Origin of the sequence: Quadrisphaera sp. GCM10027208 (assembly GCF_042658805.1) — a bacterium.
GTDB lineage: Bacteria > Actinomycetota > Actinomycetes > Actinomycetales > SCSIO-59966 > SCSIO-59966.
The window spans coordinates 1-57,671 of the sequence record NZ_JBHSRC010000003.1 but is presented as its reverse complement, the minus strand read 5'-3'; the positions used below and the strand labels follow the sequence as shown (position 1 = coordinate 57,671).

Sequence of the window (57,671 nt, the reverse complement as noted above, 5' to 3'; positions counted from 1 at the left end):
TCGGCGAACCAGCGCAGGGCGTTGTCGACGACCCACCGGCGGACGTGCTCGCTGCCCTCGTCGTCGAGGTTGACCGCCTGCCCCCACGGCGTGTGGTGGCGGTCGGTGAAGTACGGGCCGAACCGGGACAGGTAGTTCCCGCTCGGGCCGAGGTGGTTGTAGACGACGTCGAGGCACACCGCCAGACCGCGCCGGTGGCAGGCCTCGACGAAGCGCTGCAGCGCCGCCGGTCCGCCGTACGGCTCGTGCACGGCGTACAGGGCCACCCCGTCGTAGCCCCAGCCCCAACGGCCCGGGAACGCGGCGACCGGCATCAGCTCGACCACCTCGACACCGAGGTCGACGAGGTGGTCGAGCCGCTGCGCCGCGGCGTCCAGGGTCCCCTCGGGGGTGAAGGTGCCCACGTGCAGCTCGTAGAACAGCCGCCCCCGGACGTCGAGGCCGGCCCATCCGTCGTCCCCCCACTCGTGGCGGCCGGTGTCGAACACCCGGCTCGGGGCGTGCACGCCGTCCGGCTGCCACGGGCTGCGTGGGTCCGGGGTCGGCTCCCCGCCGTCCAGCCGGAAGGCGTAGTCGGTGCCGTGGCCGGCGTCGGGCACCTCGACGGCCCACCACCCGTCGTCCTGACGGGTCATCGGGTGCAGGCTGCCGGACAGGTCGACGTCGACGCGGGTGGCGTCAGGGGCCCAGACGGTGAACCGGTGCATGGCGCAACCCTGTCCGGTCACGCCGCCCCCCGCCACCCCACAACTCGTCCGTGATCATGCAATCCCGCCACCCCCCGCCGCCGACCCCCACGCCCCCCTGTTCGTGATCATGCAATCCCGCCACCCTCCACGACCCCCCGTGGCGTTCTCCGAGCGGGTGGCGGGGCGGTGGCGGAATTGCATGGAGCTTCATGGCCGCTGGCGGCCACCTCGAAAGACGAAGACGGGCCTCGACCGCCATGGCAGCCCACGTCGGGTCAGGCGCCTCGACCACAGAATGCTGTGTCCGGCGCGGTTTGGCCGGCGTGTCGTGCCACCAACCCAGCACTCTGTGAGCCCGACCGGTGGCCGGAGGGTGGCGGGATTGCATGATCACGAACAGGGCGTCGGCGGGGGTGGCGGGATTGCATGATCACGGGGTGGGTGGTGCGGGTGGGGTGGCGCGGGCTCAGCGGCGGACGAGCAGCGCCACCGGCAGGTCGGCCAACAGCTCAGCCAGGTGGACCCCGCCGCCGCCGGTGACGAGCTCGTGACCGGTCAGGACGTCGGTCCACGTTCCCTCGGGCAGGACGACGGTGTGGTCCCCCCAGCCGCCGAGACGGGTCAGTGCCACCGGCAACCGGGTCGCCACGGTCACCACGTGGACGCCGTCCTCGGTGCCGCGGCCGAAGGCCACCGCGATCCCGGTCGAGGCCGGCACGGCCGCGTACGTCGTGGCCGGCCCGACGAACCAGTCCGGGTGCTCGCGCCGCAGCCGCAGCGCCCGGGAGGTGACGAGCAGCTTCTCGTCGTCCAGACCGGACGGGCGGGCGCCGGCGTCCAGGGCCGCCAGCCGGGCCCGGCGCCGACCGAAGTCGACCGGACGGCGGTTGTCCGGGTCGACGAGGGACAGGTCCACGACCTCGGTGCCCTGGTAGACGTCCGGGACACCCGGCATCGTGAGCTGGACGAGCTTCTGACCCAGGACGCCGACCCGGGCGGCAGGGTCGACGACGGTCCGGCAGAACCCGCCGACGGCGGTGCAGATCTCCTCGTCGCCCAGGACGCCGCGAGCGAAGCCGCGGACCGCGTCCTCGTAGTCGGCGTCCGGGGACGTCCACGTCGTGTGCGTCTTCGCCTCGCGGACGGCCTTCTCCAGGTACGGCACCAGCCGGTCGGCGGCGATCGGGCCGTCGTCCCAGGTGCCGACGAGCGTCTGCCAGACGAGGTACTCGGTAGCCGCGTCGAGCAGCGGACCGCGGTGCCGAGTCGCGACGTCCCGCCACGCCCGCACGGCCTCGGCCCACTCGTGCGGCACCTCGGAGAGCACCGCGAGCCGGGCCCGGACGTCCTCCGAGCGCTTGGTGTCGTGGGTCGACAGCGTCGTCATCGTCGTCGGCCAGTCCCGCACGGTCCGGGCGCAGAACGCGTGGAACTCGTCAGCGGTGACCCCGAAGTGCAGCGGGTCGCCGCCCACCTCGTTGAGGCCGGTGAGGCGGAACCAGCGGTAGAAGGCCGTGTCCTCGACGGCCTTGGCCATCACCGGACCGCACGTCTGCTGGAAGCGGACGACGGCCTCGGCCCGGGCGGCCTCCACGGTGCGACCGGCGCTGCCGGCCTCCCGGCCCAGGAGCAGGTCACGCACGAGCTCGAGGGTGTCCCAGCGCTCCTCGGGCAGGTGGGCACGGGCACGTTCGACGGCGGCGTCCATCACCGCGACCGAGGCCGGCGGCGCCGGCTCACCGGGGACGACGTAGGCGCGGTACCGGTCGAAGGCGACGAGGAGCTCGACGACGCACTCGCGGATGCCGCGGGAGGTGTGGTCCCGCAGGCGCACGTCGCTGTGGCACACCTGGGTGAGCAGGTCCGCGAGCCGGACCACCTCGGCGTACAGCCCGTGCTCGACCACCTCCCGCTTGGCCTGCTCGACGACGTCCTCGAAGTCCTCGGTGACCCCGGTCACCTCGTGCAGCAGCGAGGTCAGCGGGTAGGCGCCCTGCGGGTCGACGAACAGGCCGCCGACGCGCAGGAGCGCGTCGTAGCCGGTGGTCCCGGCGCACGGCCAGTCCGCGGGTAGCTCCTCGGCGCCCTCGAGGATCTTCTCCACGACCACCCAGGAGCCGTCGGTGCGCTCATGCAGGCGACGCAGGTAGCCGCGCGGGTCGTACAGGCCGTCCGGGTGGTCGATGCGCAGCCCGTCCAGCCGACCGGCGGCCACGAGCTCGAGGAGCACCTCGTGGGTGGCGTCGAACACCTCGGGGTCCTCGACCCGGACGGCGGCGAGGGTGTCGACGTCGAAGAACCGCCGGTAGTTGAGCTCCTCGTCGGCCACCCGCCAGTACGCCAGCCGGTACCACTGGCGGCCGACGAGCTCGGCCATCGGCAGCGACTCGGTGCCCGGTCGGACCGGGAACACGTGGTCGTAGTAGCGCAGCAGCGGCTCGTCCCCGGACGTGTCCAGGCTCAGCTCGCCGTCCCCGAGCACCTGGCCGATCCGGCGTCCGAGCACCGGCATCAGCAGGGCGCTGTCGGGCACGGACCAGTCGACGTCGAACCAGGCGGCGAACGGCGACTCCGGGCCGTCGCGCAGCACCGACCACAGCGCCGCGTTGAGCCGTGCCGGGGTCGGGACGGCCATGTGGTTGGGGACGACGTCGGCGACCGCCCCGAGGGACCGCTCGTGCAGGGCGTCGACCAGTCGGTCGAACGCCGCCCGCCCACCGGCCTCCTCGTTGAGCCGGGAGTGGTCGACGACGTCGTAGCCGTGGGTGGAGCCGGGGGCGGGCTGCAGGATCGGCGACAGGTAGGCGTGCGAGACACCCAGCGCGTCGAGGTGGTCGACGACGGCGGCGGCGTCGTCGAACCCGAACTCCGGGCGGATCTGCAGCCGGTAGGTCGCGGTCGGCACCGGCCGTCCGGGCGCCGGGCGGTGCCTGGGGTCGCCGGTCACGCCCCGATCCCCTGCGGGTCAGCAGGCTGCGGGCGGGTGAGGACGACGACGCTGCGCGACTCGATGTCGGCCGTCGTCCCGGCCGGGAGCTTCTCGCCCTCGGCCAGGGAGTCGTCGGTGTCCAGGACCACGGTCCACTCGGCGCCGAACTCCTCGGGCGGGACCCGGAACTCGATGGCCTCCGGGGCTGCGTTGAACAGGATGAGGAAGGAGTCGTCGACGATCCGCTGGCCACGGGGGTCCGGCTCGGTGATGGCCTCGCCGTTGAGGAACACCGTCACTGCGCGGGCGTACCACGTCGTCCAGTCCTCGTCCGCCATCGGCTCACCGGTGGGGGTGAGCCACGCGATCTCCCCGAGCTCGCTCTCCCCCCCGTGCGCTGCCTCGCCGGCGAAGAACCGGCGCCGCCGGAAGACCGGGTGCTCGCGGCGCAGCCGCACCAGCCGGCGAGTGAACTCCAGCAGCTCGAGCTGGGTGTCGTCGAGGTCCCAGTTCACCCAGGCCAGCTCGTTGTCCTGGCAGTAGGCGTTGTTGTTGCCGCGCTGGGTGCGCCCGAGCTCGTCGCCGTGGGAGATCATCGGCACGCCCTGGGAGAGCAGCAGCGTCGTGAGGAAGTTGCGCTGCTGGCGGGCCCGCAGGGCCAGGACCTTCTTGTCGTCCGTCTCGCCCTCCACCCCGCAGTTCCAGGACCGGTTGTGCGACTCGCCGTCGGCGTTGCCCTCGCCGTTGGCCTCGTTGTGCTTCTCGTTGTACGAGACGAGGTCCCGCAGGGTGAACCCGTCGTGGGCGGTGACGAAGTTGATGCTCGCGATCGGCCGCCGGCCGTCCTGCTCGTACAGGTCGCTGGAGCCGGTGAGCCGAGAGGCGAACTCGGCGAGGGTGTGCGGCTCGCCGCGCCAGAAGTCCCGCACGGTGTCGCGGTAGCGGCCGTTCCACTCCGTCCACAGCGGCGGGAAGTTCCCGACCTGGTACCCGCCGTCGCCGACGTCCCACGGCTCGGCGATGAGCTTGACCTGGGAGACCACCGGGTCCTGCTGGACGAGGTCGAAGAACGCGCTCAGCCGGTCCACCTCGTGGAACTGGCGGGCCAGGGAGGACGCCAGGTCGAAGCGGAACCCGTCGACGTGCATCTCGCTGACCCAGTAGCGCAGTGAGTCCATGATCAGCTGCAGCACGTGCGGGTGGCGCATGAGCAGGGAGTTGCCGGTGCCCGTGGTGTCGAAGTAGTGGGCCTCGTCGCCGTCGACGAGCCGGTAGTACGCGGCGTTGTCGATCCCGCGGAAGCACAGCGTCGGCCCGAGGTGGTTGCCCTCGGCGGTGTGGTTGTAGACGACGTCGAGGATGACCTCGATCCCGGCGTCGTGCAGCGCCTTGACCATCGCCTTGAACTCCTGCACCTGCTGGCCGCGGTTGCCGGTGGAGGAGTAGGCGTTGTGCGGGGCGAAGAAGCCGATCGTGTTGTAGCCCCAGTAGTTGCTCAGGCCCTTGGACCGCAGGTGGGTGTCCTGCACGAACTGGTGCACCGGCATGAGCTCGATCGCGGTGATCCCGAGCGCGGTGAGATGGTCGATCATCGCCGGGTGCCCGATGCCCGCGTACGTGCCTCGGATGTCCTCCGGGACGCCGGGGTGGGTCATCGTCAGGCCCTTGACGTGCGCCTCGTAGATGACGCTCTCGTGGTACTCGTAGCGCGGGGGCCGGTCGGTGCCCCAGTCGAAGAACGGGTTGACCACGACGGAGAGCATCGTGTGCCCGAGGCTGTCGTCGTCGTTGAGCTCGTCGGGGTCGTCGAAGCGGTAGGAGAACAGCGACTCGTCGCCGTCTACCTGGCCCTCGATGGCCTTCGCGTACGGGTCCAGGAGCAGCTTCGCCGGGTTGCACCGGTGGCCCTTGTCGGGGGCGTACGGGCCGTGCACCCGGTAGCCGTACCGCTGGCCCGGGTGCACGCCGGGCAGGTAGCAGTGCCAGACGAAGCCGTCGACCTCGGTGAGCTCGACGCGCTCCTCGGTGAGGTCGTCGTCGATCAGGCAGAGCTCCACCCGCTCGGCAACCTCCGAGAAGAGAGCGAAGTTGGTGCCGGTGCCGTCGAACGTGGCGCCGAGGGGATAGGGGTGGCCGGGCCAGATCTGCATCAGGGTCTCTCGTCGTCCAGGAATGGGTGTGCCCACGGCGGCGCCCGGGGGCGCCGTCGGGGAGCCCCGCCATTGTGGGGCCTGCCGGACGGCGTCGCGCGCAGGACGGGGGGTGGCGGTTCAGACTCGCCGGAGTGCTACGGCGTCAGCCCGCAGTCGGGGAGGGTGCGCCCGGGTACGTCCGGGCACGCACGTGCTGGTGGGCGATACTGGGTTCGAACCAGTGACCTCTTCCGTGTCAAGGAAGCGCGCTACCGCTGCGCCAATCGCCCGAGTCGGTGGTGCCTGCTGCCGAGGTGGAGACGGGATTCGAACCCGTGTAGACGGCTTTGCAGGCCGTTGCCTCGCCTCTCGGCCACTCCACCGCGAGGCGGTCCCTCCTCGGAGGTGCCTCCGAGCGGACGACGGGACTCGAACCCGCGACCCTCACCTTGGCAAGGTGATGCGCTACCAACTGCGCTACGTCCGCACCGCCCCGGCCGGCGATCCAGCCGCCCGGTGTGCGACGGGAACTCTAACCGAGAGCCCGTCGGGGAGTCCAACCGGTGCCGGCTCGTGGCGCAGGGCAGGATGTCCGCGCTCGCCGACGGCTGCGGGCACGACCGGAGGAGGCCGGATGCAGGCTACGGACGGCGTCACCGTGTGGGTGGACGGGCTGCTCACCGACCCGGCGCACGCCCGGGTCCCCGCGCTCGACCACGGGTTCACCGTGGGCGACGGCGTGTTCGAGTCGTGCAAGGTCACCGGTGGTCAGGCGTTCGCCCTGACCCGGCACCTGCGCCGGCTCGCCCGCTCTGCCGCAGGCCTGGGTCTACCGGCCCCGGACGACGAGCTGGTGCGCTCCGCCGTCCGGGAGGTGCTCTCCGCCCGCCACGTCGAGCACGGGCGGCTGCGGATCACCTGGACCGGCGGGCCCGGCCCGCTGGGCTCAGACCGCGGCCCAGGTGGCCGCGACGGCACCCTCGTCGTGGCGAGTGTGCCGACCCCGCCGTGGCCCGCGCACGTCGCCGTCACCTCCGTGCCGTGGGTCCGCAACGAGCGCTCCGCGACCGCGGGCCTGAAGACCACCTCGTACGCCGAGAACGTCGTGGCTCTGCAGTACGCCGCCGCCCGGGGGGCCGCTGAGGCCCTGTTCAGGAACACTCGCGGCGAGTTGTGCGAGGGCACCGGCAGCAACGTCGTCGTGGCCGTCGACGGCGTCCTGGCCACCCCGCCGTTGGACTCCGGCTGCCTCGCCGGGATCACCCGTGAGCTGCTGCTCGAGTGGGCCGCCGACGAGGGGTTGCCGATCGAGGAGCGGGCCCTGCCCTTCACGGTCCTGGCGACCGCGCAGGAGGTGCTGCTGCTGTCCACCACCCGCGACGTCCAGGTCGTCGACGTGGTCGACGACCGTCCGCTGCGGCGCGGACCGCTCGGCGCGGCGGCCGTCGACCTGTTCGCGCGACGCAGCCTGGATTCGACGGACCCGTAGCCGTCAGCCGGCGAACAGCTCGGCGAGCTCGGCGTCCAGGTCGAGGTAGGCGGACTCGGTGCCGCTGGGCACAAGCTTCAGGGTGGTGGTGAGGAAGGCACGCAGGTCCGCCGCGTCCGCCTCGAGCACGGCGTGGCCGTCGGGGGAGGTCAGGGACAGCAGGACGAGGTCCTGGCCGGAGCCCCAGGACGGCCACACGTGGACGTCGCCCTCGCCGGTCGGGCGCGTCAGCCCGGTGATCAGCAGGTCGCGAGCGAAGACCCACTCCACCGTGACGCCGCCCCCGCCGAACGCCGCGGTCACGGCGAACGGGTCGTCGGTGCCGTAGCGGAGGGTCGCCCGCAGCGGGACCGTGCCGGCGTCCGGAACGACAAGTCTGAGCTCGAGCTCGGTGTCGACCTGGGTGGGCCGCAGATGGGACACGGGACTGCCTCCTGTGCGCGGGTGGAGCGGGTAGTCGGCTGGTTCCCGCGGCCGTCGGTGCCCAAACGCCATCGGCCCGGTCTTGACGGAGTCTTGACCGGGGGAGTCACCTGAACGGGGCAACCCGGACGTTGCGGTCGCTCGGTCAGTGCGAGTGACCTGCCGGTCACGGCGCGGCCTCCCGACGTTTCCCGACCGGCCGTAGGCTGGCCTGGTGGAGCAGCGCACCGACCTGCGACCTCGGGACCCGGGAGTCGAGGACGACGTGCGCCCGGCGGACGCCGACCGCGAGACCCGCCGCCAGCAGTGGTTGCGCCGCTGGGAGGAGCGCCACCGGCACGACCGGTGGGGTTGGCGGCGCCGGTTGCGCACGGACCCTCGTGCCTACCGGATCTACCGGATCGTCGTCGGTGTCGTCGGGACCCTGCTCGTCCTGCTCGGGGCCTCCACCGGCTGGCTGCCAGGCCCCGGCGGTATCCCGCTGACCCTGCTCGGGCTTGCCGTGCTCGCCAGTGAGTTCTTCTGGGCGCACCGGCTGCTCGGGTGGGCACGTGAGCGAGCCCACGAGTTCGCCGGGTGGACCCGCACACTGCCCCGGTGGGCCCGCGTCCTGGGCGCCGCGGCCACCTTCGTTGGGGTCGCCTCGGTGATCGTCCTCGGCCTGCTCGTCGGCTTCGGCGTCCCGGCCTGGGTCCCGGACGACGTCACGGCCTGGCTGGTCAGGCTGCCGGGTGTCGACTGACCCGGCTCGTCAGCGCGGCGCTCACCATCGGGTATGGTTCTGGCCGTCCCCAGGGCGATTGGCTCAGTGGTAGAGCGCCTCGTTCACACCGAGGAGGTCACTGGTTCGAACCCAGTATCGCCCACCTAGCGGAACGGCCCCAGCGTATCGCCCCGGCGTTCTACTTGGCCTCGGCAGAGGCCACCCCCATGGCGCTCGGTGGCCGTGACCGTGCGCTCGTGGTTGACACCCCGGCCAGGAGTGGCACTCTCGGTCCATGGAGTGGTTGTTCCTGGCAGCGGTGGCCCTGTTCCTGGGTGGCTGGTTCGTCGAGCGGCGCTGGCGACGGAGGCGAACCGAGAACCTGGGAGCGGGCTACGACGCGCACCGGGCGGCTCAACGTGACCACGCACCGCAGAGCAATCCCTCCGATCACCGCTACCAGGGTGGCATCTCGCAGCTGTAGCGAGACTTGCCTCGCGACCTGTGCGCACAGCTCGACCCTTTGCACACAGCTCACAGAATGCTGGGTCGAGCGCAGTTCTGCCGGCGTGTCGCGCCACCAACTCAGCAATCTGTGCGCCGGGCGGCGCGCGCTGGGGTGGCGGGATTGCATGATCACCAAGAGGGGGTCGAGTGGTCACCGGCGGGGGTGGTGACCGGTCTGGGACGGGGGGTCCGCGGAGCGGCGCGGGGCCCTTGTCGTGCCGGCACTAGCATCGCTGCGTCCACCACCGTCCACCGTCCCCACGACCGCCGTCCCCTCCACCGCTGTCCGTCGTCCCCCCGAGGAGAACCACCGTGCCTGCCCAGCTGACCGTGACCGTCGACGGCGACGAACGCGCGGTGGACCCGGGCACCACGGCGGCGGACCTGTACACCGGGCGCCCCGAGGTGGTCGTCGTCCGGGTCGGTGGCGAGCTGCGCGACCTGGCCCACGAGCTGGCCGACGGCGACGTCGTCGAGGCCGTCACCGTCGACTCCCCGGACGGGCTGGCGGTGCTGCGGCACTCCACCGCCCACGTCCTCGCCCAGGCGGTGCAGGAGGTGTTCCCGCAGGCGCGGCTCGGCATCGGCCCGCCGGTCCGCGACGGGTTCTACTACGACTTCGACGTCGCCGAGCCCTTCACCCCGGAGGACCTCAAGCGCCTCGAGAAGGTCATGCAGCGGATCGTCAAGGAGGGCCAGACGTTCCGCCGCCGGGTCGTCACCGACGAGCAGGCCCGCGCCGAGCTGCGCGAGGAGCCGTACAAGCTCGAGCTCATCGGGCTCAAGGGCTCCGGCGCCGCCGCGGAGGACGCCGCCGAGGGCGCCTCGGTCGAGGTCGGCGGCGGCGAGCTCACCATGTACGACAACGTGCGCCGGACCGGCGAGGTCGCCTGGAAGGACCTGTGCCGGGGTCCGCACCTGCCGTCCACCCGGCACATCGGCAACGGCTGGTCGCTCATGCGCACGGCGGCCGCCTACTGGCGCGGCAGCGAGAAGAACCCGCAGCTGCAGCGCGTGTACGGCACGGCCTGGCCGACGAAGGAGGAGCTCCTCGCCTACAAGGAGCGGCTCGCCGAGGCCGAGCGACGCGACCACCGACGGCTCGGCGCCGAGCTCGACCTGTTCTCCTTCCCCGACGAGATCGGCTCGGGGCTGCCGGTGTTCCACCCCAAGGGCGGCATCGTCCGGATGGAGATGGAGGACTACTCCCGCCGCCGGCACGTCGAGGTGGGCTACGACTTCGTCAACACCCCGCACATCACCAAGGCGCACCTGTTTGAGACCTCCCGGCACCTGGAGTGGTACGCCGACGGCATGTACCCGCCGATGCGGGTGGACGAGGAGCGCGACGGCGACGGCAACGTCACCCGGCAGGGGCAGGACTACTACCTCAAGCCGATGAACTGCCCGATGCACAACCTGGTCTACCGTTCCCGCGGCCGCTCCTACCGTGAGCTGCCGCTGCGGCTGTTCGAGTTCGGCGAGGTGTACCGGTACGAGAAGTCCGGTGTCGTGCACGGGCTGACCCGGGCCCGCGGCTTCACCCAGGACGACGCGCACATCTACTGCACCCGCGAGCAGATGAAGGACGAGCTGGGCTCCCTGCTCACCTTCGTCCTCGACCTGCTCAAGGACTACGGGCTCGAGGACTTCTACCTCGAGCTGTCCACCCGCGACCCCGAGAAGTCGGTCGGGGACGACGCCACCTGGGCGGAGGCCACCCGGACCCTCGAGGAGGTGGCGCTCGCCTCCGGGCTGGACCTCGTGCCCGACCCGGGGGGCGCCGCGTTCTACGGCCCGAAGATCTCGGTGCAGGCCAAGGACGCCATCGGCCGGACGTGGCAGCTGTCGACCATCCAGCTCGACTTCTTCGAACCCGAGCTGTTCGAGCTGGAGTACACCGCCTCCGACGGCTCGCGGCAGCGGCCAGTGATGATCCACCGGGCGCTGTTCGGGTCGATCGAGCGGTTCTTCGGCGTCCTGCTGGAGCACTACGCCGGCGCCTTCCCGCCGTGGCTCGCCCCGGTGCAGGTCGTCGGGATCCCGGTGGCCGCCGACTTCGTGCCCTACCTCCAGGACGTCGCCGCCCGGCTGCGGGCCCACGGCGTCCGGGTCGTGGTCGACGACTCCGACGACCGGATGCAGAAGAAGATCCGCACCCACACGAAGGACAAGGTGCCGTTCCTGCTCATCGCCGGCGCGGAGGACGCCGAGAAGGAGGCGGTGAGCTTCCGGTTCCGGGACGGCAGCCAGGACAACGGGGTGCCGGTCGAGCAGGCCGTCGAGCGGATCGTCGAGGCGATCCGGACCCGCGCCCAGGTGTGAGTCGATGACGGCCGGCGACGAGGACCAGGCTCCGGTGGTCGAGCCCGCGAGCGACCACGCGGGGGAGCCGGACGGCTTCCAGCGGCTGTGGACGCCGCACCGGATGGTCTACATCCAGGGCGAGGGCAAGCCGACCGGCCAGGGCGCCGGTGACGGCTGCCCGTTCTGCCGGATCCCCAGCCAGGACGACGAGCAGGGGCTGGTCGTGGCCCGCGGGACGGCGTGCTTCGTCGTCCTGAACCTCTACCCGTACAACCCGGGGCACCTCATGGTCGTGCCCTACCGGCACGTGGCCGACTACCGGGACCTCACCGAGGAGGAGACCGTCGAGGTCGCCCGGCTGAGCCAGACCGCGATGCAGGTGCTCACCGAGGTGTCCGCCCCGCACGGGTTCAACCTCGGCCTCAACCAGGGCGCGGTCGCCGGCGCCGGCATCGCCGCCCACCTGCACCAGCACGTCGTCCCCCGGTGGGGCGGCGACGCGAACTTCCTGCCCGTCGTGGCCCGCACCAAGGCGCTCCCGGAGATCCTCGGCGACACCCGGGCCCGCCTCGCCGCCGCCTGGCCCACCTGACCCCTCGATCTCTGGAGGCTTGTCGGGGTCTCCGGGCCCGGCGAGACCCCGGAAAGCCTCCAGAGATCGCGTGCGTGGGGGGCGCGTGGGCGGGGGGTCAGGCGGAGGCGGGTTGGGCGTCGAGGTCGGTGAGGCGGGCGACGACGTGCTGCGGGGCGGGGGCGTGCCGGCGGTACTCGCGGGTGAAGCTGCCGGTGCCGTGGGAGATGGACCGCAGGTCGATCGCGTAGCGGGTCAGCTCCAGGGCCGGCACCTCGGCGGTCACCCGGCTGCGCCCGTTGCCGATCGCGTCGGTGCCGGTCACCCGGCCACGACGGGTCGCCAGGTCGGACAGCACCGCCCCGACGTACTCGTCGTCGACGACGACGTCGACCTCGTCGACCGGCTCCAGCATGGTGATCCCAGCTTTGGCCGCGGCGTCCTTGAGCGCCAGCGCGCCGGCGGTCTGGAACGCGGCGTCGGAGGAGTCGACGCTGTGCGCCTTGCCGCCGACCAGGGTCACCCGCAGGTCGACGACCGGGTAGCCGGCCGCCAGGCCCTTGTCCATCTGGGCCCGCACACCCTTCTCCACGCTCGGGATGTAGTTGCGCGGTACCACGCCGCCGACGACCTTGTCGACGAACTCGAACCCGCTGCCCTCCGGCAGTGGCTCGACCTCGATGTCCACGACGGCGAACTGCCCGTGCCCGCCGGACTGCTTGACGTGCCGGCCGTGCCCCTCCGCGGGTCCGGCGAACGTCTCGCGCATCGCCACCCGGACGGGCTGGGTGCTGACCTCGACCCCGCTGCGGCGCAGCCGGTCGAGCAGGACGTCGAGGTGCCCCTCGCCCATCGTCCACAGCAGCATCTGGTGGGTCTCGGGGTTCATCTCCACCCGTACCGTCGGGTCCTCGGCCTGCAACCGGGCCAGCCCCTGGCTGAGCCGGTCCTCGTCGGAGCTGGTCAGCGCGGTGACGGCGACCGGCAGCAGCGGCTCCGGCATCACCCACGGCTCCATCAGCGCCGGCGCCTCCGGCGAGGACAGGGTGTCGCCCGTCTCCGCGCGGCTGAGCCGGGCGACTGCGACGATGTCGCCGGCGACCGCCTTCTCGATCGGCAGGAGCTTCCCGCCGAGCGGGCGGGAGACGGCCCCGGCGCGCTCGTCGGCGTCGTGGTCGGGGTGCCAGTCGCCGTCGGCGTCCCGGTGGCTGAACCGGCTGAAGTGACCGGAGACGTGGACCGGGACGTCGGGCAGCAGGGTGCCGGAGAACACCCGGACGAGCGAGACCCGGCCGACGTAGGGGTCGGTGGTGGTCCGCACCACCTCGGCCACGAGCGGCGCGTCGGGGTCGCAGGTGATCGCCTCGCGCGGTTCGCCGTCCGGGGTGGTGACCGCCGGCAGCGGGTGCTCCAGGGGCGAGGGGAACCCGCGCAGGATGAGCTCGAGCACCTGCTGGACGCCGAGGCCGGTGGTCGGCACCGCCGGCAGCACGGGGTGGAACGAGCCCCGGGCGACCGCCTTCTCCAGGTCGGTGACGAGGGTGTCGTAGGAGACCTGCTCCCCGGCCAGCCACCGCTCGAGCAGCGTGTCGTCCTCGGACTCCTGGATGATGCCCTCGATGAGGGCCGCCCGCGCGTCCTCGATCGCCTCCAGGTGCTCGGGGTCGGCGTCGCGGACGACGACGGTCCCGGTGGAGGACTCGTGCACCTTCTGGGACAGCTCGTGCACCTTTTGGGACAGCTCGTGCACCTTTTGGGACAGCAAGGAGATGAGGCCGGCCGGGGCGTCGTCGTCACCGAGGAGGGGCAGGTACAACGGCTGGACGCCGTCACCGAACACCCGTTGCGCGACGGCGACCATCGACTCGAAGTCACCGCGGGGCTGGTCGAGGTGGGTGACGACGACCGCCCGCGGCATGCCGACCGTCGCGCACTCCTCCCACAGCATCTGGGTCGGTCCGTCGACGCCGTCCACCGCCGAGACGACGAAGAGCGCGGCGTCCGCGGCCCTCAGGCCCGCCCGTAGCTCTCCGACGAAGTCGGGCCGTCCGGGGGTGTCGATCGCGTTGATCCGCACCCCCGCGTGCACGAAGGACGCCACCGACATCACGACGGAGTGCCCGAGGCGGCGTTCCACCTCTTCGTGGTCGGTCACGGTCGTGCCCTCGGTCACCGAGCCGGCCCGGGAGATGGTCCCGGACGCGGCCAGGAGCGCCTCGACGAGGGAGGTCTTGCCGCTGCCCGCGTGCCCGACGAGGACCACGTTGCGGGTCGTCGCCGGGCTGGACACGCCCCCGTCGAGGTCCGTGCGCGCTGCTGCCATACCGCCACCTCCAGCGTTCGGCGGCCCGGGACCGCCGGGCCGGTGCCGTCCATCCGAGCGCGGGACGTGCCGGAGCGCAAGGGGCCGCCGGTAGGCTTCGCGCCCGATGCTCAACCGCTACGCGCGCGCGTTCGTCACCCGGCTGGTCACCCCAGTCGCGGCTGGACTGCTGCGGGCGGGGATCAGCCCCGACGCCGTCACCGTCGTCGGCACCCTCGGGGTCACCGTGGGCGCGCTCATCTTCTACCCGCGCGGTGAGCTGTTCACCGGGACCTTGGTCATCACCGCCTTCGTGCTCGGCGACTTCCTCGACGGGACGATGGCGCGCCTGCAGAACCGGTCCTCGGCGTGGGGCGCGTTCCTCGACTCGACCCTCGACCGGGTCGCCGACGCGGCCGTGTTCGGCGGTCTCGTGCTGTGGTTCAGCGGGGCCGGGGACTCTGCCGTCACGGCGAACCTCGCGCTGCTGTGCCTCGTGCTCGGCTCCCTCGTGCCGTACGCCCGGGCCCGGGCCGAGGGCCTCGGGATGACCGCCAGCGGCGGCCTCGCCGAGCGGGCCGACCGGCTCGTTGCCGTGCTCGTGGCCACCGGCCTGGTCGGTCTCGGCCTGCCGACCGGGCTGCTCACCGTCGTCCTGGCCCTGCTCGCCGTCGCCAGCGCGTGGACGGTCGTGCAGCGGGTGCTCGCCGTGCGCCGCCAGGCCCTGGGCGCGAGCCGGCCGTGAGCGGACCGGTCGCGGTCCTGCGCCGGCGCGTCGCCGTGCTCGTCTACCGCGGCGGGTGGGCCGTCGTCCGGGTGCTGCCGGAGGGCCTGGCGCTGCGGCTGTTCGACGTCGTCGCCGACGTCGCCTGGTGGCGACGTGGGGCCGGGGTGCGCCGGCTCGAGGCGAACCTGCGCCGGGTCCGGCCCGACCTGGACGACGCGGGCCTGCGGGCGCTGAGCCGCGCCGGGATGCGCTCCTACCTGCGGTACTGGTGCGAGGCGTTCCGGCTGCCGACGTGGTCGCGCGAGCGGCTGCTCGCCACGGTCCGGACCGAGGACGACGCCCCGGTGCGTGCGGCGCTGGCCCGTGGCGGAGTCGTCATCGGCCTGGGGCACCAGGGCAACTGGGACCACGCCGGCGCCTGGTCGACCCTCGCGCTCGCCCCCGTCACCACCGTCGCCGAGCGGCTCGAGCCGGAGGAGGTCTTCACCGCGTTCCTGCGGTTCCGCGAGTCGCTGGGGATGACGATCCTGCCGCTCACCGGCGGCCCGCCGGTGTTCCCCGAGCTGCTGCGCCGGGTACGGCACGGGGCGTTCGTCCCGCTGCTCATGGACCGGGACCTGACGAGCAGCGGGGTCGAGGTCGAGATGTTCGGCGAACCGGCCCGGGTGGCGCCCGGACCGGCCGCGCTCGCGCTCGCCGCCGGCGTCCCGCTGTTCCCGGCGACCCTGCACTACGAGCCGGCCCCGCCGGGCAGCCCGGCCGCGGCGGCCGGCGCCCGGTGGCGGCAGGTCGTCCGGTTCCACCCCCAGGTGGCGGTGCCCGCCGACGGCGACCGGGCGCAGCGCGTCCGGGCGATGACCCAGGACTGCGTCGACGCCCTGGCCGCGGGCGTGCGGGCCCACCCCGAGGACTGGCACATGATGCAGCGGGTGTTCACCGCCGACCTCGACCCGGCCCGGCTCGCCGCCGGCCGCCCCGGCACGCACGCCGCGGGGGGAGCCCCGTGAGGGTCGGCATCGTCTGCCCCTACTCCCTGGACCAGCCGGGCGGGGTGCAGTTCCACGTCCGGGACCTCGCCGAGGCGCTCATCGCCCGGGGCCACGAGGTGTCCGTCCTCGCCCCCGCGGACGACGACACCCCCGTCCCGGCGTACGTCACCAGCGCGGGGGGCGCCGTCCCGGTGCCCTACAACGGCTCCGTGGCCCGGGTCGCGTTCGGTCCGGTCGCCGCCGCCAGGGTGCGCCGCTGGCTCGGCGAGGGCCGCTTCGACGTCCTGCACCTGCACGAGCCGATCGGTCCGAGCCTGTCCCTGCTTGCCCTGTGGGCGGCGACCGGACCGATCGTCGCCACCTGGCACATGGCCATCGTCCGCTCTCGCGCCTACCAGGCCGCCTACCCGCTCGTCCGGCCCAGCCTGGAGAAGGTGTCCGCCCGCATCGCCGTCAGCGAGGACGCCCGGCGCACGCTCGTCCAGCACGTCGGCGGGGACGCCGTCGTCATCCCCAACGGCGTGTTCGTCGACCGGTTCGCCACCGCCGCTCCCCGCCCGGAGTGGCAGGGCACGCCGCAGGCGCCGACGCTGGCCTTCCTCGGCCGGCTCGACGAGCCGCGCAAGGGGTTCGAGGTGCTGGCCGCTGCCCTGCCGCGGCTGCGCGAGCGGGTGCCCGGGGTCCGGGTGCTCGTCGCCGGGCGCGGCGACGTCGACGCGGCCCGCCGCCGCTGCGGCCCGCACGCCGAGGCCGTCACCTTCCTCGGCGCGGTGAGCGAGTCCGACAAGGCGTCGCTGCTGCGCTCGGTCGACGCCTACGTCGCCCCGCACACCGGCGGGGAGAGCTTCGGCATCGTCCTGGTCGAGGCGATGAGCGCCGGCACCTGCGTCGTGGCCAGCGACCTCGGCGCCTTCCGCCGGGTCCTCGACGACGGCCGGTTCGGCGTCCACTTCCCGGTCGGGGACGCCGACGCGCTCGCCGACGCGGTCACCGACGTCCTCGGCGACCCCGACCGGCGGCGGGCGCTCACGGCCGCCGCCCAGGTCGCCGTCCGGCGCTACGACTGGTCCCGGGTCACCGCCGAGATCCTCACCGTCTACGAGATGGCGATGGCCGGCGACGTGGGGGTTCGTGAGGACCCGGGGATCCGGGCCCTGCTGGCTCGGTGGCGGTCGACGTGACCCCGGACTGGGTCGCCGTCGTGCTGGCGGTCGTCGTCGTCCTCGTCGCGCTCGCCTGGTACCTCACCTGGTCCGCCGGCCGGCTGGACCGGTTGCACCACCGGGTGCAGGGCGCCCGCGGCGCCCTGGGCAACCAGCTGCTGCGCCGGGCCGCGGCCGCCGCCGACCTCGCGTCGTCCGGGGTCCTCGACCCGGCCAGCTCGGTGCTGCTCGCCGCGGCCGCCGGCGAGGCGCTCGAGGCGGCCGAGGAGGAGGGCCTGGACCCGCAGGCGCCGCTGGACCGGGACCTGGCCCGGCGTGAGGCCGCCGAGTCCGACCTGTCCCGGGTGCTGCGGGCCACCCTCGGCGACCCGGACGTCGTCCGGACGCTGCGCGCGGACCCGGTCGGCACCGACCTCCTCGATGCCCTGGACGCCGCCTGCCTGCGGGTCGTGCTGGCCCGGCGGTTCCACAACGACGCGGTGTGGCAGGCCCAGCGGGTGCGCGGCAAGCGGGTGGTCCGCTGGACCCGGCTCGCGGGGCGGGCACCGATGCCGCAGACCGTGGAGATCGACGACGAGCCGCCGGACCTCAGCGGCGTCTGACGAGGAACGGCACTGCCGGGCCTACCATGGACGACGAACCCGTTCCCGCGCGTCCGAAGAGGTCGAGAGTGTCCACCGAGCAGCAGCAGCCCGCCACCACCGAGTCCGGCGCCGTCGTCGGTACCGCGCGCGTCAAGCGCGGGATGGCGGAGATGCTCAAGGGCGGCGTCATCATGGACGTCGTCACCCCGGAGCAGGCGAAGATCGCCGAGGACGCCGGTGCGGTCGCCGTGATGGCGCTCGAGCGGGTGCCGGCGGACATCCGGGCGCAGGGCGGTGTCGCCCGGATGAGCGACCCGGACCTCATCGACGGGATCATCGAGGCGGTGTCGATCCCGGTGATGGCCAAGGTCCGGATCGGTCACTTCGTCGAGGCGCAGGTGCTGCAGAGCCTCGGCGTCGACTACGTGGACGAGTCCGAGGTCCTCACCCCGGCCGACTACGAGCACCACATCGACAAGTGGCAGTTCACCGTCCCGTTCGTCTGCGGTGCGACGAACCTGGGTGAGGCGCTGCGCCGGATCACCGAGGGTGCGGCGATGATCCGCTCCAAGGGCGAGGCCGGCACCGGTGACGTCTCGAACGCCACCGGGCACATGCGCAAGATCCGTGCCGAGATCAACCGGCTGCGGTCGATGAGCCGCGACGAGCTGTTCGTGGCGGCCAAGGAGCTGCAGGCGCCCTACGAGCTGGTCAAGGAGGTCGCCGAGGCCGGCCGGCTGCCCGTCGTCCTGTTCACCGCCGGCGGCATCGCCACCCCCGCCGACGCGGCGATGATGATGCAGCTCGGCGCCGAGGGCGTCTTCGTCGGCTCGGGCATCTTCAAGTCCGGCAACCCCGCCGAGCGGGCCGCCGCGATCGTCAAGGCCACCACGTTCTACGACGACCCGGACGTCCTGGCCAAGGTGTCCCGCGGCCTCGGCGAGGCGATGGTCGGCATCAACGTCGACGCCGTCCCGGAGCCGCACCGCCTCGCCCAGCGTGGCTGGTGACCCCGCCCGACAATCCCCTCCCCGTGATCATGCAATCCCGCCACCCTGCACGCCCCTAGCGCCCGCTTCGCCACAGCATTCGGGGCTCTCCAGAATGCTGGGTTGTCGGCACGACACGCGGCGTGTTGCGCCAACAACCCAGCATTCTGCGAGGGGCGAGGGGCGAGGGGCGTCAGGTGACGGTGGCGCGGTGGGCGAACCGCGGGTCGGTGTGCTCACGGGCCGCCAGCACGTCCCGCAGGGCAGTGGCCGCGGCCAGGCAGTCGCCGTGCGTGACGTACAGCGGCGCGAACCCCAGCCGGACGACGTCCGGCTCGCGGAAGTCCCCGACGACCCCGCGGGCGATCAGCGCCTGGACCACCGCGTAGGCGTCCGGGTGGCGCAGGGACACTTGTGACCCGCGGCGCCCGGCGTCCCGGGGGGTCAGCACCTCGACGTCCGGGACGAGCGCGTCCAGGCACCCGATGAAGAACGACGTCAGCGACACCGACTGCTGCCGCACGTCCGCCGTCGCCAGCCCGTCGAAGGCGGTGAGCGCCGCCTCCAGTGCCAGCAGCGACAGCAGCGGGGGAGTGCCCACCCGTCCGCGCGCCACACCCTCGGCCGGTTCGTAGTCGCTCACCATCGCGAACGGCCGGGCGTGTCCGTTCCAGCCGGACAGCGGCTGGTCGAAGGCGTCCTGGTGGCGGGCGGCGACGTAGAGGAATGCCGGGGCACCCGGACCGCCGTTGAGGTACTTGTACCCGCAGCCGACGGCGAGGTCGACGCCGTCGGCGTCCAGGCGCACCTCCAGCGCGCCGGCGGAGTGGCACAGGTCCCACATCGCCAGCGCCCCGACGTCGTGCGCGGCCCGGGTCAGCGCCGGCACGTCCCACAGCTCACCGGTGCGGTAGTCCACGTGGGAGAGCGCGACGAGTGCTACCTGCTCACCGCGTTTGGCGAGCACCGCCGGCACGTCCGGCGGGGACGCGAGCACGACGTCCAGGTCGGCGAGCCGGGCTGCGCCCTGCAGCACGTACAGGTCGGTGGGGAAGGAGCCCGGGTCGGTGACGACGACCCGCCGGCCGGGGCGCATCCGCGCTGCGGCGACGTAGCACTTGAACAGGTTGACCGAGGTGGAGTCGGTGACGACGACCTGACCGGGGGCGGCCCCGACGAGGCGCCCGACGGCGTCCCCGACCCGGGTCGGAGCCCCCCACCAGTCCGCGGTGTTCCACGAGGCGATGAGGTCGTGGCCCCACTGTCGGCGGACGACGTCCTCGACGGCCGCCTGGACGCCGCGGGGCAGGGCGCCCAGGGAGTTGCCGTCGAGGTAGACGACACCGTCGGGCAGCTCGAAGCGGTCCCGGACGCCGGCGAGCGAACCGGCGGCGTCCAGCTCGGCGGCCCGGCCGGCCAGGTGCTGGGGTGTGCTCACCGGCCGCACCCTAGACGCCGCCTAGGCTGTCCCGACGTGACCTCCTCCGGCCGAACCCGCCCGACCGTCGGCGTCCTGGCCCTGCAGGGCGACGTCCGTGAGCACGTGCGGGCGCTGACCGAGCTGGGCGCGGACGCCGTCCCGGTCCGCCGGCCCGGCGAGCTCGAGGCCGTCGACGCGCTCGTGCTGCCCGGCGGGGAGTCCACGACGATCGACAAGCTGGCCCGCGCCTTCGACCTCGCCGAGCCGCTGCGTCGCCGGATTGCCGACGGCATGCCGGCCTACGGCTCGTGCGCCGGGATGATCCTGCTCGCCGACCGGCTTGTCGACGCCATCGACGGCCAGCAGACCTTCGGCGGGCTCGACGTGCTCGTGCGGCGCAACGCCTTCGGCCGCCAGGTCGAGTCCTTCGAGGAGGACCTCGACGTCGCGGGCGTGGACGGCGGCCCGGTCCGGGCCGTGTTCATCCGGGCCCCCTGGGTCGAGGAGGCCGGTCCGGACGTCGAGGTGCTGGCGAGCGTCCGCACCGGACCGGCCGCCGGGCGGGTGGTCGCCGTCCGGCAGGGCGGGCTGCTCGCCACCTCCTTCCACCCCGAGGTGACCGGGGACCTGCGGGTGCACGCGCTGTTCGTCGACATGGTCCGCGAGCGACTCGGGTGAGCACCGGCCGCGACTGCCGGCGATAGCATCGACCCCCGCTGCACGAGACCGAGGGAGATTCATGTCCGGCCACTCCAAGTGGGCCACCACGAAGCACAAGAAGGCGGTTGTCGACGCCAAGCGCGGCAAGATGTTCGCCAAGCTGATCAAGAACATCGAGGTGGCTGCTCGCACCGGCGGCGGTGACCCGGCGGGCAACCCCACGCTCTACGACGCCATCCAGAAGGCGAAGAAGTCCTCGGTCCCCAACGACAACATCGACCGGGCCGTCAAGCGCGGGTCCGGCGCGGAGACCGGCGGAGCGGACTACCAGACGATCATGTACGAGGGGTACGGCCCCAACGGTGTCGCCGTGCTCGTCGAGTGCCTCACCGACAACCGCAACCGTGCGGCGTCCGACGTCCGGGTCGCCTTCACTCGCAACGGCGGCACGATGGCCGACCCGGGCAGCGTGTCGTACCTGTTCACCCGCAAGGGCGTCGTCCTCGTGCCCAAGGACGGCCTGGGCGAGGACGACGTGCTGGCTGCCGTCCTGGACGCCGGGGCCGAGGAGGTCAACGACCTTGGTGACGCCTACGAGGTGGTCAGTGAGGCGACCGACGTCGTCGCCGTGCGCACGGCGCTGCAGGACGCCGGGATCGACTACGACTCCGCGGAGGTGCAGTTCGTCCCGGCCACCCAGGTCGAGCTGGACGCCGAGGGCGCACGGAAGATCTTCCGGCTCATCGACGCCCTCGAGGACAGCGACGACGTCCAGAACGTCTACGCCAACTTCGACGTCCCGGACGACGTGATGGCCGAGGTCGACGCGGACTGACCTGCCCGGGTGGCGGGATTGCATGATCACGGCGGGGTTGGGGGGGCTGGCGGGTCGTGCGGGGTGGCGGGATTGCATGATCACGAAGAGGGTTGGGGGCGGGTGTGTCCGCGCGCCTGCGGGTCGTCGTCGGGGGCGGGTGCGAGAGTGGGCCGGTGCGCGTCCTGGGAGTCGACCCCGGCCTGACCCGGTGCGGTCTGGGCGTCGTCGACGGCCGGGCCGGACGGCGGGCCCGGCTGGTCGCCGTCGACGTGGTGCGCACCCCCGCGGACGCTGGACTCGAGATGCGGCTGCTCGCCGTCGCCGAGGTGATCGAGGCCTGGCTGGACCGGCACGCCCCCGACGTCCTGGCCGTCGAGCGGGTGTTCAGCCAGCAGAACGTCCGCACGGTGATGGGCACCGCGCAGGTCTCCGGGGTCGCCCTGCTCGCGGCCGCCCGCCGCGGGGTGCCGGTGGCGCTGCACACCCCCAGCGAGGTCAAGGCCGCCGTCACCGGGGACGGCCGGGCCGGCAAGGAGCAGGTCGCCGCGATGGTGACCCGGATCCTCGACCTGCCGGCGACGCCCCGCCCGGCGGACGCCTCCGACGCCCTCGCGCTCGCCGTCTGCCACCTGTGGCGCGGCTCGGCGCCGACCGCCGTCGCCGGCCACAGCGGCGCGCCGACCGCGGCGCAGTCGGCGTGGGCCCAGGCCGTGGCCGCCACCCGCCGGCGGTGAGAGGTCCCCGGCGCGTCGGGCGTGACGCCGGCCGCGGCCGCTGGCTACGGTGGACGACGTCGTACAGGTGTTCGGCAGGGGAGGATCGATGATCGCGTCGGTGCGGGGCCGGGTGCTGCAGGTCCGGCTCGACTCGGCGGTGCTCGAGGTCGGCGGCGTCGGCCTGCTCGTCCAGGCCACGCCGGCGACGCTGGCCGAGCTGCGCACCGGGACGGAGGCGGTGCTGCACACCTCGCTCGTCGTCCGGGAGGAGTCGCTGACCCTGTTCGGGTTCACCGCCGCCGACGACCGGGACGTGTTCGAGAGCGTGCAGACCGTGTCCGGCATCGGTCCGCGCCTGGCACTGGCGATGCTCGCCGTGCACACCCCCGAGGGGCTGCGCCGGGCGGTGGCCGAGGAGGACCTCGCGGCCCTGCAGCGGGTCCCCGGCATCGGCCGCAAGGGCGCCCAGCGGATCGTGCTCGAGCTCGGTGACCGGCTCGGTCCGCCGTCCCAGGGCGCCTCGCCGGCACCGGCCGATGACGCCGGAGCGAGCCCGGACGCCGGGCACGGCCAGGTCGTCGATGCGCTCGTCGGGCTCGGCTGGAACCTCAAGCAGGCCCAGGACGCCGTCGCCGCGGTGAGCGGGCCGGACGGCGCGGCGGGTCCGGACACGCCGGCCCTGCTGCGGGCCGCGCTGCGGCACCTGGGGCGGAGCTGATGGGCGGCGCAGGGTTCTCCGACGGCGCCAGGTTCTCCGACGGCGCCAGGTTCTCCGACGGCGCCAGGTTCTCCGACGGCGCCAGGTTCTCCGACGGCTCGGTCGAGGTGGACCTGCCCGAGGGCGCCGGCGCCGGCACCGCTGACGGCACCGCTGACGGCACCGTGGACGACGGCGACCACGACCTGGGCACCCGGCGGCCGGCGTCCGACCGGGTCGTCACCCCGGGCGCGGACGACGCCGAGCGGGCGGCGGAGGCGGCCCTGCGGCCCAAGCGCCTGACGGACTTCGTCGGGCAGCGGGTGGTCCGTGAGCAGCTCTCCCTGGTCCTGGAGGCGGCTACCCGGCGCCGCCGCGCACCGGACCACGTCCTGCTGTCCGGTCCGCCCGGACTCGGCAAGACCACCCTCGCGATGATCATCGCGAGCGAGCTCGGTGCGTCGCTGCGGATGACGAGCGGTCCGGCGATCCAGCACGCCGGCGACCTGGCCGCGGTGCTGTCCTCGCTGGAGGAGAACGAGGTGCTGTTCCTCGACGAGATCCACCGGATGGCCCGCCCGGCCGAGGAGATGCTCTACGTCGCGATGGAGGACTTCCGGGTCGACGTCATCGTCGGCAAGGGGCCGGGGGCCACCGCGATCCCGCTCAACCTGCCGCCGTTCACCCTCGTCGGGGCCACCACCCGCTCCGGTCTGCTGCCTGCGCCGCTGCGGGACCGGTTCGGCTTCACCGGCCACCTCGACTTCTACGAGCCGGACGAGCTGCGTCAGGTGCTCAAGCGCTCGGCCGAGCTGCTCGACGTCCCGCTGACCGAGGCCGGTGCCGTCGAGATCGCCCGCCGTTCGCGGGGCACACCACGGGTCGCCAACCGGCTGCTGCGCCGGGTGCGGGACTGGGCGCAGGTGCGCGGTGACGGCCGGGTCGACGTCGGCGCGGCCCGTGCGGCGCTGGCGGTCTACGAGGTGGACGAGCTCGGGCTCGACCGGCTCGACCGCGGGGTGCTGCAGGCGCTGTGCACCCGGTTCGGTGGCGGACCGGTCGGGCTGTCGACGCTCGCGGTGACCGTGGGGGAGGAGCCGGAGACGGTGGAGACGGTCGCCGAGCCGTACCTCGTCCGTGAGGGGCTCATCGGCCGGACGCCGCGAGGGCGGATCGCCACCCCGGCGGCGTGGCGGCACCTGGGCCTGCGACCGCCGCGGGGGTCTGCCGCGGCCCAGCTCGACCTCGACCTGGACATCGACGAGCTGGGCATAGGCGACGGCATCGACGACCTGGACGACGGCATCGACGACCTGGACGTCGGCATCGCCGGGCAGGAGGGCGACTGAGCCGGCGCCGGGCCGGCCCGACGCGCCGAGGAGGGGCGTCGTTGTCCGCGCTCGCCGGCCTCGCCTAGACTCCCCGGGGCCGCCGACCGTCGCGGACCCGCGTCGCCGGGTGCCGCGGGACCGTCCGATGACTGGGACGGCGACCCGACGACGCACACGAACGGGGCGCGCCCGCGCCCCGAAGGGACGTGACTGACCTCCATGGGTATCGAGCTGCTCATCCCGCTGCTCCTGCTGCTGCCGCTGCTGCTGATCACGATGCGCACGCGTCGTCAGCAGCGCGAGATGGCCCAGATGCAGCAGCGGCTGACCCCCGGCCAGGAGGTCATGACGACCTCCGGCGTGTTCGGCACCGTGCGCGGGGTCGACGGTGACCGGGTCAGCGTCGAGGTCGCCCCCGGCGTCACCACGCAGTGGGCCCGCCAGGCCATCGCTCGCATCCTCACGCCGCCCTCGCCCGGAGACTCCCCGGACGCCGGCAGCTCCCCGGACGCCGGCAGCTCGCCGGACGCCGGCACGAGCCCGGGGCGCTGAGGTGGCCAACCGCGCTCCTGGCTCCCGCCCCGGGCGGACCCTCGGCGCGCTGGGGCTGCTCGTCCTGGTGATGGCGGGCACCTTGTTCGCGGGCATCCGCTGGTCGGACGCGAGCCTGGCGCCCAAGCTCGCGCTCGACCTCGCCGGCGGCACCCAGATCGTCCTCACCCCGGTCGTCGAGCCCGGGCAGGGCGAGATCACCGACCAGACCATCGACGACGCCATCGCGATCATCCGGCAGCGGGTCAACGCCTCCGGTGTGTCCGAGGCGGAGGTCTCCAGCCAGGGTGGCCGCAACATCGTCGTCGAGCTGCCGGGCTCCCCGGAGGAGCAGGCGCAGGCCCGGGAGCTGGTCCGGCAGTCCGCGCAGATGCGGTTCCGCCCCGTGCTCGTCGAGGCGGCCGCGCTGCCCCCCCAGCCGGAGCCCACCGCGGAGCCCACCGCGGAGCCCACCGGGGAGCCGACTGCAGAGCCCAGCGGCGACCCGACGACGACGCCGACCGGCGAGCCCACCGGGACGCCGACGCAGGGTGCGACGTCCGAGCCGGACGCCACGATCGCGCCGGCGCCGACCGCGACGACCGACCAGCGGGCCGTGCCCCGGCACCTGGGCGCCGCCGGCACCCCGACCACGCCCGCGACCCCGGCACCGACCGGTGAGCCGGCGGACCAGACCGCCACCGAGGGAGCTCCCGGCGAGGAGGCTCCCGCGCCTGAGCCCACCAGCCCGAGCGACCTGGCCTGGATCACCCCGGAGATCCAGCAGCAGTTCGCCGAGCTCGACTGCACCGACGAGAGCAACCTGACCGGCGGCGCCGCCGACGACCCCACCCAGCCGCTCGTCACCTGCTCCCAGGACGGGCTCGCCAAGTACATCCTCGGCCCGGTCGAGGTCGAGGGCACGAACATCGCCTCGGCCGAGGCCGGTCTGGCCGTCACCGCCCAAGGCGTGCAGACGAACACGTGGGTCGTCCAGCTGGAGTTCGACGACGAGGGCGCCGAGGCGTTCCGGGAGACCACCGAGCGGCTCGTCACCCTGCCCCCGCCGCAGAACCAGTTCGCCATCGTCCTGGACGGGCTCGTCGTGTCCGCCCCCAGGGTCAACGAGCCGATCCCCACCGGCCAGGCTGAGATCAGCGGGTCGTTCGACCAGGAGAGCGCGCAGACCCTCGCCAACCAGCTGAAGTTCGGCGCGCTGCCGATCTCGTTCCAGGTCGAGACCGAGGACCAGATCTCCGCGCTGCTCGGCTCCGAGCAGCTCCAGCGAGGCCTGCTCGCCGGCGTCATCGGCCTCGGCCTCGTCGTCGTCTACTCCGTGCTGCAGTACCGGGCCCTGGGCCTCGTCACCGTCGCCAGCCTCCTGCTCGCCGGGCTCATCACCTACCTGGCCATCGCCCTGCTGTCCTGGTACCAGGGGTACCGGCTCAGCCTGCCCGGTGTCGCCGGGCTGATCGTCGCCATCGGCATCACCGTCGACTCGTTCATCGTCTACTTCGAACGGGTCCGCGACGAGGTCCGGGAGGGTCGCAGCCTCATCGTCGCGGTGGAGAACGGCTGGAAGCGCGCCCGGCGGACCATCCTTGCCTCGGACTCGGTGAACTTCCTCGCCGCCGTCGTGCTCTACCTGCTCGCCGTCGGCGGCGTCCGCGGGTTCGCCTTCACCCTGGGCCTGACGACCCTCATCGACCTGCTCGTCGTCGTCATGTTCACCCACCCGGTGCTCGTGCTGCTGGCCAGGACGAAGTTCTTCGGCGGAGGGCACCGGCTCTCGGGCTTCGACGCCGAGCACCTCGGACGCACCGTCGCCTACGCCGGTCGTGGCCGGGTCCGCCAGCCCGGCCGGGGCCGGCGGGCACCCGCCGCGCCGGACCAGCCGCGGATGACCCTCGCCGAGCGCAAGGCCGCGCAGCGCAAGGCCGAGCAGGAGCGCGCCGCTCAAGAGCAGGCGACTGCTCAGGAGCAGCCGGCCGCGCAGGAGCAGTCTGAGCCCGAGAACGCCGGCAGCAGCCGGGCGAAGGAGTCCTGAGCCATGCCGAGCTTCGCCCAGTGGGGCAACGAGCTGTACACCGGCCGCCGGTCCTACAACATCGTCGGACGACGCAACCTCTGGTACGGCATCGGGATCACCATCTTCGTGCTGTCCCTGCTGCTCCTGCTGGTCAAGGGGCTCAACCCCGGTATCGAGTTCCGGGGCGGGTCGGAGTACCGGATCAGCGGCGTCGAGCAGACCGCGGAGACCCCGGCGGTGGACGCCGTCGAGGACGTCCTCGGCACCGGCCAGGTGCCGCGGGTGTCGGTGATCGGTGACGACACCGTGCGGGTGCAGACCGAGCGGCTGGACGACGAGCAGACCGACGAGCTGCGCACGGCGCTGGCCGACGCCTACGACGTCGACGCCGGTGCGGTGACGTCCTCGTACGTCGGCGCGACGTGGGGGGAGGACGTGACGAGCAAGTCGCTGCGCGCACTCGTCATCTTCCTCGTCCTCGTCGGGGTCGGTCTGGCGCTGTTCTTCCGCAACTGGGAGATGGCCGTCGCCGCGCTCGTCGCCCTGCTGCACGACGTCGTGGTCACCGTCGGCATCTACGCCCTCATCGGCTTCGAGGTCACCCCGGCCACCGTCATCGGGTTCCTCACCATCCTGGGCTACTCCCTCTACGACACGGTCGTCGTGTTCGACAAGGTCCGGGAGAACACCCGGCACGTGCTGACCGTCAGCCGCCGCACCCTGGCCGAGGCGGCGAACCTCGCCGTCAACCAGACCCTGGTGCGCTCCATCAACACCTCGGTCGTCGCGCTGCTCCCCGTCGGCTCGATCCTGTTCATCGGCGCCTTCCTGCTCGGGGCCGGCACGCTCAAGGACATCGCGCTCGCCCTGTTCGTCGGGCTCATCGTCGGGACGTACTCCTCGATCTTCCTCGCCACCCCGCTGTGGGTGCACCTGCGCAGCCGGGACCCCGAGGTGCAGGAGCAGGCCCTGCGGGTCCGGGCCCGTCGCTCCTCGGAGGCGCGCCAGGGCGCGGGCGCGGCGGCCACCGCGGACGCCCCGGCCGCCGCCGGTGGACCGGCCACCGCCGCCAGCACCGCCACCCCCGGCAGCACCGCCACGGCCGTCGCCGACCGGCCCGACCGGCCCGACCGGCCAGACCGGCCAGACCGGCCCGACCAGTCCGGCGGCCGCCGGGAGAGCGGCGGCCAACGGGCCCAGCCTCGTCGCAACCGCCGAGGCCGGCGGTGAGCACCACCCGGGAGCAGGCGCTGCTGGCCCGGATCCGCGACGTCCCGGACTACCCCCAGCCCGGTGTCCTGTTCAAGGACATCACCCCGTTGCTGGCTGACCCGGGGACGTTCCGGGCGAGCATCGAGGCGCTCGCCGACCTCGTGCCCCCCGGCACCGAGGCGGTCGCCGGGATCGAGGCGCGCGGCTTCGTCCTGGCCGCGCCGCTCGCGCTGCACCTCGGCGTCGGGTTCGTGCCCGTGCGCAAGGCCGGCAAGCTGCCCTCGGACGTCGTCGCGGAGGTCTACGACCTGGAGTACGGGTCGGCGGAGATCGAGGTGCACGCCGACGCCTTCCCGGACGGGCAGCGGGTCGTCCTCGTCGACGACGTGCTGGCCACCGGCGGCACCGCGGTGGCGGCCTGGGACCTGCTCGAGCGGGCGGGGGCGCACGTCGTCGGCGTCCGGTGCCTGATGGAGATCGAGGCGCTGCGGGGGCGGGAGAAGCTCGCCGGCCGGGACGTCGTGAGCGTCCTGAGCGTGTAGCCGTAGACTACTGGTCTCACGACGTCCCGCTGTGGCGGGACCAGGAGGTCAGGTGCCCGACGAGGTGGTTACGCGCAACCCGGCGGCCGTCAGCCCGCCCGAGGCCCTGCTGCGCCCGTCGGAGCCCGTGGACGCCGTCGCCCCCGTGATCTCGACCGCGGACACCGTGGCCCCCGAGACCGCCACCTCTGACACCGCCGCCTCTGACACCGCTGCGGCACCTGCCGGGGCACGGCCGGCCGGCGGCTCGTCGTCCGGGGCGCCCGTCCGTCCCGTCGAGACCGGCGGGGTCGGCCTCAAACGGCGGCTGGCCCGACTCGGGCGGCACTCCACCACCGTCTCCCCGGTGCTCGAGCCGCTGCTGCGCTCGGTGCGGGCCAACCACCCGAAGGCCGACGTGTCCGTCCTCGAGCGCGCCTACGCCGTCGCCGAGCAGGCCCACCGCGGGCAGCGCCGCAAGAGCGGGGACCCCTACATCACCCACCCGGTCGCGGTCGCGACCATCCTCGCCGAGCTCGGGATGACACCGGCGACGCTGGCGGCCGCCCTCCTGCACGACACCGTCGAGGACACCGACTACACGCTGGACAAGCTCCGCGCCGACTTCGGCGAGGAGATCGCGATGCTCGTCGACGGGGTGACCAAGCTCGACAAGCTCACCTACGGCGACGCCGCGCAGGCCGAGACCGTCCGCAAGATGGTCGTCGCGATGGCCCGGGACATCCGGGTGCTGGTGATCAAGCTGGCGGACCGGCTGCACAACGCCCGCACGTGGCGGTACGTCTCGCCGGACGCCGCGCAGCGCAAGGCCCGCGAGACCCTGGAGATCTACGCCCCGCTCGCGCACCGGCTGGGCATGAACACCATCAAGTGGGAGCTGGAGGACCTGTCGTTCGCCACGCTCTACCCGGGCGTGCACGACGAGATCGTCCGCCTCGTCGCCGAGCGCGCGCCCGCCCGCGAGGAGTACCTCAACGGGGTCCGTGAGCAGATCGCCGCCGACCTGCGCGACTCGCGGATCAAGGCGGTGGTCACCGGGCGGCCGAAGCACTACTACTCGGTGTACCAGAAGATGATCGTGCGGGGTCGCGACTTCGCCGACATCTACGACCTCGTCGGCGTCCGGGTGCTCGTCGACACGGTCCGGGACTGCTACGCCGTCCTCGGGGCCCTGCACGCCCGGTGGAACCCGGTGCCGGGGCGGTTCAAGGACTACATCGCGATGCCCAAGTTCAACATGTACCAGTCGTTGCACACGACGGTCATCGGGCCCGGCGGCAAACCGGTCGAGATCCAGATCCGCACCCACGACATGCACCGCCGCGCCGAGTACGGCGTGGCCGCGCACTGGAAGTACAAGGACCGTGCGGTCGCCGGGGGCAAGCCGGGGGAGACCGGCAGCACCGGCTCGGTCAACGACATGGCGTGGCTGCGCCAGCTGTTGGACTGGCAGCGCGAGACCGAGGACCCCGGAGAGTTCCTCGACTCGCTGCGCTTCGAGATGAACGCCCGGGAGGTGTACGTCTTCACCCCCAAGGGCGCCGTCGTCGCACTGCCCTACGGCTCCACCCCGGTCGACTTCGCCTACGCCGTGCACACCGAGGTGGGGCACCGGACGATGGGCGCCCGCGTCAACGGCCGGCTCGTGCCGCTGGAGTCCCAGCTCGACAACGGCGACGTCGTCGAGGTGCTGACGTCCAAGGTCGAGGGCGCCGGCCCGAGCCGGGACTGGCTGACGTTCGTCAAGAGCCCGCGGGCCCGCAACAAGATCCGGCAGTGGTTCTCCAAGGAGCGCCGCGAGGAGGCGATCGAGCAGGGCAAGGACGCCATCGCCAAGGCGATGCGCAAGCAGCACCTGCCACTGCAGCGGCTGATGTCGCACGAGTCGCTCGTCGCCCTGGCCACCGAGATGCGCTACCAGGACGTGTCGGCGCTGTACGCGGCCGTCGGCGAGGGCCACGTGTCGGCCGGGCACGTGGTGGAGCGGCTCGTCGCCGCCCTCGGCGGCGCGGACGGCGCGGAGGAGGACCTCGCCGAGGCGACGCTGCCGACGAAGGGCCCTCGCCGCCCCCGCACCGGTGACCCGGGCGTGGTCGTCAAGGGCGCCGACGACGTGTGGGTCAAGCTGGCCCGCTGCTGCACACCGGTGCCCGGCGACCCGATCATGGGCTTCGTCACCCGCGGGCACGGCGTGTCGGTGCACCGCAAGGACTGCGGCAACGTCGCCGGCCTGCTCGCCCAGCCGGACCGGGTCGTGGAGGTGGACTGGTCGCCGAGCTCCGCGAGCGTGTTCCTCGTCCAGATCCAGGTCGAGGCGCTGGACCGCTCCCGGCTGCTGTCGGACATCACCCGGGTGCTGTCCGACAACCACGTCAACATCCTGTCCGCGAGCGTGACGACGTCCCGGGACCGGGTGGCGATCTCGAAGTTCGCCTTCGAGATGGCCGACCCCAAGCATCTCGGGCACGTCATGAACGCGGTCCGGCGCGTCGACGGCGTCTTCGACGCCTACCGCCTCACCGGTCGCCGGACGACGCCGAGCCGGGAGCGCGCGTCCGGCTGAACCGCCGCACCAGCTCCCGGGCCCGCACCGCCCACGGCCAGTGCTCCTGGTCGACGAGTGCCAGTACGTCCTCGACCTGCGCCCCGCGCGCCAGCAGGGCCGCGACCAGCGGCCCGGCGACGTCCGGGGGCAGCCGCCGGGCGACGTCCGCCGCCGTCCGCGCCGGTGAGGTGAGCCGGACGCCGGCGACGGTCACCACCTGGGCGGCCGGCACGTCGCTGGTCACCTCCCGGACCCCGGGAGGCAGCCGCCAGGGTGCCACGGCGCGGGGCACGAGCAGGTCGACCGGCGCGGGGTCGACGTCAGCGCCGTGCGCCCAGGCGGCGGCGCGCAGCCCGACCACCCCGCGGGCCAGGTGCTCCGGCCCGAGCACGGCCGCCAGGGCCGCCGCCCGACCGGATCGCCACGCCGCGGCCTCGGCGGCCAGGTGCACCCGGTCGGTGACCCGCACCACCCGCCCGGCCCGGGCCAGCGCGTCCAGCTCGGCGGCCGGCAGGTCGACGTCGGCGCGCAGGACGGCGCCCGGCGAGCGGCGCGGCCGCAGCCAGTCCAGCGGGTGCTCCTCGGTGGCCTCCACCCCGGCAGGATGCGCCGCCACCGCCCCGGCCCGCCGGGCCGGCTGTGGACGGCGCGCGAGCCGTCGACCGGGTCAGCCGGAGAAGTCCTCCGCCGCCTTCCGGACCTGCTCCAGCCACGCCCGCCGCGCGGTGAGGGCCTCCTCGGCGTCCCGCACCCGCTGGTCGTCACCGGTGGCACGGGCGGACTCCAGGTCGGCCTCGAGCGCGGCGATGGACTGCTCCAGCTGCTCCAGCGCCCCGGTCGCCCGCGCCCGGGCCTCCGGGTTGGACCGCCGCCACCGCTCCTGCTCGGCGTCCGCGACCGCCTGCTCGACCGCCCGCATCCGCCGTTCCACCCGCTGCACGTCCCCGCGGGGAACCTTGCCGGCCCGCTGCCAGCGCTCGGCGATGTCCCGCAGCCGGGCGCGGGCGGCCCGGACGTCGGTCACTGGCAGCAGCGCCTCCGCCTCGGCGAGCAGCTGCTCCTTGACCGCGAGGTTCGCCGTGTACTCCTGGTCCTGCTCGGCCTGGGCGGCGTTGCGGGCGGAGAAGAACCGGTCCTGGGCGGCGCGGAACCGGGCCCACAGCGCGTCGTCGTCCTTGCGCGCCGCCCGGCCCGCCGCCTTCCACCGGTCCATCAACGACCGGAACGCCCCCGACGTCGGGCCCCAGTCGGTGGAGTCGGCGAGCTCCTCGGCCTCGGCGACGATCTTCTCCTTGACCGCCCGCACCTCGTCGTGCTGCTTCTCCAGGGTGGAGAAGTGCGTGCGGCGCTTGCGGTCGAACGTGGTGCGGGCGTGGCTGAACCGCTTCCACAGCTCGTCCTCGACCGGCTTGTCCAGCCGGGGCCCGGAGCGCTGCGCCTCCTTCCACGCCTCGAACAGCTCCCGGAGCCGGTCGCCGGTCTGCTTCCACTGGATCCGCTCGGGCTCCTCGGCGGCGAGCCGCTCGGCCTCCTCGACGAGGGCGAGGCGGGCGGTGCGGGCGGCCTCCCGCTCGGCGGACCGGCGGCGGTCGGCGGCCTTGCGCTGCTCGGCGGCCAGGGCGTCGAGCGCCTCGACCCGCGCCGCCAGGGCGTCGAGGTCCCCCACCGCCTTCGCCTCGGCGAGTGCCTCGCGCAGCGTGCGCAGCGCCCGGTTCGCGTCCTTGGGGGCGACGTCGGTGGTCGTGAGCCGCTGCTCGAGCAGGTCGGCCTGGGCGACCAGGTCGTCGTACTTGCGGCCGAAGTACGCCAGCGCCTCCTGCGGGGTGGCGCCGGGGTAGCTGCCGACCGGCCGCTCGCCGTCCCCGGTGCGGACGTAGACCGTGCCGTCCTCGGCCACCCGGCCCCACCGGGCGGGGTCGCTCGCCGGTCGGGCCGGGACGACGACCGCCGGTCCGGGGGCCTCGGCCGCCGGCTGCTGGGCCCGCTCGGCGGGGCGGGGGACCGGTCGGGGCACGGGACGCGGCGTCGGACGCGGCGTCGGACGCGGCGCGCCAGGTCGGTGCTCGGACTCGTTGTCCACCACCGGGTTCTCCTCGGGGACGGGGTTGTGCGGGGTCGTGGTCACTGCACCGTCACCTGCTCCAGGCTGACCGGCCAGGCGGGCGCGCCGTCCGTGGCGCCGCCCTCGACGCCGCCCTCGGCGACCTGCCGGACGACGTCCAGGCCGTCGGTGACCCGGCCGAAGACGGTGTACCCGCCGGCGGAGTCCGACGGGATGGTCGAGTCCTCGTAGACGAGGAAGAACTGCGAGCCCTGGCTGCCGGCGTCCCCGCCGACCCGGGCCATCGCCAGGGTGCCGGCCGGGTAGACGTCGTCGGCGGGGGCGTTCTCCACCGGGCCGAAGGTGTAGCCGGGGCCCCCGGTGCCGGTCCCGGTCGGGTCGCCGCACTGCAGCACGTGGATGCCCTCGGTGGTGAGCCGGTGGCACGGGGTGCCGACGAAGAAGTCCTCCTGGGCCAGGGTGACGAACGAGGCCACCGCCTGCGGGGCCTGCTCACCGAGCAGGTCGACGGTGACGTCGCCGCAGGACGTCGCGATGGTCGCCGTCCAGGTGCGGCCCTCGGCGACCGACGGGTCGGGTGCGGTGTCGAGCTGCACGGGCTCGGCCGGGGGTGTCACGGTCGGCGCGGGGCACGGGCTCGCCGCGTCGGCGGTCCCGGTGGCGGCGTCGGTGGGGGAGGTCTGCGTGGCTGCGGCGTCGGTGGGGGTCGCGGTCGCCTCCGGCTCGTCGTCGCCACCGAGCGCGAGCCACGTCACCCCGCCGACGACGGCCAGCACCGCGACGGTGGCGGCCACCACGAGCAGGGCCCGGCGGCGCCGCCGGGCGGCGGCCTGCCGGGCGGCCTGGCGGTCCCGCCACTTCTCGTAGCGGCGGCGCTCGTACTCGCGCTCGCGCTGGCTCGGCGACACTCGGGCTCCTTCCCCTGCTCGGGACGCGCAGTCTATTCAGCAGGGCCCGTCGATAGGCTCGCCCGGTGCTCGTCACCGGATTCCCCGCCGCCGCCTTCGGGACCAACTGCTACGTGCTGGCTCCCGGCGCCGGTCAGGAGTGCCTCGTCGTCGACCCCGGCGTCGGCGTCCTGGACCGGCTCGCCGAGGTGCTGCGCGAGCACCGGCTGCGCCCGGCCGCCGTCCTGCTCACCCACGGCCACCTCGACCACGTCTACTCGGTCACCCCGGTGTGCGGGGCCCACGACGTCCCGGCGCTGATCCACGGGGAGGACGCCTACCGGCTCGCCGACCCGATCAGCACTCTGGACCCCTCCCTCGTCGGCATGCTCGAGCAGCAGTTCGGCAGCGCCGCGGCCTGGGCCGAGCCGGACGACGTGCGCACCCTCGTCGACGGCGAGCGGCTCGCCCTGGCCGGCATCGACCTCACCGTGCAGCACGCCCCCGGGCACACCGAGGGATCGGTGATGTTCACCGTGGACGACGTGCCGGACGGCCTGCGCGTCGAGGACGCCGCGGCGCCGCCGACCGCGACGACGCTCAGCGGGGACGTCCTGTTCGCCGGCAGCATCGGCCGCACCGACCTGCCCGGCGGGGACCACGCCGCGATGCTGCGCTCCCTGCGGGACGTCGTCCTGCCGATGCCCGACGACCGGCTGGTGCTGCCCGGGCACGGGCCCGCGACGACGATCGGCCGGGAGCGGGCCAGCAACCCCTTTCTGCTGGAGGTGGCGCGCTGATGGCCCGCCCGACGCCGCTGTCCGGGTTCCCCGAGCTCCTGCCCGCCGACCGGGTCGTCGAGCAGCAGGTGCTCGACTCGCTGCGCGCCACCTTCGAGCTGTACGGGTTCGCCGGCATCGAGACCCGCGCCGTGGAGCCGCTGTCCGTGCTGCTGCGCAAGGGCGAGATCGACAAGGAGGTGTACGTCGTCCGCCGGCTGCACGCCGACGACACCGGCGAGGACGCCGGCGGTGACCAGCTCGCCCTGCACTTCGACCTCACCGTGCCGTTCGCCCGGTACGTGCTGGAGAACGCCGGCCGGCTGCAGTTCCCGTTCCGCCGCTACCAGATCCAGAAGGTGTGGCGCGGGGAGCGGCCGCAGGAGGGTCGATACCGCGAGTTCCTCCAGGCCGACATCGACGTCGTCGACCGCGACACGCTCGCCCCCCACCACGACGTGGAGATGGCCCGGGTCATGGTGGACGCGCTGTCCCGGCTGCCGCTGCCCGGCGTCCGGCTGCAGCTCAACAACCGCAAGCTGATCGAGGGCTTCTACCGGGGCCTGGGTGTGGACGACGTCGCCGCCGTCATGCGCGTCGTCGACAAGCTGGACAAGGTGGGCGGCGACGAGGTCGCCCGTCAGCTGCGCGAGGACGTCGGGCTCGACGACGCCCAGGTCGCCGGGTGCCTGCGGCTGCCGCAGCTGAGCTCCGGCGCGGACGACGCGGCCGGGTTCGCGCAGCGGGTCCGGGCCCTGGGGGTGCAGCACCCGCTGCTGGAGGAGGGCCTGGCCGAGCTCGTCGCCGTCCTGGCCGGGTGCGCCGACCTGCGCTCAGAGCGGGTGGACGTCGTCGCGGACCTGTCCGTGGCCCGTGGGCTGGACTACTACACCGGCACCGTCTACGAGACCCGCCTGCTCGGCTACGAGCACCTGGGCTCGATCTGCTCGGGCGGCCGGTACGACGCGCTGGCCTCGGACGGGTCGACGACCTACCCCGGCGTCGGCATCTCCTTCGGGGTCACCCGGACCCTCGCGCCGCTGCTGGCCCGCGGGGCGCTCACCGCGTCCCGGTCGGTGCCCACCGCGGTCGTCGTCGCCGTCGTCGACGAGGCCCGCCGGGCGGACTCGGACGCCGTCGCCGCGGCGCTGCGGGCCCGCGGCGTGCCGACCGAGGTGTCGCCGTCCGCGGCGAAGTTCGGCAAGCAGATCCGCTACGCCGACCGGCGGGGCATCCCGTTCGTCTGGTTCCCCCAGGACGACGGCGGCCACGAGGTCAAGGACATCCGCTCCGGGGAGCAGGTGCCGGCGGACCCGGCGACCTGGACGCCGCCGGAGCAGGACCTTCGCCCCGTCGTCCGGGCGGCGGCGGACACGCCGGGCTGATCGCCGGACGGTTGCGCCGCGCTGTGCTTCGCTGACCCGGTGCGCACCCGTCCCCGGCTGCTGACCGTGCTCGCGGCGTCCGTCGTTGTCGTGGCCGCCGTGGCCGCCTGCTCCTCGCCCGGGCCCCAGCCGCAGGCCACCGCGACGCCGAGCACCGCCGCGCCGACGCAGGCCGCCGAGCCGGGCGGCAGTGGCGTGCGGGCGCCGTTGACCGGTGTCGAGGTCGCCGACCCGTCGGTCCTGGAGCGACCCGCGGTCGCGGTGAAGGTGTCCGACGTCCGCCAGGCGCACCCGCAGGTCGGGGTCGACCGCGCCGACCTCGTCCTCGTCGAGCCGATCGGCGCGTCGTACACGCGGCTGGCGGCGGTGTTCCACTCCGAGCTGCCGCAGCGGGTCGGGCCGGTGCGCTCGGTGCGGCCGATGGACGCCGCGCTGCTGTCACCGCTGCGGCCGGTGTTCGCCAACACGATGGGCGCCGAGTGGGTGCTGCGCTACGTCGAGGACACCGGGGACCTGGAGAACCTCGGCAGCCTGACCGTGCACGGCACCGGCGCCTACCCGGTGGACGGCGACCGGCCCGCCCCCGACCACGTGCTGGTCGACCCGGCCCGGCTGCTCGAGCTCGCCGAGTCCACGCGCCCGCCGGCCCCGTACCTCGAGCACGCCGAGGACGTCGCTGGTGCCACCGCGGTCACCGACGGGCAGCCGGCCCGCCGGCTCACCGTCCCCTACGGCGCGCAGTGGACGGTCTCCTGGACGTGGGACGACGCGGACGGCCGGTACGAGCGGTCCGAGCCGTGGGGCCCGCACGTCACCGCCGACGGCGACCGGGTCGGCGCGCAGAACGTCGTCGTGCTGTTCGTGGAGTCCCGGCGGGAGAAGCTCGCCGCGGGCTCCGGGCAGCCGGTCGACGTGCTGCAGGTCGTCGACGCCTCCGGGGAGCTGCTCGTCCTGTCCGGCGGGTCCGCGGTCACCGGCACGTGGCGCAAGGGGGCGCCGGGGGAGCCGTTCGAGCTCGTCACCGACGACGGCGGCCCGGTGCGGCTCGCCCCGGGCCGGACGTGGGTGGAGATGCCGCGGCCCGGCGCCGCCGTCGACGTGTCGTAGCGGCGTGCCCGGCCGGACGGGTCGCGGACGCCGGTCGCGGGGTCGCCCGGCGGCATGACGGCGCCCGGCCGTGGGTACGCCTGAGGCATGACCGGTCAGGACGGCACCAGCGACCAGAGCGACCCGCGGCGGGGGCGGCCCGACTACCACGACCCGACCTCCGGGATCGGCGGCGCCCCGCCGGCCCGCAGCGCACTCACCCTGCGGCTGTGGCTGGCCGGGTTCGGCCTCGTGCTGTGCATCGTGCTCGCGGTGCTGGCGGCGCAGGCCGAGGTGTCGACCGTGCTCGTGGTCCTGCTGGCGCTCGGGGCACTGGTCGCCGCGGTGGACCTCGTCGTCGTGATCCGGCGCAAGCGCAGCGGGGAACCGGGCTGACCTGGACGCGGGGTTTCGCCGGACCGGCAGCGGGTTCGGTGCCGTGACCGCGGTTCCGTAGGATCGGGCGGTCCCCCGATCAGCCCGAGGAAGGAACCTCCGTGCTCCGCACCCACGAGGCCGGCACCCTGCGTGCCGACTCCGCCGGCCAGACCGTCACCCTCACCGGCTGGGTGGCGCGGCGGCGCGATCACGGTGGGGTCGCCTTCCTCGACCTGCGCGACGCCTCGGGCGTCGTCCAGGTCGTCGTCCACGACGAGTCCGTCGCGCACTCGCTGCGCAACGAATACTGCCTGCGGGTGCGCGGGACGGTCGGCCGCCGGCCGGAGGGCAACGAGAACCCGGCCCTGCCCACCGGCGAGATCGAGGTGACGGCCCAGGACGTCGAGGTGCTCAGCGAGTCGGCGCCCCTGCCGTTCCAGATCGACGAGCACGTGGAGGTCGGCGAGGAGGCTCGGCTGCGGCACCGCTACCTCGACCTGCGCCGTCCGGGGCCGGCCGCCGCGCTGCGGCTGCGCTCCCGGGTCAACCGGGCCGCCCGCGAGGTGCTCGACGCGCACCGGTTCGTCGAGGTCGAGACGCCGACGCTGACTCGCTCCACCCCGGAGGGCGCCCGCGACTTCCTCGTCCCGGCCCGGCTGCAGCCCGGCTCCTGGTACGCGCTGCCGCAGAGCCCGCAGCTGTTCAAGCAGCTGCTCATGGTCGCCGGGATGGAGCGGTACTACCAGATCGCCCGCTGCTACCGGGACGAGGACTTCCGCGCCGACCGGCAGCCGGAGTTCACCCAGCTCGACATCGAGATGAGCTTCGTCGAGCAGGACGACGTCATCGCCCTGTCCGAGGAGATCCTCGCCGCTCTGTGGCGGCTCATCGGCGTCGAGCTGCAGACCCCGTTCCCGCGGATGACCTATGCCGAGGCGGTGGCCCGGTACGGCACGGACAAGCCGGACCTGCGGTTCGGCCTCGAGCTCGTCGAGTGCACCGACTACTTCGCGGACACCCCGTTCCGGGTGTTCCAGGCGCCGTACGTCGGCGCCGTGGTGATGCCCGGCGGCGCCTCGCAGCCGCGCCGGCAGTTCGACGCCTGGCAGGACTGGGCCAAGCAGCGGGGAGCGAAGGGCCTGGCCTATGTCACCGTCGGCGCGGACGGTGAGCTCGGCGGCCCGGTCGCCAAGAACATCTCGGACGCCGAGAAGGCCGGCCTGGCCGCGCACACCGGTGCCGCCCCCGGCGACGCCATCTTCTTCGCGGCCGGCCCGGCGAAGTCCGCCCGGGCGCTGCTCGGCGCGGCCCGTCTGGAGATCGCACGGCGCACCGGGCTCATCGACACCGACGCGTGGAGCTTCCTGTGGGTGGTCGACGCGCCCCTGTTCGAGCCCGTTGCCGACACCGACGACGTCGCGGTCGGCTCCGGGGCGTGGACCGCGGTGCACCACGCGTTCACGTCCCCGAAGCCGGAGTCGATGGACACCTTCGACACCGACCCCGGCAGCGCGCTCGCCTACGCCTACGACGTCGTGTGCAACGGCAACGAGATCGGCGGCGGGTCGATCCGTATCCACCGCCGCGACGTCCAGGAGCGGGTGTTCGCGGTGATGGGGCTGTCACCGCAGGAGGCGCAGGAGAAGTTCGGGTTCCTGCTCGACGCGTTCGCCTACGGCGCCCCGCCGCACGGCGGGATCGCCTTCGGCTGGGACCGGATCGTCGCCCTGCTGGCCGGGGCCGAGTCGATCCGCGAGGTCATCGCCTTCCCCAAGTCCGGCGGCGGGTACGACCCGCTCACCGGCGCGCCGACGCCGATCACCCCCGAGCAGCGCCGGGAGGCGGGCGTCGACGCCGTGCCGAAGGCGCCGGCCCAGCCGGCCTGACCTGCGTCCCTGGCCCGGGTCGCTCGGGACCCTGGACCCTGGTCCGGGCTGCTGCTGCAGGGCAGCATCGGTCCCGGGTCCCGCCCCGGCGAAGGAGACCGAGATGACCGCGCTCGTGGTCTACGAGTCCATGTTCGGCAGCACCCGTGACGTCGCCGCCGCGGTGGCGGACGCGATCGGGGCGGTGATGCCCGTCCACCTCGTCGAGGTCGGTGCGGCCCCCCGGCAGCTGGACGTCGACTGCCGCCTGCTCGTCGTCGGTGGCCCCACGCACGCGTTCGGGATGAGCCGGACCAGCACCCGCCGCTCGGCCGCCGAGCAGGCCCCGCACGGACTGGTGTCGCGGGGCGTCGGCATCCGGGAGTGGATCGAGGCGCTCCCTGCGCCGGGTCGCCTCGTCGACGTGGCCACGTTCGACACCCGGGTGAACCGCCCGCGACTCCCCGGCTCCGCCGCCAGCGCGGCGCTGCGCCGACTGCGGCACCTCGGTCTGCACCCCGTCCTGGAGCCGGAGACGTTCTGGGTCACCGGTATGACCGACCCCATCTCGCTCGCCGAGCTCGACCGCGCCCGTGACTGGGGCCGCGCCGTCACCACGGCCGTGACCGCACCCGCCTGAGCGTGCCGAGCGGGCGGTGACCAAAGGCCCTTTGGTGCCGGAGCCGCACAGGCCAGATTGAGGCCGTCGGACCGCACGAGAGGGGTTGGTCACGATGGCGTTCACAGCGACGACCGGGCTGCACGACGCGGTGTCCAAGCTCATGAGCTGGCCGGTTGCCGCGGTCGACCTGGACGCCACCCTGCGCCAGGTCGCCGAGGCGATGGCGAGCAACGAGGTGGGGGCCGCCGTCGTCATGAGCGGTGACCACTTCGTCGGTGTGGTGTCCGAGCGCGACGTCACCAACCACCTCGCCGGCGGGGCCAACCCCGATCACCTGCTGGCCGAGGAGGTCGTCACCACCGCGCCGGTCACCGCCACCCCGGGCGACACGGTGCTCACCGCCGCCCGGTTGATGGCCGAGGCCGGCGTCCGGCACCTGCCGGTGGTGAACGCTGAGGACGGCGACGACGTCGTCGGGATGGTGTCCCTGCGTGACGTCAGCCTCGTCCTGCTGCGCGAGGTCGACCGGGACTGATACGGGCGCGGGTCAGCACCCGCGAGGAGAACCGGTGCTCGGTGACGTAGCCGAGCCGGTCGTACACCCGCCGCGCCGGGTCGTTGTCGGCGTACATCCCGAGCGTGCACACCTCCGCGCCGTCGGCGAGCACGGCGCGGGTGATCCCGGCGGTCACCGCCCCGCCCAGGCCCCGGCCCCGCAGCTCCGGCAGCACCGCGATCCCGGCCAGGTGCGGCACGCCGGTGACCCGCTCGGTGTGGCCGGCGCAGGCCACGAGCCGGCCGGCGGGCTCGCGGATGCCCCACCACCCGCGGACGCCCTCGTCGCCGGGCCGGGCGCTGGTCCGGGGACTGGCGACGTCCAGCAGCGCGGCGACGTCCGGCTCCTCGTCCGGCCCGAGCCGCACGACGTGCTCCTCCCCGGGCTGCACCGGCGGCGGGGTCTGCGTCCACATCCAGTCCCAGTCCGCCCCGTCGCCGACCCGCAGGCCACCGGGCAGCGGGTCGGGCAGCCGGGCCAGGGTGCCGACGGGCAGCGTCACCCGCCGGACCGGGGCCCCCTCGGTGAGGGCCCGGACGACGAGCCGGGCCGCGTCGTCCGGGTCGCCGAGCACGGTCAGGGCGGGGCGGCCGTGCCACCCGGCGTGCAGGACGCCCACCGCGTCCCCGACGTCCCAGCGGCGGTGCACCTGCTCCGGTGGCACCTGCCAGCGCAGGAACGGGTCCGTGACCGGCGCGCTCACTCGGTGACGCCGATCCGGTCGTGCAGCCGGCGCAGCGGCCGCGGGGCCCACCAGTTCCAGTCCCCGAGCAGCGTCATCGTCGCCGGCACGAGCAGCATCCGCACCAGGGTGGCGTCGACGAGCACGGCCACCGCGAGCGCCACCCCGACCTGCTTGATGATGAGCAGCTCGCCGGTGACGAACCCGAGGAACACGATGATGATGATGAGCGCGGCGGAGGTGATGATCCGCCCGGAGCGCTGCAGCCCCCGCTCGACCGCGGTGTCGTTGTCGGCGCCGAGGCGGTGCTGCTCGACGATCCGGGAGAGCAGGAACACCTCGTAGTCCATCGCCAGGCCGAACCCGAACGCGATGACGAGCGCGGGCACGAAGCTCTCGATGCCGCCGGTCGAGGTGAACTGCAGCAGCCCCTCCAGGTGGCCGTCCTGGAAGATCCAGACCAGGACGCCGAGCGAGGCGCCGAGCGAGACGACGTTCATCAGCAGCGCCTTGACCGGGACGAACACCGACCCGGTCATGAGGAACAGCAGGACGAACGTCGCCAGGACGACGGACAGCACGGCGAGCGGGGCCCGCTCGCGCATGTCCGCGGTGAAGTCGATGAGGCCGGCGGCCTGCCCGGTGACCCAGGTGTCGAAGCCCGGGCGGTCGGCGCGCAGCTGCTCGACGACCTGCCTGGCCTGCTCGTTCACCGGGTCGGTGCCCTCGGCGTGGATCTCCAGCACGGTGAGGTCCCCGCGGCGCTGGGGAGGGTCGACGGACTGGACGCCGTCGAGGTCGGCGACCTCCTGCGCCCAGGTCGCGACGTCCTCGACCGGGGCGTCGGCGACGACGGTGACGTCGGAGCCGGCCGCGCGGGGGAAGTCCTCGCGCAGGTCGGTGAAGAACTGCCGCTGCGGGGAGGACGTCGGCAGCAGCTCCGGGCCGTCGGCGCGCAGCGTCATCGACACCGACGGGACGGCGAGCACGACGAGGACGACGAGGACGCCGGTGAACACTGCGACGGCGTGCCGCTGCACCCAGCGGGCCAGCTGGGAGAACCGGCCCTCGGCGGGGGCGACGTCCCCGAACCGGGTGGCCACGGCCCGCAGCCCCGGGATCCGGGTGGCCGCCCCGGGCCGGGCGAGCCGCTCGCCGGCCAGCACGATCACCGCCGGGACGAGGATGAGCGCCGACAGCAGCGCGACGACGACGACGCTGATCGCGCCGAGGCCGATCGCCCGGAAGATGTCGGCGCGGAACATCAGCAGGCCGGTCAGGCTGATCGCGACGGTGAGGGCCGAGAACACGACGGTCCGCCCGGCCGTGCGGACGGTGGTGACCAGGGCGGCGTCCCGGGCGGCGCGCGAGCCGGGCCGGTGCCCGCCGCGCCGTTCGCGCAGCTCCTCCCGGTAGCGGGAGACGATGAGCAGGCCGTAGTCGATGCTCAGGCCGAGGCCGAGGATGGTGACGACGTTGACGACGGCGGCGTCGATGTCGAACAGGTACGACCACCCGAGCAGGGCGGCCAGGCCGCCGAGGATCGACGCCAGCGCCCCGACGATCGGCAGGCCGGCGGCGATGAACCCGCCGAACACGAACACCATGACCAGCAGGCTGATCGGCAGCGCGATGCTCTCCCCGCGGGTCAGGTCGACCCGGACCTGGTCGGTGATCTCGTCGATGAGGGTGGTGAAGCCGGCGACTCGTCCGCTGGCGCCGTCCAGGTCGTCGTCGACCGCCTCCAGCCGGTCGCGGACCTCGGCGAGCGCGGCGTCCTCGGCGGCGCCGTCCAGGTCGGCGTCCACGGTGACGGTGACGAGGACGGCGTCCTGGTCCTCGCTGACCAGGGGGGCGAGCTCGGGGACGTCGAGGGGTGTGGTGCCCGCCGGTGCCTGGGGCGGGACGAGCGGGGCGACGACGTCGGCGACGCCGTCCATGGCCTGCAGGTCGGCGACCGCCTCGCCGAGCGCGGCGGCCAGCTCGGGGGACGCCGGGTCGACGCCTTCGAGCAGGAGGGTCAGCGACTCGCCGGTCTCGCCCTGCTCGGCGAGCAGGTCCTGGGCGGTCTGGGACTCCCCGGGGACCTGCGGCGCACCGCTGGTCAGGCGGCTGAACAGCGGCTCGTTGCCGAACGCGCCCAGGGCCGCGCCGCCTGCGCCGACCAGGACGAGCACCCAGCCGACGAGGGTGATGACCGGGTGCCGGGCGACGGACCGTGCTAGGGCGGCGAGCACGTACCGCAGGGTAGGGCGCCGGTGATCAGGGCTCTGCGGCCGGTGCCGTGGGCGGCGGCCCGGGTGGGCGGCGCGGGCTGCGTAGTCTCGGCCCGTGGCCGATCTGTTCAGCCGGGACGACGACGACGCGCCCGCCGGGGAGCGGGGCATCACCCGGGCGCCGCTCGCCGTCCGGATGCGGCCGCGGACCCTGGACGACGTCGTCGGGCAGGGGCACCTGCTGGCACCGGGTTCGCCGCTGCGCCGGCTCGTCGAGGGCGGCGACGGCCGGGCCGGTCCGGCGTCGGTGGTGCTGTGGGGGCCGCCGGGGACGGGTAAGACGACGCTCGCGCACGTCGTGTCCCGGGCGACCGGGCGGCGGTTCGTCGAGCTGTCCGCGATCACGGCCGGGGTCAAGGACGTGCGCCGGGTGATGGAGGAGGCCCGCGACGCCCGGGACCTGTACGACCGGCACACGGTGCTGTTCCTCGACGAGATCCACCGGTTCACCAAGGCCCAGCAGGACGCGCTGCTGCCGGGGGTGGAGAACCGGTGGGTGGTGCTCGTGGCGGCGACGACGGAGAACCCGTCGTTCTCGGTCATCTCGCCGCTGCTGTCGCGCTCGCTCGTGCTGACCCTGCGGCCGCTGTCCCAGGACGACGTCGCCGGGCTGCTGGAGCGGGCGGTGACCGACGAGCGGGGCCTGGCCGGTGAGGTGCGGGTCGAGCCGGCTGCGTTGGAGCACCTCGTGCGGCTGGCCGGCGGGGACGCGCGGCGCGGGCTGACCGCCCTGGAGGCGGCCGCCGGGGTGGCGCTGTCGGAGGGCACCGACGTCGTCACCGTCGAGCACGCCGAGCGGGCCCTGGACGCGGCGGTGGTCCGGTACGACCGGGAGGGCGACCAGCACTACGACGTGGCCAGTGCGTTCATCAAGTCGATGCGCGGCTCGGACGTCGACGCGGCGCTGCACTACCTGGCCCGGATGCTCGAGGCGGGCGAGGACCCGCGGTTCGTCGCCCGGCGGATCATCATCGCGGCCTCGGAGGAGGTGGCGATGGCGGACCCGTCGGCGCTGCAGACCGCGGTCGCGGCGGCGCAGGCGGTGCAGCTCATCGGGATGCCGGAGGGCCGGCTCGTGCTGGCGCAGGCCGTCGTGCACGTGGCGACGGCGCCGAAGTCCAACGCGGTCTCCTCGGCGGTCGCCGCGGCCACCGCGGACGTGCGTGCGGGGCGCGGCGGACCGGTGCCGGTGCACCTGCGCGACGCGCACTACCCGGGCGCGCGCCAACTCGGGCACGGCAAGGGCTACGTGTACGCCCACGACGCGCCGCACGCCGTCGCCGCGCAGCAGTACGCCCCGGACGACCTCGTCGGGCGCGTCTACTACGAGCCCAGCGAGCGCGGGTTCGAGGCGAACGTGCGGACCCGCCTGGAGCGCCTGCGCGCCCTCCTCCGCGGCGAGTAAGCCCCGCGCAGCGCAGCGCAGCGCATGGGCAGCGCAGCGCAGCGCCCACTCCCTTCTCGCAGAATGCTGGGTTGTTGGCGCAACACGCCGCAGAAGCCCCTCAGAATCCAGCATTCTGTGGGGTCAGGGGGCCAGCGCAGGGCCCACTCCCTCCTTCTCGCAGAATGCTGGGTTGTTGGCGCAACACGCCGCAGAAGTGCCTCAGAATCCAGCATTCTGTGGGGGGGCAGGGGGCAGGGGGCAGGGGGCCAGGGGGCAGCGCAGTGCAGGGCCCACTCCCTTCTCGCAGAATGCTGGGTTGTTGGCGCAACACGCCGCAGAGGTCCCTCAGAATCCAGCATTCTGTGGGGAGGCAAGGGAAGGGGCAGGGGGCCAGGGGGCGGCGCAGCGCAGGGCAGGCCAGCGCAGGGGGTGGTCGAGGGGTTACTGCGCACCGGAGCCCATGCCAGGGGTTACCCCTTGAGGTGCGACGGCGGCACGAACCACGACCGGCGATCCTGGCGCTCCGTCGCCTGGACCGCTCTCCGGTAGCCCGTCCGCAACCGCGCGACGAACCCCGAGTTGAACGGGCTCCGTACGTCCCGGAACATCGCGCGGACCACGGTCAGCCCGTGCGCCTCGAACAGCTCCTCGCGCACGTTGTCATCGGCGTGCTGGTCCGCCTGCCGGTGATATGACCCGTCGAACTCGGCGACCAGCCCGCTGTCGACGTCCAGCAGGTCCGGCTTGCCCAGCAGCGTCCCGTCGCTGGCGCACACCGGCACGTTGACCTGCGGCGGCGGCAGGTCGGCGTCCACGCGCCACACCACCCGCATCAGGCTCTCCGGCCGGGACGCCGCCCGCGGGTCGAGCAGGGGCAGCGCATCGCGGACCCGCTGCACTCCCTTCCAGCCGCGCCGCTCGGCGGCGTACTGCGCCAGATCCGGCACGGGTACCTGGGTCACTCGCAGGACGGCGTCGAGGTCCGCGACGGCGGCGGGCAGTGTCGGAGCCATCCGTCCGACGTCGAAGGCGGTCCGCAGCGCGCTGGTGATCGGGATGTCCGGATAGCCCGGTGCGGCGACGATGTCCGCGTCGGTGAGCGTGCTGCGCAGGGGACGCAGCCCCGGCCGTGGTGCCCGGGCGCCGCTTCGACCCGGGCAGAAGACGACGTCGAGCAGCTCGCCGCCCCAGGTCGTGCCGTCGAGGTCGGGGACGCCGTGCAGCAGCGCGGCCGCCCAGGTCCCCAGCGGGACGCCGGGCAGGGCGACGGCCGCGGCCAGGACCCGGGTGAGCCCGGCGTCGGCGTCGACCAGCACCGACCGGGCGACTCCCCGGTGCGGCCGGGACCACAGCGGGCCGGTGCGGGACCGGTCCCGGATAAAGGTCTCCCGCGACGACGGCCACGGGGCGGTGAACGCCTCGTCGGGCAGCGACAGCACGGTGCCACGGTCCGCGAACGCACTGGCTGGTGCCCGCCTCCCTGCGTCCTCTGGGGACACAGGTGCCGGATCGACAGCCTGTGCAGGACAGGTGGTCCCAGCAGACCCGCACAGAATGCTGTGGTTTTCACACCTGTGGCGGCGTGTTGCGCCAACAACCCAGCATTCTGCGAAGTGGGGGAGGCTCGGGTGGGTCGGGGGCACGACCAGCAGGGCGCAGCGACGGGAAGGTAAGGTCGCCCGCATGTCCGTTGGAGATGTCGCGGGGCTCATCGCCGCACTCGCGTTCGTGCTGCTCGTCGGCCTGCTGGCGGTGCCCCTGCTCAAGCTCGGCAAGGTCCTCGACGAGACCCGGACGACGATCCGCGGCATCTCCGAGGAGTCCGTCCCGCTGCTGCAGGAGGTCACCCAGACGGTGACCCACACCAACGACCAGATGGTCAAGGTGGACACCATCACGACGAACGTCGCCCAGGTCGCCACGAACGTCTCGGCGCTCACCGCCCTGTTCGCCGCCACGCTGGGCTCGCCGGTCGTCAAGGTCGCGGCGTTCACCTACGGCGTCCGGCAGGCGATCAGCGGGCGCAGCACCGGCGCCGGCCGTCTCCGCAGGAAGGGCTGACCCGTGCCACGACTGTTCTGGGCCGCTCTGGGCGCCGCCGCCGGCGTCGTCGTCGTGCGCAGGGTCACCAAGACCGCGCAGGCCTACACCCCCGAGGGGGTGGCGCACGGCCTGGCCTCCATCGGTGAGGGCCTCAAGGAGTTCGCCGCCGCAGTCCGCGAGGGGATGGACCGCCGCGAGCAGGAGCTCCGCGTCGCCCTGGGCATCGACACCGGCACCCTGGACGCCGAGCAGGCCCGGCAGCTGCTGGAGGACCCCTTCGGGGACGCCTCGGCCCAGCAGCCCGGCTCCCCGCGGCCCGACGCCTGACCCCCTGCCCGGCCCACCCACGCCCCACCCGCCCGGCCCACCCCCGACCCGGGAGCACCGACCCGCATGCAGACCGCCGAGATCCGCCGCCGCTGGCTGCGCTACTTCGAGAGCAAGGGGCACGCCGTCGTCCCCAGCGCCTCGCTGGTCACCGACGACCCGAACCTGCTGTTCACGGTCGCCGGGATGGTCCCGTTCATCCCGTACCTGACCGGCCAGCAGACCCCGCCGTGGCCGCGGGCCACGAGCGTGCAGAAGTGCGTGCGGACCCTCGACATCGACGAGGTCGGCAAGACCACCCGGCACGGCACGTTCTTCCAGATGAACGGGAACTTCTCGTTCGGGGACTACTTCAAGGAAGGCGCGATCACCTACGCCTGGGACCTCGTCACGACGTCCCAGGCCGACGGCGGCTACGGCTTCGACGAGGACAAGATCTGGGTCACCGTCTACGAGGACGACGACGAGGCCTTCGAGCTGTGGCAGCGGATCGCCGGCCTGCCGGAGTCCCGCATCCAGCGCCGCGGCCGCAAGGACAACTACTGGCACACCGGCCAGCCGGGCCCGGGCGGCCCGTGCAGCGAGATCTACGTCGACCGCGGCCCGGAGTACGGCCGGGAGGGCGGCCCGGTCGTCGACGAGGAGCGCTACCTCGAGATCTGGAACCTCGTGTTCATGCAGTACGAGCTCGACGACGTCCGCTCCAAGGAGGACTTCCGCATCGTCAAGGAGCTCCCGGCGAAGAACATCGACACCGGGATGGGCCTGGAGCGCGTCGCGTTCCTGCTCCAGGGCGTCGACAACATGTACGAGATCGACGAGGTGTACCCGGTGATCGACCGGGCCGCCGAGCTCGCCGGCAAGCGCTACGGCCGTCACCACGAGGACGACGTCCGGCTGCGGGTCGTCGCCGACCACGTCCGCAGCGCGCTCATGCTCATCGGCGACGGGGTCACCCCCTCGAACGAGGCCCGCGGGTACGTGCTGCGCCGGCTGATGCGCCGCGCGATCCGCTCGATGCGCCTGCTCGGCGTCGACACCACGACGATGCCCGAGCTGCTCACCGTCTCCCGCGACGCGATGAAGGCGTCCTACCCCGAGCTCGAGCGGGACTGGAACCGCATCTCCTCGGTCGCCTACGCCGAGGAGGAGACGTTCCTGCGGACGCTGAGCGCCGGGACGACGATCCTGGACGTCGCGGTCAAGCAGGCCAAGGACGCCGCCCCGGCCGGGCACGCCGTCCTCAGCGGCGACAAGGCGTTCCAGTTGCACGACACCTACGGCTTCCCCATCGACCTCACCCTGGAGATGGCCGCCGAGCAGGGCGTCGAGGTGGACGCCGAGGGGTTTCGCCGGCTGATGACCGAGCAGCGCGAGCGGGCCAAGCAGGACGCGCGGGCGAAGAAGACCGGCCGCGTGGACACCTCGGTGTACCGGGCGCTGGCCGACACCCTGGGCCGGTCGGTGGAGTTCACCGGCTACGACGAGGTGGTCTCCGAGGCCCGGGTCGCCGGGCTGCTCGTCAACGGTGCGGCGTCCGCGGCGGCGCGGGCCGGGGACACCGTCGAGGTCGTCCTGGACCGCACCCCGTTCTACGCCGAGGGCGGCGGCCAGCTCGCCGACGGCGGCCGGATCGTCCTGGGGGACAGCGCCGGCGGCGAGGCGGTCGTCGAGGTGGACGACGTCCAGTCGCCGATCACCGGGCTCATCGTCCACCGGGCCCGGGTGCTGTCCGGCGAGGTGACCGTCGGGTCCCCGGCCCAGGCCGTCGTCGACGTCCAGCGGCGCCGGTCGATCAGCCGCGCGCACACCGCGACCCACATGGTGCACAAGGCGATCCGCGAGGCGCTCGGCGACACCGCTACCCAGGCCGGCTCGGAGAACGCGCCGGGCCGGTTCCGGTTCGACTTCAACGCCACCTCCGCCGTCCCGCCGTCCGTACTCGACGAGGTGGAGCACCGGGTCAACGAGCTGCTCGCCGAGGACCTCGAGGTGCATGCCGAGGTGATGAGCCAGCAGCAGGCGATCGCCGCCGGGGCGATGGCGCTGTTCGGGGAGAAGTACGGCGAGGAGGTCCGGGTCGTGTCGGTCGGGGAGTGGGCCCGCGAGCTGTGCGGCGGCACCCACGCCCAGCGCTCCGGCCAGCTCGGCCTGGTCAAGCTGCTGGGGGAGTCCTCGATCGGCGCCGGCGTCCGGCGGGTGGAGGCGCTCGTCGGCGTGGACGCCTACTCCTACCTCGCCCGCGAGCACGCCCTCGTCGGCCAGCTCACCCAGATGCTCAAGGCGCGCCCCGAGGAGCTCACCGACCGGGTCGGGGGGATGCTCGAGCAGCTCCGGGCCGCGGACAAGCAGCTCGCCGAGGTCCGCCGTCAGCAGGTGCTCGCCGCCGCCGGGAGGCTCGCCGACGAGGCGCGCGACGTGTACGGCGTCAGCGTCGTCACCCACGACGCCGGGCAGACCGGCGCGGACGACGTCCGCTCGCTGGCCCTGGACGTGCGCAGCCGGCTCGGGGACGTCCGGCCGAGCGTCGTCGCGGTAGCCGGGACGGCGAAGGGCCGGCCGGTGGTCGTCGTCGCGACGAACGCCGAGGCCCGCCGGTGGGGGGTGCGGGCCGGTGACCTCGTCCGGGTGGCGGCGCAGGTGCTCGGCGGTGGCGGCGGCGGCAAGGACGACGTCGCCCAGGGCGGGGGCATCGACGCCGGCAAGGTCGGTGAGGCGCTGACCCGGCTGGAGCACGCGGTCGGCGAGACGGTCACCGCCCGCACGTGACCGCAGAGGGGTTCCGCCGCGGCGTCCGGCTCGGCGTCGACGTCGGGTCGGTGCGGGTCGGGCTGGCCGCGTGCGACCCCGGCGGGACCATCGCCTCCCCGGTGGAGACCCTGCGCCGTGACGCCCGCGGCGGCTCGGACGTCGAGCGGATCGCCGCCGAGGCCCGGGAGCGGGACGTCATCGAGGTCGTCGTCGGCCACCCGACGTCGCTGTCGGGGCGGCAGGGGGCTGCGGCACAGGCGGCTCGTGACTACGCTGTGGCGCTGGCTCGACGGTTGGCGCCCGTGCCGGTGCGTCTGGTCGACGAGCGGCTCAGCACGGTCAGCGCCCACCGGGCGCTGCACGACGCTGGGGTCAGGGGGCGCAGGCACCGGGCGGTCGTCGACCAGGTGGCGGCCGTGACGGTCCTGCAGGTCGCCCTCGACGCGGAACGGGCGTCGGGGCGGCCGCCCGGTTCGCTGGTGGAGCCGGGGACCGAGCCGGACGACCCGGCCGGGACTCCGAAGGGGAACGCGCCCGGATGACCGCGAGGAAGCTGCCGCTCTCGGAGCTGCCGAACGCCGCCGACGACGAGGCGGACGCTGCGGAGCGGTCTCGGTTGCGGCGCCGCAGGCGGCGCCAGCGTCAGCGCCGGACGGCGATCGTGCTCGCCGTCCTGGTGGTCCTGTTCGGGACGAGCGCGTACCTGGTGTGGGACAACATCGCCAGGCCAGTGGTCGTCGGGTTCTTCGAGTCCAACGACTACGAGGGCGCCGGCAGCGGCACCGTCCAGGTGCAGATCGAGGCGGGCGATTCGGGGCGGGCGATCGGGCAGACCCTGCAGGAGGCGGACGTCGTGAAGTCCGCCGACGCGTTCGTCGAGGCGACCCGCAGCGAGCCGCGGGCGGCGTCCATCCAGCCCGGGACCTACCTGCTGCGCGCGCAGATGTCCTCGCAGGCGGCGCTCGACCTGCTGCTCGACCCGTCCTCGAGGGTGTCGATCCGGGCGGCGGTGCCCGAGGGGCTGCGCAAGGACCAGGTGTTCGAGCGGCTGCAGGAGGCCACGGGCATCCCGTTGGCGGACCTGGAGGCCGCGGCGACGTCCGGCGAGGTGGGGCTGCCGGCGGAGGCCGACGGCGACCCGGAGGGGTACCTGTTCCCGGCGACGTACGAGTTCGAGCCGGACGTCACCGCCACCGAGGTCATCACCCAGATGGTGGAGCGGCACCGGCAGGCGATGGAGTCCGTCGGGGTGCCCGAGGAGTTGCGCCGGGAGGTGCTCATCAAGGCCAGCCTCATCGAGAAGGAGGCCCAGCTCGACGAGGACTTCGCCAAGGTGGCACGGGTGATCGCCAACCGGCTCGAGATCGGCATGCCGCTGCAGCTCGACTCCACGGTCAACTACGCGACCGGCAAGGGCGGCATCACCACCACCCCGGAGGACCGCGAGACGGACTCGCCGTACAACACGTACAAGTACCCCGGGCTGCCGCCGGGCCCGATCAGCTCGCCGGGGGAGAAGGCGCTGGCCGCGGCGCTCAACCCGGCCGAGGGCGACTGGCTGTACTTCGTCGCGGTGGACCCCGAGACCGGCGAGACCCGGTTCGCCGAGACCGCCGAGGAGCACGCCCAGAACGTCGAGGTGTTCCGTCAGTGGCTGCGTGAGAACGACGCCTGAGGTGGGCGGTCCGGCTGGCGGACGCCGGGCGGCGGTGCTCGGGCACCCGGTGGCGCACTCGCTGTCGCCGGCGCTGCACCGGGCGGCGTACGCGGCGCTCGGCCTGGACTGGACCTACGACGCGGTCGACGTCGACGTGCCGGACCTGCCCGGGTTCGTCCGGGGACTGGACGACTCGTGGGCGGGGCTGTCGCTGACGATGCCGCTCAAGCAGGCGGTGGTGCCGCTGTGCTCGCGGCTGTCGCCGTTGGCCGAGGCGCTCGGCGTGGTGAACACGGTGACGTTCGCGGCCGACCGGTCGCTGGTGGGCGACAACACGGACGTCGAGGGGATCGTGGTCGCGCTGCGCTCGGCGGTGGTGTCGCCGGTGGCCTCGGCGGTCGTCGTCGGCGGCGGAGCGACGGCCGCGTCGGCGGTGGCGGCACTCCGGGAGATCGGGTGCTCGTCGACGGCCCTGGTGGTCCGTTCCGTGCCCCGGGCGCGGCCGGTGGTGGACGCCGCTGAGCGGCTTGGCGTTGAGGTCCGGCCGACCGAGTGGGTCGGCGGGGTGGACCTGCAGGCGGACGTCGTGGTCTCCACCGTCCCGGCCGGAGTGGCGGACGTGCTCGTCGAGGCAGTGCCGCCGGCGCCGGGCGTGCTCCTGGACGTCGTGTACTCGCCGTGGCCGACGCCGCTGGCTGCCGCGTGGGCGCGCGCCGGCGGCACGGTGGTCAGCGGCCTGGAGATGCTGCTGCGCCAGGCGGCCGCCCAGGTGCGGCTGATGACCGGCCTGGAGCCGCCCCTCGACGCCATGCGCGCCGCGCTGCCCCGCCACGCCTGACCGCAGCCCAGTTCTCACCGCACTTCACTACCCGCAAAATGCTGCCTGCAGGAGCCATTCGTCGGCGTGTTGCGCCCACAACCCAGCATTCTGCGGAGGCTGTGGCGGGCTTGGGCACCTCAAGTTCACCCGTCCGGGCGCCGACAACTGGGGCATGCCGGCGTCCGGAGTGCTGTCGTGAAGCAGCTCAGCGACATCCTGCTCGAGGGCGGCCTGATCAACGAGAGCCAGCTCGCCGCCGCCTACGACGAGCACCAGCGGCTCGGTCGCTCGCTCGGCCGGGTGCTCGTCGAGCAGGGCGCCCTCACCGAGGGGCAGCTCGTCGCCGCGCTCGCCAGCCAGATCGGCCTGGACTTCGTCGACCTCACCGACGCCCCGATCGACGGGTCCGCCCTGGCCCGGGTCCCGGCGACCCTGTGCCGCCGACACACGGTGATGCCGGTCGGCTACGACGACGCCGACCGGCTCGTCGTCGCGATGGCCGACCCGGGCAACGTGTTCGCCCTCGACGACATCCGCCAGCTCACCGGCCTGGACGCCCGGCCCGTCGTCGCTACCCGCGAGGACCTGCTGTCCGCGATCGACCGGTACTACCGGGCCGACGCCGACTTCGACGAGCTCACCAGCGAGCTCGAGCGCCCCGAGGACACCGAGGACGAGCTGTCCCGGATGCGGGAGATCGTCGAGGACGCCCCCATCGTCAAGTACGTCAACCTGCTCATCACCCAGGCGATCCAGGACCGCGCCTCGGACATCCACATCGAGCCCACCGAGCACGACCTGCGCATCCGGTACCGCATCGACGGCGTGCTGCACGAGGTGATGCGCTCGCCGAAGCAGATCGCCAGCGGTGTCACCTCTCGGCTGAAGATCATGGCGGACATCGACATCGCCGAGCGCCGCGTCCCCCAGGACGGCCGACTGTCGGTCAACGCCCACGGCCGCAAGATCGACCTGCGGGTGGCGACCCTGCCGACCGTGTGGGGCGAGAAGATCGTCATGCGGATCCTCGACAACTCCACCGCGCTGCTCGACCTCGCGGACCTGGGGTTCAGCGCCGAGAACTTCGCCCGCTACGAGAAGAGCTTCACCAAGCCCTACGGGATGATCCTCGTCACCGGGCCGACGGGGTCGGGCAAGTCGACGACCCTGTACGCGACGCTCAACATCGTCAGCCGCCCGGAGATCAACGTCATCACGGTCGAGGACCCAGTGGAGTACCGGCTGGCCGGCATCAACCAGGTCCAGGTCAACACCAAGGCCGGGCTCACCTTCGCCGGCGCGCTCCGGTCGATCCTGCGCTCGGACCCGGACGTCGTCCTCATCGGTGAGATCCGCGACCACGAGACCGCGCAGATCGCCATCGAGGCCTCGCTCACCGGCCACCTCGTGCTGTCCACCCTGCACACCAACGACGCGCCGTCGGCGATCACCCGGCTCAGCGAGATGGGTGTCGAGCCGTTCCTCGTCGGGTCGGCCACGGACGCCGTGCTTGCCCAGCGCCTCGCCCGCCGGCTGTGCCCCAAGTGCAAGGAGGCCTACCAGCCGACCGAGGAGGAGCTGCTGGGCGCTCGGTTCCCGTGGGAGCCGGGTCAGGAAGTGCCGACCCTGTACCGGCCGGTGGGCTGCCCGTCCTGCTCGAAGACCGGGTACAAGGGCCGGCTCGCCCTGCACGAGGTGATGACGGTGAGCGAGGAGATCGAGCGCCTCGCGGTCGCCCGGTCCTCGGGGACCGAGATCGCGGACGTCGCCCGCCGGCAGGGCATGGTGAGCCTGCGGGACGACGGGTGGGCCAAGGTCGTCCAGGGCGTCACCTCGGTGGAGGAGATCCTCCGCGTCGTCGCGTGAGGCCGGCCCCGATCGGGGACGGCGTGACCCTCAAGGCCGGGTGTCCGGCGTCCGATGCTCTCCGCAGACGGCGGTCTGCACCGCCGTGGACGTCGCTCGCGGAGAGGACAGCCAGTGGACAGCCAGAACGGGTACGGCACCGGCGCGGCCGGTGGCTACGAGCCCCAGTACGCCTTCGGCGCCGAGGTCGCTGCGCCGACGCCGGCCGTCCCGGTCCAGGCGCGGCCGAGCGCACAGGCGACGGCTGCGTCGTCCGGGCTGCTCCGGCCCCAGGCCGAGGGCACGAACTACGAGCGGGCCAGCACCGAGGCCACGACCACGACGGCCGACCTGGACCTGTCCGCGGTGCTCATCGAGATGCTGGAGATGGGCGCCTCCGACCTGCACCTGACCGCTGGGGCGCACCCGACGGTCCGGCTGCGCGGTGAGCTCGCCCCGCTCGAGCACTTCCCCAAGCTCGTCCCGCAGATGACCCAGCGGGTGCTGTACGCGATCCTCACCCAGAAGCAGCGGGAGAAGTTCGAGGAGGACCTCGAACTCGACTTCGCCTACTCGCTGCCGGGCCGATCCCGGTTCCGGGTGAACATCTACCGGCAGCGCGAGTCGCTCGGCGCCGCGTTCCGTGTCATCCCGTACGAGATCAAGCCGCTGGAGGAGCTCGGCATCCCACCGGCGGTCAACAACTTCGCCGGCCTGGCCCGCGGGATGGTGCTCGTTACCGGTCCGACTGGCTCGGGCAAGTCGACGACGCTCGCCTCGCTCATCGACCTGGCCAACCGCAACCGGTCCGAGCACATCATGACCGTCGAGGACCCGATCGAGTTCCTCCACCGGCACAAGCGGTGCGTCGTCAACCAGCGCGAGGTGGGGGAGGACACCCACTCCTTCGCCAATGCGCTCAAGCACGTGCTGCGCCAGGACCCGGACATCATCCTCGTCGGCGAGATGCGCGACCTCGAGACGATCTCGGTGGCGCTGACCGCGGCCGAGACCGGCCACCTCGTCTTCGCGACCCTGCACACCCAGGACGCCGCACAGACCATCGACCGCGTCATCGACGTGTTCCCCTCCGAGCAGCAGCAGCAGGTGCGAGTGCAGCTGGCGTCCTCGATCCAGGGCGTCGTCTGCCAGACGCTGTGCAAGACCGCGGACGGCCGCGGCCGGGTGGTGGCGACCGAGGTGCTCGTCGCGACGCCGGCGATCCGCAACCTCATCCGCGAGGGCAAGACCCACCAGATCTACTCGGCGATGCAGGCCGGCGCCCAGCACGGGATGCACACCCTCGACCAGCACCTCGCCGAACTCGTGCGCCAGGGCCGCATCACCTACGAGCACGGCCTGGAGAAGTGCCACCACGTCGAGGACTACACCCGCCTGACCGGCCGGGGCTGAGGAGCTCACCATGGCGACCGCCACGAAGACGTACGAGTACTCGGTCCGCGACCGCTCCGGCAAGCTCGTCAGCGGCAAGTTGGAGGCCGCCAACCAGGCCGCGCTCGTCAGCCGGCTCAAGGGCATGGGTTACGCGCCGGTGTCGGTCCGTGAAACCGGCACCGGGATGAACAAGGAGCTCTCCATCCCGGGCCTCGGGGCCAAGGTGAAGCTCAAGGACCTCGCGGTGATGTCGCGGCAGTTCGCCACGATGATCAACTCGGGTCTGTCGATGCTGCGAGCGCTGTCGATCCTCGCCGAGCAGACCGAGAACAAGGAGCTCGCCAAGGTGCTCGGCGAGGTGCGCAACGACGTCGAGACCGGTCAGTCGCTGTCGGCGTCGCTGGCCAAGCACCCGAAGATCTTCCCGCCGCTGATGATCAACATGTGCCGGGCGGGAGAGGTCGGCGGGTTCCTCGACCAGACGCTGCTGTCGATCGCGGACAACTTCGAGTCCGAGGTGAAGCTCCGCAGCAAGATCAAGTCGGCGATGACGTACCCGGTGGTCGTGTTTGTCATCTCGATCCTCGCGGTGATCGGGATGCTGCTGTTCATCGTCCCGGTGTTCGCCGGAATGTTCTCCGACCTGGGCGGGGAGCTGCCGGCGCCGACCAAGGTGCTCGTCTTCTTGTCGGACGTGATGAAGACCTTTGCGCCGGTGCTGGTGATTCTGGTCGTCGTGTTCGCGATCGTCTGGCAGCGGGTCAAGCACCAGCGCCGGGTGCGCGAGGTCGTCGACCCGCTGAAGCTCAAGGCGCCGATCTTCGGGAAGCTCTTCCAGAAGGTGGCCATCAGCCGGTTCTCCCGGAACCTCGGGACCATGCTCCGGTCCGGGGTGCCGATCCTGCAGAGCCTGGAGATCGTCGGGGAGACCGCCGGCAACATCGTGCTGGAACGGGCGGCCAACGACGTCAAGGAATCGGTGCGGCGCGGTGAGTCCCTGGCGGGCCCGCTGGCGCAGCACGCCGTCTTCCCCCCGATGGTGACCCAGATGCTCGCCGTGGGTGAGGACACCGGGGCGATGGACACGATGCTGGAGAAGATCGCCCAGTTCTACGACGACGAGGTCGAGGCGACGACGGAGGCGCTGACGAGCCTCATTGAGCCGCTGATGATCGCAGTGCTCGGCGGGGTCATCGGATCGATGGTCATTGCGCTGTACATGCCCATCTTCTCCGTTTTCGACTTGATCGAGTAGGTCGTGCAGGTGCGTCAGGGGCGGCCCGATCGGCGGGCCGCCCCTGACGCTTGCTCCGTTCGTGTGAACGCGGAAACCGCTGCACTACAGGCTCAAGTGCGGTCCTGGGGGACCGATACCACAGGTGTCATCGAGCCGGTCACGCGGGACGCGGGCGGCTCACCACAGACCAGAAGGGGAGCACTGCAATGCTCGCTCGCATCCGCAAGTCCATGCAGGAGAAGGACCGGGGCTTCACCCTGATCGAGCTCCTCGTCGTGATGATCATCATCGGGATCCTGGCCGCCATCGCCATCCCGGTGTTCCTCAACCAGCGCACGAAGGCGCGGGAAACATCGGCGAAGGCTGACGTCTCGACGATCGGCAAGGAGATCGCCGCCTACTACGTCGACGGCACCGACGCGCTCGACCTGACCACGGACGCCACTACCGATGAGTGGGTGCTGTCGGAGGCCACCGGCGGTGCTGAGGTGACCCGCGGAGCGCTTAGCGGGAACAACGTTGCAACTGAGCCCTGATCCACCGCGCTGATTCGGCTTGGGTGGTTTCGGTGGCCTGATGAGGTCGGTCGGTGTCGTGGGCGTGGCTGGTCCGCCGGCCTGTGCCGGC

The 57,671-nt window shown here is 73.3% G+C and carries 50 protein-coding genes and 4 tRNA genes (1 of these 54 running past the window's edge); 39 read left to right on the top strand and 15 right to left on the bottom strand.

Features of this window, described 5'->3' with window-relative positions:
• The 6 genes from treZ to ACFP6A_RS05680 form a co-directional block, all read right to left on the bottom strand.
• A protein-coding gene (gene treZ, locus ACFP6A_RS05705; protein WP_379602275.1) for a malto-oligosyltrehalose trehalohydrolase crosses the window boundary here: on the bottom strand, positions 1–707 show its beginning. The gene continues 1,033 nt to the left of window position 1, outside the view; the window shows 707 of its 1,740 coding nt (coding positions 1–707); the start codon lies at positions 705–707; its stop codon lies off the left edge, out of view.
• Between the two features lie 448 nt (positions 708–1,155).
• On the bottom strand, positions 1,156–3,594 hold the full coding sequence (gene treY / locus ACFP6A_RS05700) for a malto-oligosyltrehalose synthase (protein WP_379602273.1): 2,439 nt from the start codon (positions 3,592–3,594) through the stop codon (positions 1,156–1,158).
• A 38-nt stretch (positions 3,595–3,632) separates the two neighbouring features.
• Complete coding sequence (gene glgX / locus ACFP6A_RS05695; RefSeq protein WP_379602271.1) at positions 3,633–5,768, bottom strand: glycogen debranching protein GlgX; 2,136 nt, start codon at positions 5,766–5,768, stop codon at positions 3,633–3,635.
• A gap of 197 nt (positions 5,769–5,965) precedes the next feature.
• Positions 5,966–6,040, bottom strand: a tRNA-Val gene (locus tag ACFP6A_RS05690).
• A 22-nt stretch (positions 6,041–6,062) separates the two neighbouring features.
• A tRNA-Cys gene (locus ACFP6A_RS05685) sits at positions 6,063–6,133 on the bottom strand.
• Between the two features lie 31 nt (positions 6,134–6,164).
• Positions 6,165–6,237 (bottom strand) — tRNA-Gly (locus tag ACFP6A_RS05680).
• A gap of 147 nt (positions 6,238–6,384) precedes the next feature.
• Here ACFP6A_RS05680 and ACFP6A_RS05675 point away from each other — a divergent pair.
• On the top strand, positions 6,385–7,239 hold the full coding sequence (locus ACFP6A_RS05675; protein ID WP_379602269.1) for an aminotransferase class IV: 855 nt from the start codon (positions 6,385–6,387) through the stop codon (positions 7,237–7,239).
• Between the two features lie 3 nt (positions 7,240–7,242).
• On the opposite strand, the gene ACFP6A_RS05670 is transcribed toward ACFP6A_RS05675, so the two are convergent.
• A complete protein-coding gene (locus ACFP6A_RS05670; protein ID WP_379602268.1) occupies positions 7,243–7,662 on the bottom strand; it encodes an SsgA family sporulation/cell division regulator in 420 nt (139 codons plus the stop codon).
• Between the two features lie 214 nt (positions 7,663–7,876).
• On the opposite strand from ACFP6A_RS05670, the gene ACFP6A_RS05665 reads away from it, so the two are divergent.
• The 5 genes from ACFP6A_RS05665 (at position 7,877) to ACFP6A_RS05645 (ending at position 11,771) form a co-directional block, all read left to right on the top strand.
• Positions 7,877–8,404 carry a PGPGW domain-containing protein gene (locus ACFP6A_RS05665; RefSeq protein ID WP_379602267.1) on the top strand — a complete coding sequence of 176 codons (528 nt, stop codon included), beginning with the start codon at positions 7,877–7,879 and terminating at the stop codon, positions 8,402–8,404.
• A 52-nt stretch (positions 8,405–8,456) separates the two neighbouring features.
• Positions 8,457–8,528 (top strand) — tRNA-Val (locus tag ACFP6A_RS05660).
• 132 nt (positions 8,529–8,660) lie between these two features.
• Complete coding sequence (locus ACFP6A_RS05655) at positions 8,661–8,849, top strand: hypothetical protein (protein WP_379602265.1); 189 nt, start codon at positions 8,661–8,663, stop codon at positions 8,847–8,849.
• A gap of 335 nt (positions 8,850–9,184) precedes the next feature.
• Positions 9,185–11,197, top strand: a complete 2,013-nt coding sequence (thrS, locus tag ACFP6A_RS05650; RefSeq protein WP_379602264.1) for a threonine--tRNA ligase — start codon at positions 9,185–9,187, stop codon at positions 11,195–11,197.
• 4 nt (positions 11,198–11,201) lie between these two features.
• Positions 11,202–11,771, top strand: coding sequence for an HIT family protein (locus ACFP6A_RS05645; protein ID WP_379602263.1), 570 nt, complete (start codon positions 11,202–11,204; stop codon positions 11,769–11,771).
• Positions 11,772–11,868: 97 nt separating this feature from the next.
• On the opposite strand, the gene ACFP6A_RS05640 is transcribed toward ACFP6A_RS05645, so the two are convergent.
• Positions 11,869–14,073: an elongation factor G-like protein EF-G2 gene (locus ACFP6A_RS05640; protein WP_379602261.1), complete on the bottom strand. Its 2,205-nt coding sequence runs from the start codon at positions 14,071–14,073 to the stop codon at positions 11,869–11,871.
• A 106-nt stretch (positions 14,074–14,179) separates the two neighbouring features.
• On the opposite strand from ACFP6A_RS05640, the gene pgsA reads away from it, so the two are divergent.
• The 5 genes from pgsA (at position 14,180) to pdxS (ending at position 18,525) form a co-directional block, all read left to right on the top strand.
• Positions 14,180–14,797, top strand: coding sequence for a phosphatidylinositol phosphate synthase (gene pgsA, locus ACFP6A_RS05635; protein ID WP_379602259.1), 618 nt, complete (start codon positions 14,180–14,182; stop codon positions 14,795–14,797).
• Entirely contained in the window at positions 14,794–15,786 is a 993-nt protein-coding gene (locus ACFP6A_RS05630; RefSeq protein ID WP_379602257.1) for a phosphatidylinositol mannoside acyltransferase, read from the top strand. Before pgsA ends, ACFP6A_RS05630 begins: the two co-directional genes overlap by 4 nt.
• Positions 15,783–16,949, top strand: a complete 1,167-nt coding sequence (locus ACFP6A_RS05625; RefSeq protein ID WP_379602255.1) for a glycosyltransferase family 4 protein — start codon at positions 15,783–15,785, stop codon at positions 16,947–16,949. The genes ACFP6A_RS05630 and ACFP6A_RS05625 overlap by 4 nt, the downstream gene beginning before the upstream one ends.
• Positions 16,934–17,533, top strand: coding sequence for a hypothetical protein (locus tag ACFP6A_RS05620; protein ID WP_379602253.1), 600 nt, complete (start codon positions 16,934–16,936; stop codon positions 17,531–17,533). Before ACFP6A_RS05625 ends, ACFP6A_RS05620 begins: the two co-directional genes overlap by 16 nt.
• A 68-nt stretch (positions 17,534–17,601) precedes the next feature.
• Entirely contained in the window at positions 17,602–18,525 is a 924-nt protein-coding gene (gene pdxS / locus ACFP6A_RS05615; RefSeq protein WP_379602252.1) for a pyridoxal 5'-phosphate synthase lyase subunit PdxS, read from the top strand.
• 172 nt (positions 18,526–18,697) lie between these two features.
• Here the strand turns inward: pdxS and kynU are convergent, their stop codons facing one another.
• Positions 18,698–19,942, bottom strand: coding sequence for a kynureninase (kynU, locus tag ACFP6A_RS05610; RefSeq protein WP_379602251.1), 1,245 nt, complete (start codon positions 19,940–19,942; stop codon positions 18,698–18,700).
• Positions 19,943–19,978: 36 nt separating this feature from the next.
• On the opposite strand from kynU, the gene pdxT reads away from it, so the two are divergent.
• The 10 genes from pdxT to ACFP6A_RS05560 all read left to right on the top strand — a co-directional run bounded on the left by pdxT (position 19,979) and on the right by ACFP6A_RS05560 (position 31,022).
• Positions 19,979–20,602 carry a pyridoxal 5'-phosphate synthase glutaminase subunit PdxT gene (pdxT, locus tag ACFP6A_RS05605; RefSeq protein ID WP_379602249.1) on the top strand — a complete coding sequence of 208 codons (624 nt, stop codon included), beginning with the start codon at positions 19,979–19,981 and terminating at the stop codon, positions 20,600–20,602.
• Positions 20,603–20,663: 61 nt separating this feature from the next.
• On the top strand, positions 20,664–21,419 hold the full coding sequence (locus ACFP6A_RS05600) for a YebC/PmpR family DNA-binding transcriptional regulator (RefSeq protein WP_379602247.1): 756 nt from the start codon (positions 20,664–20,666) through the stop codon (positions 21,417–21,419).
• A gap of 155 nt (positions 21,420–21,574) precedes the next feature.
• Positions 21,575–22,135: a crossover junction endodeoxyribonuclease RuvC gene (ruvC, locus tag ACFP6A_RS05595; RefSeq protein ID WP_379602245.1), complete on the top strand. Its 561-nt coding sequence runs from the start codon at positions 21,575–21,577 to the stop codon at positions 22,133–22,135.
• A gap of 88 nt (positions 22,136–22,223) precedes the next feature.
• The gene (gene ruvA, locus ACFP6A_RS05590; protein ID WP_379602243.1) at positions 22,224–22,835 is read left to right on the top strand and encodes a Holliday junction branch migration protein RuvA; all 612 of its coding nucleotides are present in this window, start codon (positions 22,224–22,226) and stop codon (positions 22,833–22,835) included.
• Positions 22,835–24,163: a Holliday junction branch migration DNA helicase RuvB gene (gene ruvB, locus ACFP6A_RS05585; protein ID WP_379602242.1), complete on the top strand. Its 1,329-nt coding sequence runs from the start codon at positions 22,835–22,837 to the stop codon at positions 24,161–24,163. The genes ruvA and ruvB overlap by 1 nt, the downstream gene beginning before the upstream one ends.
• A 201-nt stretch (positions 24,164–24,364) precedes the next feature.
• A complete protein-coding gene (gene yajC, locus ACFP6A_RS05580) occupies positions 24,365–24,697 on the top strand; it encodes a preprotein translocase subunit YajC (protein ID WP_379602240.1) in 333 nt (110 codons plus the stop codon).
• Position 24,698: 1 nt separating this feature from the next.
• Positions 24,699–26,723 (top strand): protein translocase subunit SecD, encoded by a 2,025-nt coding sequence (gene secD, locus ACFP6A_RS05575; RefSeq protein ID WP_379602238.1) that lies wholly within the window; start codon positions 24,699–24,701, stop codon positions 26,721–26,723.
• 3 nt (positions 26,724–26,726) lie between these two features.
• Positions 26,727–27,935 (top strand): protein translocase subunit SecF, encoded by a 1,209-nt coding sequence (gene secF, locus ACFP6A_RS05570; protein ID WP_379602237.1) that lies wholly within the window; start codon positions 26,727–26,729, stop codon positions 27,933–27,935.
• Entirely contained in the window at positions 27,932–28,459 is a 528-nt protein-coding gene (locus ACFP6A_RS05565; protein WP_379602235.1) for an adenine phosphoribosyltransferase, read from the top strand. The genes secF and ACFP6A_RS05565 overlap by 4 nt, the downstream gene beginning before the upstream one ends.
• 52 nt (positions 28,460–28,511) lie before the next feature.
• Positions 28,512–31,022: a RelA/SpoT family protein gene (locus ACFP6A_RS05560; protein WP_379602234.1), complete on the top strand. Its 2,511-nt coding sequence runs from the start codon at positions 28,512–28,514 to the stop codon at positions 31,020–31,022.
• Here the strand turns inward: ACFP6A_RS05560 and ACFP6A_RS05555 are convergent.
• From ACFP6A_RS05555 to ACFP6A_RS05545, 3 genes are all read right to left on the bottom strand, one after another.
• The gene (locus ACFP6A_RS05555; protein WP_379602232.1) at positions 30,976–31,599 is read right to left on the bottom strand and encodes a type IV toxin-antitoxin system AbiEi family antitoxin; all 624 of its coding nucleotides are present in this window, start codon (positions 31,597–31,599) and stop codon (positions 30,976–30,978) included. The genes ACFP6A_RS05560 and ACFP6A_RS05555 overlap by 47 nt on opposite strands.
• 72 nt (positions 31,600–31,671) lie before the next feature.
• The gene (locus ACFP6A_RS05550) at positions 31,672–33,129 is read right to left on the bottom strand and encodes a DUF349 domain-containing protein (protein WP_379602231.1); all 1,458 of its coding nucleotides are present in this window, start codon (positions 33,127–33,129) and stop codon (positions 31,672–31,674) included.
• Positions 33,126–33,974, bottom strand: a complete 849-nt coding sequence (locus tag ACFP6A_RS05545) for a peptidylprolyl isomerase (protein WP_379602229.1) — start codon at positions 33,972–33,974, stop codon at positions 33,126–33,128. Before ACFP6A_RS05545 ends, ACFP6A_RS05550 begins: the two co-directional genes overlap by 4 nt.
• Before the next feature lie 65 nt (positions 33,975–34,039).
• Between ACFP6A_RS05545 and ACFP6A_RS05540 the strand changes: the two genes are divergently transcribed.
• The 7 genes from ACFP6A_RS05540 (at position 34,040) to ACFP6A_RS05510 (ending at position 40,603) form a co-directional block, all read left to right on the top strand.
• Complete coding sequence (locus ACFP6A_RS05540) at positions 34,040–34,753, top strand: MBL fold metallo-hydrolase (protein ID WP_379602227.1); 714 nt, start codon at positions 34,040–34,042, stop codon at positions 34,751–34,753.
• Positions 34,753–36,117 carry a histidine--tRNA ligase gene (gene hisS / locus ACFP6A_RS05535; protein WP_379602225.1) on the top strand — a complete coding sequence of 455 codons (1,365 nt, stop codon included), beginning with the start codon at positions 34,753–34,755 and terminating at the stop codon, positions 36,115–36,117. The genes ACFP6A_RS05540 and hisS overlap by 1 nt, the downstream gene beginning before the upstream one ends.
• 39 nt (positions 36,118–36,156) lie before the next feature.
• Complete coding sequence (locus ACFP6A_RS05530) at positions 36,157–37,224, top strand: DUF3048 domain-containing protein (protein ID WP_379602223.1); 1,068 nt, start codon at positions 36,157–36,159, stop codon at positions 37,222–37,224.
• Positions 37,225–37,311: 87 nt separating this feature from the next.
• Positions 37,312–37,599: a DUF6343 family protein gene (locus ACFP6A_RS05525; RefSeq protein WP_379602222.1), complete on the top strand. Its 288-nt coding sequence runs from the start codon at positions 37,312–37,314 to the stop codon at positions 37,597–37,599.
• A gap of 101 nt (positions 37,600–37,700) precedes the next feature.
• Positions 37,701–39,467, top strand: coding sequence for an aspartate--tRNA ligase (gene aspS / locus ACFP6A_RS05520; protein WP_379602220.1), 1,767 nt, complete (start codon positions 37,701–37,703; stop codon positions 39,465–39,467).
• A gap of 103 nt (positions 39,468–39,570) precedes the next feature.
• Positions 39,571–40,086 (top strand): flavodoxin, encoded by a 516-nt coding sequence (locus ACFP6A_RS05515; protein ID WP_379602219.1) that lies wholly within the window; start codon positions 39,571–39,573, stop codon positions 40,084–40,086.
• 94 nt (positions 40,087–40,180) lie between these two features.
• Positions 40,181–40,603 (top strand): cyclic nucleotide-binding/CBS domain-containing protein, encoded by a 423-nt coding sequence (locus ACFP6A_RS05510; RefSeq protein WP_379602217.1) that lies wholly within the window; start codon positions 40,181–40,183, stop codon positions 40,601–40,603.
• Here ACFP6A_RS05510 and ACFP6A_RS05505 read toward each other — a convergent pair.
• Together ACFP6A_RS05505 and ACFP6A_RS05500 are read right to left on the bottom strand one after the other, a co-directional pair.
• Complete coding sequence (locus ACFP6A_RS05505; RefSeq protein ID WP_379602215.1) at positions 40,566–41,327, bottom strand: GNAT family N-acetyltransferase; 762 nt, start codon at positions 41,325–41,327, stop codon at positions 40,566–40,568. The genes ACFP6A_RS05510 and ACFP6A_RS05505 overlap by 38 nt on opposite strands.
• Entirely contained in the window at positions 41,324–43,543 is a 2,220-nt protein-coding gene (locus ACFP6A_RS05500) for an MMPL family transporter (protein ID WP_379602214.1), read from the bottom strand. Before ACFP6A_RS05500 ends, ACFP6A_RS05505 begins: the two co-directional genes overlap by 4 nt.
• 94 nt (positions 43,544–43,637) lie before the next feature.
• Between ACFP6A_RS05500 and ACFP6A_RS05495 the strand changes: the two genes are divergently transcribed.
• A complete protein-coding gene (locus tag ACFP6A_RS05495) occupies positions 43,638–44,987 on the top strand; it encodes a replication-associated recombination protein A (RefSeq protein WP_379602212.1) in 1,350 nt (449 codons plus the stop codon).
• Between the two features lie 452 nt (positions 44,988–45,439).
• Here ACFP6A_RS05495 and ACFP6A_RS05490 read toward each other — a convergent pair whose 3' ends face one another.
• The gene (locus tag ACFP6A_RS05490; protein ID WP_379602210.1) at positions 45,440–46,408 is read right to left on the bottom strand and encodes a hypothetical protein; all 969 of its coding nucleotides are present in this window, start codon (positions 46,406–46,408) and stop codon (positions 45,440–45,442) included.
• A gap of 244 nt (positions 46,409–46,652) precedes the next feature.
• Here ACFP6A_RS05490 and ACFP6A_RS05485 point away from each other — a divergent pair, with 244 nt between their 5' ends.
• The 10 genes from ACFP6A_RS05485 to ACFP6A_RS05440 all read left to right on the top strand — a co-directional run bounded on the left by ACFP6A_RS05485 (position 46,653) and on the right by ACFP6A_RS05440 (position 57,580).
• The gene (locus ACFP6A_RS05485) at positions 46,653–47,030 is read left to right on the top strand and encodes a DUF948 domain-containing protein (RefSeq protein ID WP_379602208.1); all 378 of its coding nucleotides are present in this window, start codon (positions 46,653–46,655) and stop codon (positions 47,028–47,030) included.
• A 3-nt stretch (positions 47,031–47,033) separates the two neighbouring features.
• Positions 47,034–47,339 (top strand): DUF6167 family protein, encoded by a 306-nt coding sequence (locus tag ACFP6A_RS05480; protein WP_379602206.1) that lies wholly within the window; start codon positions 47,034–47,036, stop codon positions 47,337–47,339.
• Between the two features lie 66 nt (positions 47,340–47,405).
• Complete coding sequence (gene alaS / locus ACFP6A_RS05475) at positions 47,406–50,108, top strand: alanine--tRNA ligase (RefSeq protein WP_379602204.1); 2,703 nt, start codon at positions 47,406–47,408, stop codon at positions 50,106–50,108.
• Entirely contained in the window at positions 50,105–50,632 is a 528-nt protein-coding gene (gene ruvX / locus ACFP6A_RS05470) for a Holliday junction resolvase RuvX (RefSeq protein WP_379602202.1), read from the top strand. The genes alaS and ruvX overlap by 4 nt, the downstream gene beginning before the upstream one ends.
• Positions 50,629–51,765: an endolytic transglycosylase MltG gene (gene mltG, locus ACFP6A_RS05465; protein WP_379602200.1), complete on the top strand. Its 1,137-nt coding sequence runs from the start codon at positions 50,629–50,631 to the stop codon at positions 51,763–51,765. The genes ruvX and mltG overlap by 4 nt, the downstream gene beginning before the upstream one ends.
• A gap of 1 nt (position 51,766) precedes the next feature.
• Complete coding sequence (locus ACFP6A_RS05460) at positions 51,767–52,585, top strand: shikimate dehydrogenase (protein ID WP_379602198.1); 819 nt, start codon at positions 51,767–51,769, stop codon at positions 52,583–52,585.
• Positions 52,586–52,762: 177 nt separating this feature from the next.
• Complete coding sequence (locus ACFP6A_RS05455; RefSeq protein ID WP_379602196.1) at positions 52,763–54,433, top strand: GspE/PulE family protein; 1,671 nt, start codon at positions 52,763–52,765, stop codon at positions 54,431–54,433.
• Positions 54,434–54,547: 114 nt separating this feature from the next.
• The gene (locus ACFP6A_RS05450) at positions 54,548–55,825 is read left to right on the top strand and encodes a type IV pilus twitching motility protein PilT (protein ID WP_379602195.1); all 1,278 of its coding nucleotides are present in this window, start codon (positions 54,548–54,550) and stop codon (positions 55,823–55,825) included.
• Between the two features lie 10 nt (positions 55,826–55,835).
• Entirely contained in the window at positions 55,836–57,062 is a 1,227-nt protein-coding gene (locus ACFP6A_RS05445; protein WP_379602193.1) for a type II secretion system F family protein, read from the top strand.
• Positions 57,063–57,250: 188 nt separating this feature from the next.
• Positions 57,251–57,580: a type II secretion system protein gene (locus ACFP6A_RS05440; RefSeq protein ID WP_379602191.1), complete on the top strand. Its 330-nt coding sequence runs from the start codon at positions 57,251–57,253 to the stop codon at positions 57,578–57,580.
• Positions 57,581–57,671: the final 91 nt, after the last annotated feature.

Bases quoted from the DNA above. Each gene is read 5' to 3' on its own strand.
- ACFP6A_RS05675 (WP_379602269.1), top strand. From the start codon at position 6,385: ATGCAGGCTACGGACGGCGTCACCGTGTGGGTGGACGGGCTGCTCACC.
- alaS (WP_379602204.1), top strand. From the start codon at position 47,406: ATGCAGACCGCCGAGATCCGCCGCCGCTGGCTGCGCTACTTCGAGAGC.
- ACFP6A_RS05445 (WP_379602193.1), top strand. From the start codon at position 55,836: ATGGCGACCGCCACGAAGACGTACGAGTACTCGGTCCGCGACCGCTCC.
- ACFP6A_RS05655 (WP_379602265.1), top strand. From the start codon at position 8,661: ATGGAGTGGTTGTTCCTGGCAGCGGTGGCCCTGTTCCTGGGTGGCTGG.
- ACFP6A_RS05645 (WP_379602263.1), top strand. From the start codon at position 11,202: ATGACGGCCGGCGACGAGGACCAGGCTCCGGTGGTCGAGCCCGCGAGC.
- ACFP6A_RS05510 (WP_379602217.1), top strand. From the start codon at position 40,181: ATGGCGTTCACAGCGACGACCGGGCTGCACGACGCGGTGTCCAAGCTC.
- ACFP6A_RS05485 (WP_379602208.1), top strand. From the start codon at position 46,653: ATGTCCGTTGGAGATGTCGCGGGGCTCATCGCCGCACTCGCGTTCGTG.
- ruvB (WP_379602242.1), top strand. From the start codon at position 22,835: ATGGGCGGCGCAGGGTTCTCCGACGGCGCCAGGTTCTCCGACGGCGCC.
- hisS (WP_379602225.1), top strand. From the start codon at position 34,753: ATGGCCCGCCCGACGCCGCTGTCCGGGTTCCCCGAGCTCCTGCCCGCC.
- secF (WP_379602237.1), top strand. From the start codon at position 26,727: ATGCCGAGCTTCGCCCAGTGGGGCAACGAGCTGTACACCGGCCGCCGG.
- ACFP6A_RS05525 (WP_379602222.1), top strand. From the start codon at position 37,312: ATGACCGGTCAGGACGGCACCAGCGACCAGAGCGACCCGCGGCGGGGG.
- ACFP6A_RS05515 (WP_379602219.1), top strand. From the start codon at position 39,571: ATGACCGCGCTCGTGGTCTACGAGTCCATGTTCGGCAGCACCCGTGAC.
- ACFP6A_RS05640 (WP_379602261.1), bottom strand. From the start codon at position 14,073: ATGGCAGCAGCGCGCACGGACCTCGACGGGGGCGTGTCCAGCCCGGCG.
- mltG (WP_379602200.1), top strand. From the start codon at position 50,629: ATGACCGCGAGGAAGCTGCCGCTCTCGGAGCTGCCGAACGCCGCCGAC.
- glgX (WP_379602271.1), bottom strand. From the start codon at position 5,768: ATGCAGATCTGGCCCGGCCACCCCTATCCCCTCGGCGCCACGTTCGAC.
- pgsA (WP_379602259.1), top strand. From the start codon at position 14,180: ATGCTCAACCGCTACGCGCGCGCGTTCGTCACCCGGCTGGTCACCCCA.
- ACFP6A_RS05440 (WP_379602191.1), top strand. From the start codon at position 57,251: ATGCTCGCTCGCATCCGCAAGTCCATGCAGGAGAAGGACCGGGGCTTC.
- yajC (WP_379602240.1), top strand. From the start codon at position 24,365: ATGGGTATCGAGCTGCTCATCCCGCTGCTCCTGCTGCTGCCGCTGCTG.
- ruvA (WP_379602243.1), top strand. From the start codon at position 22,224: ATGATCGCGTCGGTGCGGGGCCGGGTGCTGCAGGTCCGGCTCGACTCG.
- ACFP6A_RS05600 (WP_379602247.1), top strand. From the start codon at position 20,664: ATGTCCGGCCACTCCAAGTGGGCCACCACGAAGCACAAGAAGGCGGTT.